Below are 57,671 nucleotides of genomic sequence, written 5' to 3'. Positions count from 1 at the left end.
GCGCTGGAAGCATTCCACCAGGCGATCAGCGATGAAAATAACTTCTCTGCGCTGACGCCACATAATGTCGGGTTCGAAAGGCGCGTTCCCCATCTTCCATGCGCCAAGAATGTTTTCCAGCTCTGTGATTCCTTGTTTCTCGTTTCTTATCACCTGAACAGGATCGGTGCCAGGGGGTATGGAACGGATAAAATTATAGACTTCGCGCTCACTCAGATGCGGATGCAGATTTCTTAACGCTTGCTCAGCGGTGACTGGCTCTCTGGAAAGTACGGGGCCGCGTAACAGCAGGCTCGTTTCCAGCTCCGCCACTGGACGGATGGAGGGCTCCAGCAAGAGCGTGCGGCGTTCGGCCGGTGCCATGGTCTTGGCCATTATCCATTGTTTGAACGCGTTTCCCTGGCCGAGCCCATAACCCAATGAGCGGCGAGCCCGCTCGGGCAAGGCGCGCAGGAGCGCTTCATGGAAGTCGACCGCGTCGGAAAGCTTGCGATGATGGCCGTCAACAACCTCATAACTGCCGTGCTCGTCACGTAACAGCATTCGCACGTTGGTGGCGTCATCGGGACCGACACTGCAACGCAAAGGACCTTCGGCGGTGCCGTCACGTACTTCCACGCGCAGATCGCGCAAGGCCTCGCTGTTGAATCGCAGCGCGTTGAGCGCCAGGCGCTCGGTGTCGGCGGTCAGTCGTTCGGCCTGGTAAAAGCCCTCGCTGGCGCGTGTCGAGCGGGTTTCAAAAGCACATTCGCGGACGCGGCTCTTGAGATCCAGTGGGAGGCGTTGCTGTGCCTCGACGATGCTCAGATCGTCTTGCCGGGCATTGGCGACAAGGCGTTCGGCGATGATCGTCGGCAGTTCAGGGTATTGCCGCTGCAAGACTTGAACGCGTTGATCGGTACTGCGTGTGTGAGAGCGATAGATGTAATCCGCGATGTCGGCCTTGCGCCCTTCGACCTGGTTGGCCAGGCGATCACGCAGGCGCTGCACCTTCGCCTGTCTGGAGAGTCCCGGTCCGACCAGCGCTTCGAGCTGTTGCTCATCGAGAAACCCGACGACCCGCTCCGGCAATTTGCCTGCCATTACATCCGCCAGCCCGATATTCAACGTCCGTTCCGGCCGGGCATTGGCGTTGCCGTACAGGCGGGACGCGCCGAGCAGGTCGGATCGTTCATACACCCTCAAGGCATGGTCGAACGGCCAGCCCGGCAGTTCGGTGATCAGTTGCTCGAACCAGTGCGATGACGGGTCTATCGGGCTTCCCGAACGAATTTGCGTCGTCGTGGCAGCAACATCTTCCATCGCCCTGAAGCGGTTTACCGTGTCTTCCAGCAATAGCGGCGGCTCGGCGTTTTCAACATGCATGCGCCGCAGTGCGTCTTCTTCGGTGCCGCTGATCAAGCGGATGTTTTCCAGTTGCCTTGTGCTCAAGCCATCGGTCATGTGCCCCAGCCGTTGCATCAGCTTCGGGCCCTCCCAGGTCAACGGGTTTTCACCTTCATGGCGCCAGGCGCCACGACCGTTATGGGCCAGTTTCGGTGCATAGGCTTCGGGGCGGGTGGGGTGTTCAAGTCGATACTGCGCGGTTTGCGGATCCTTTCGAGTCACATAGTGGCGACCCTCCAACGGAAGAATGTCCCGGCCTTGATGGCGATGCAGGCCCAGTCGGTCGGGCCTGGAGTCTGTTGGCAGGGACAGGTCTGGATGGGCGTAGGGTTCGATGTCCGGGTGCCACAGGCGGGTTTCACCGGTGGGCAAACTGACCGGTTGCATGCCCTCGACCAACACGGAAATCTTGAGCCGGAACGCCTCGCCGATGAGCGCCCCGGCCTCAAACGCGGCCCATTGAAGCAAGTCCGTCACGACCCCCACAATGTGATCCGCTGCTTCTGACCATAGTCCCTCGGCCAGGTCCACAGCGCCTTCAATGACATCACTGGTCAGTTGATACGCCGTGTAGACCAGCATGAGTTCGCCCAGCCCGGGAACGAATGGCGTGGCGATCAACAGGGCAACATTGAAAATGTCGGAGACTATTTTTTTGAAATTGTCCCACCAGGCCCACCGGGCCTTGCGATCGGTGTCGGCGGTCGACACGACGATGTCCCGAGCGTCATTGAGAATCTTGTTCAGTTTGTTTTGATAAAGATGTACCCAGAGTTCGCCCGTGATCGGCGCAATGTCGACATTCAATCGCGGGTTATCGATCGGCACATCCCGCCAGCTTGGGCCCGGATCGAACGTTTCCTTTCGATGCCATTTGACCTCGAACAGACGTTGTTGCAGCCCGCCGAAGAAATGCCCGCGTTGCGAATGGTCGATGAACCGGCTGAAAAACTGGCGGTACGTCATCCCGGTGGAAGCGATAAGTGCGTCGTCGCGCAACTGCCGCGTCAGTTCATTCATGAACGCGACGGTCGATGGGTATTGCTTGAGTGGATGTTGTGGATCCTGCGGCACATAAGCGATCACTGGCATCACCTCGTGCGATTGCTCCAGATCCGCAGCGATCAGCACGATGCCGGTCAAGGGGTTGTCGAGAATGGACAGGTCGGCAAATTGCACCGGCTTGCCTTTCCAGGTGGTGTTGCGCTGGCCCTCCAGCATTTCAATGACCCTGTCGCGGGCATCGGCGTCGATATCGCCGGCCACCGTCGCCTGTTCCACGGCGGCTCTGAAAGCGGCTTTCTCGCTTTCAACGATACGGCTTTGGAGCAAATACTTTGCGACGCCATCACGGGGCAGTAACTGTTCTTCCAGGTGTCGGGTGTAGTGGGCGCCGATATCCAGTTCACGGCACAACGCCTGAAACCCTGCGATGGAGAGTTTGTGTTTGATGGGCAAGACATCGAACTGACCATGCTGATCGGGCTGACTGATGAAGTCCGAGTCCGGTTCGCAGGTTTCGCCAAGCGCGAAGTTGTGCAGTGCGGCATCGATCAGCGAAACGGTGCGGGTGACGACACCCCCGGACGTATCGATGACATACCAGGGGCGTTCTTTGGCCAGGTAAAGATGCAAATACGTTTTTTTAACGTCGACATCAATATCCAGTTTCTTCAGCGCATCGGTGAGTAGGGGCTCGGCAAATTCATAAACGTTTTGTAACTCGTCGAGAATACGATCCACCGTGTTGCGGGAAGACCAGAGTTCGAGGCTGGCTTTTTGTAAGCGGGATTGATCGAGTGCGGAGGCTGACTTGATCCAGGGCGCGGGCGCTTTTTCGGCGCGGCCCAGTTCCTGGACATTTCGCAATGAAGTGCTTTGAAAGACCGGATGAATCCGGCTCTTGATGAATTCGTAGTGCCGGCCTTTATGGTCGGTTGTCGACGTACTTCCTTGTAAGTCAGGCATGTTGTTAATAAACCTTGAGCGTTAATGTGAGTCACCAGCCTAACGCCCAGGGCCCAAAGTAAAAGCCGCAATTTCTGTTGCTTGATCAGCGCCTGCACCGCTAATGCATTGGAATTATCCATGCCGAAAATAATTAATTACCACCTGTGCAGCGTAATGGTTCTGTCAACGCCGCGCGACTTCAGTCGGCAAGCAACCTGTTTTGCTGCCGGGTTGCAGGTATGGCATGAGAATCGGTGCCATGCCTTTGAGTACCTGCACCGGCAACGCCGAGGTGAACTTGAAGGCTTCGGCCGTGCGCCCGGGCACGAATGCGGTCAAGGTACCGAAGTGTGAATCGCCAATGTAGAAGACAAACGTCGCCGTCCGGTTGATGGATTTGGAGCTCAGAATCCGCCCGCCTGAACCAATGGCTTCAATGCGGTTGTCCCCTGTGCCCGTTTTGCCACCCATGGCCAACGGTTTGCCATCCGGCGTTACAAAACTGCCGGACACCCGTTTCGCCGTACCGGCATCCACCACTTGCGACAAGGCTTCGCGCATGGCCGTGGCGACTTCGGATGGCATGACCCGTTTGCCGACGTTCGGGTCATTGATCAATTTGGTTTCATACGGTGTGTTGGCTGCGAAGTGCAAGCTGTCGATACGCAGGGTCGGCATGCGCACACCGTCGTTGAGGATGGTGCCGATCAGTTCCGCCAATGCTGCCGGACGGTCGCCGGAGCTGCCGATGGCGGTCGCCAGCGAGGGCACGAGGTGATCGAATGGGTAGCCGACTTTCTGCCAGCGCTGGTGAATGTCGAGGAATGCTTCGATCTCCAGCATGGTGCGGATGCGACTGTCGCGGGCACCCTTGTGCCGGCTTTTGAACAGCCAGCTGTAGACCTCCTGGCGCTCGAACTGGCTGGCTTTGACGATTTCACCCCACTTGGCGTCGGGGTGATTGAGCAGGTAGCCCATCAGCCACAGGTCCAGCGGGTGAACCTTGGCGATGAAGCCCTGGTCCGGCAAGTCGTAGGAGCCAGGGCCGTAGGCTTCGTAGAGCCGTACGAGACGTTCGTCAGTGAGTTTTTCCGTGAGCTTGGCGCCGGTGAGGTGCGAGCGCACGAAGGCGTTGAAGCTTGCCTGACTGGCCCGTGGCAGCAGGTAGCGGTGCACGGCGGCCATGCGGATCGGGGTCGGGCGCATGCTGTCGAGGAAGGTCTCGAGCCGGTCCTGGGTGTCCTTGTTCTTGTACTTCTTCCAGAACTTGAGCAGGAACGAAGTGCCCTCGCTGTCGGCGAATTCGGCCAGGTATTCCTGGCGCCGCGGGTCGCGGTCGTCCTTGAGCAGTTCGGCACTGCTGTTCGGGCCGGAGTAGGTGGTGTAGCGCACCAGGTCACGCATCAGGCGGATGAACGGCAGGTTGATCGACTCGCGCAGGGCGTCGCGCAGTGTCGGTATGCGGCCGTTGTCTTCCTTGCGGAAGTTGTGGAACACATGCAGGCCGCCCCCGGTGAAAAACGCCTCGCCGGGGCTGGCGGAGTATTTGCGGTCCAGGGCTGCGCCGAGCATTTTTTGCAGGTCGCGGTCCTTGTTTTCGATCAGGTAATCGACCGCCCAGCGGCTCAGGCGGTCCTGCTCCGGCACGTCGACTTTCTTCAGTTCCGGGACGGCCATGCCAGCGTATTTGTCGTGCAGCTCGGAGATGATTTGCAGGTAGGTGGTCAGCACGCGCATTTTCGCGGTGGAGCCCAGCTCCAGTTTGCTGCCTTCGTTGATGTCGAATGGCTGGTCGGTGCTGTCGGTCTGCACCCGTACCCGCGAGCCGTCCGGGGTCAGTTCGAACAAGGTGAAGCTGTAGCGCACCTGGGTGGTGCTGGTGGTGGTCAGAAGGCGTTCGCCGATCAGGCCGATTTGCGTGGCAAAAGCGGGGTCGGCGAGTTTTTTCAGGTACTCGGTGGCCTCGGTTTGCAACTCGCCTTGCAGGGTGCTGGTGGCGGACAGGTCGAGGCGGTCGAGGTCATACAGCGGGCGATTGAGCATGCCGGCCAGACGGCTGCGCGCGACACTGATGCCCTTGTTGGTTTCAATCGGCTGAATGGTCGGCTGGGTGGCCCAGTCGCGGTAGGTCAATTTGCTGGCCAGGGCGGCGGCGGCGAGCTGGGCGTTGATCACACTGTTTTGCGCCAGCAGGCGAATATGGCTGTCGGTGAGGTCGGCCAGTTCATCGTGACCCTTGGTCAGGTAATGCGACGGGCGGCGCTGGGCAATCATCAGCGACAGCATTTCACGCAGGGCCAGGCCTTTTTCCGCCATGGTTTTTGGATCGGTCGCAGTGCTGGTCAGGACTTCGTTGGCCTTGCTGAAGTCGGAGCCATACCACACGCGCAAGCCTTCAGCCATGCCATGCACTTCACCGTGGCCCGGTACGGCCGACAGCGGCACGCTGTTGAGGTAGTCGCGAACCACGTTCTGCCGGGCTTCGAGAGTTTGTGGCCCGGCCTGATAGGCGCGTACGGTGGCGGAAATCATCTGGCGAATTTTTTCCGCGCCATTGACCGTCAAGCCATCGGGGGAGTGCCGGTACTTTTCCAGTTGCGTGGCCAGGGTACTGCCACCAGCGGATTGACCGGGCACGTGCAATATCTTGGCCACCTGGGACCACGCCGCCATACCGAACCGTGGCCAGTCCACCGCCGGGTTGGCCAGGGGTTGTTTGGGGTCCAGCAGGAAGCGGTTCTCGATGAACAACAGGCTGTTGACCACCACCGGCGGGATCGAGGCAAAGGTTGAATAAAGCTGCTGCGGGTAGTTGTACTGGTACAGCGGCGCAGCGCGGCAATCGGTGATCGACAGCCCGGCCTGGATTTTCTCGGCATAAGGCACGAACAGGCCTTTGTCGCTGTACTTCAACAGCGCCGGAGAAAAGCGGGTTTGCGCCTCAACGACGAAATCGCGCTTGATCAAGCGCGGCAGGAATTCATCCAGCGAGCTGTAGCCCAGGCGCCGATCGAACGGACCGTCGCCCGGATAGCGAATCGCATCGCTGGGGCCGGGTTTGAGCTCATAGTTCAGGGACGCGGCGTATTTGCTGACTTCCCGGGCCTGGAACTTCGAGGTACGCATTTCCCTCGCAGCCGCCAGCCCCACGACAATCGCGATAATCAACAGCAATAGCCAGAACGCTCCCCATCCGTGTCTGGAACGACGGGGTTTTTCAGGTGGCGGCGCTTCATCCTCACGTTCAGTCGGAACCTCGGTTTTACTCGAATCGGTTTGCCACAAAGCGCCCATAGTCGACTGATCCATTCACGCAGATTGATCGGACTTCACTGAAGCTTAGACGGTGGTTGGCGAAGGTGAAAAAAATGTGAGGGGCAAAATGATGCACGGACTCACCACTAACTGGGCCGGATGGAGCCACTGTGGCGAGGGGGCAAGCCCCCTCGCCACAGTTGTGATAGCAACTGGAGACGGGTGGTGGTCTGTAATGGCTGGAGTAGAGCCTTTTCTAAGGTAAATACGGCTTTGGTAGGGGCATGGCGATGCACCATTATTGTGCAATACTCCGCGCCATTTAAATGGCGGAAATTCCTACAAGATCCAGGTGAAGCCTCTCCAAAAGTCGCGTTATTGCCGGGGTTTATGGCTGAATTTAGTGGTTTATAGAGTGAATATATCTGTTGTCAGCTTTTTATACTGCACGACCCGCTGATCTTGCAGGTTTTGTCCTACAGGACGGTTCTGCTTACAAAGCAGACCCGGTTACGCGAAGCAGCTGGCTTATCGGTCGGGGGCTTCAACGCTCAGCGGTCATATCCAACAACAAGATGAGGTACCCCTTATGCCCGTAGGCAATCCCCAGCCCAACGGCGAGACCGCTCAGGGCGGTCCGCTTAAACGTGAACTCGGCGAGCGGCATATTCGCCTGATGGCACTCGGTGCCTGTATCGGCGTCGGTCTGTTCCTCGGTTCAGCCAAGGCCATCCAAATGGCCGGCCCCGCCATCATGCTGTCCTACATCATCGGCGGTCTGGCGATCCTGGTGATCATGCGTGCCCTCGGCGAGATGGCCGTGCACAATCCGGTCGCCGGCTCGTTCAGCCGTTACGCCCAAGACTACCTCGGCCCGCTGGCGGGCTTTCTGACCGGCTGGAACTACTGGTTCCTGTGGCTGGTGACCTGCGTCGCGGAAATCACTGCCGTGGCGGTGTACATGGGCATCTGGTTCCCCGATGTACCGCGCTGGATCTGGGCGCTCGCTGCGTTGATAAGCATGGGCTCGATCAATCTGATCGCGGTCAAGGCCTTCGGTGAATTCGAGTTCTGGTTTGCCCTGATCAAGATCGTCACCATCGTTGCGATGGTATTCGGCGGCATCGGCATCATCGCCTTCGGTTTCGGCAACGACGGCGTGGCCCTGGGGATTTCCAACCTGTGGACCCACGGCGGCTTCATGCCCAACGGCATAACTGGCGTGCTGATGTCGCTGCAAATGGTGATGTTCGCCTACCTGGGTGTGGAGATGATCGGCCTGACCGCCGGTGAAGCGAAGAACCCGCAAAAGACCATCCCCAATGCCATCGGCTCGGTGTTCTGGCGGATTCTGCTGTTCTATGTCGGCGCGTTGTTCGTGATCCTGTCGATCTACCCGTGGAACGAAATCGGTACCCAAGGCAGTCCGTTCGTGATGACCTTCGAGCGTCTGGGCATCAAGACCGCCGCCGGCATCATCAACTTCGTGGTGATCACCGCGGCACTGTCGTCCTGCAACGGCGGCATCTTCAGCACCGGGCGCATGCTCTACAGCCTGGCGCAGAACGGCCAGGCCCCGGCGGGGTTCGCCAAGACCTCGAGCAACGGCGTGCCGCGGCGTGCGCTGCTGCTGTCGATCTTCGCCTTGCTGTTGGGCGTGCTGCTGAACTACCTGGTACCGGAGAAGGTCTTTGTCTGGGTGACGTCCATCGCCACCTTCGGCGCGATCTGGACCTGGGTGATGATCCTGTTGGCCCAGCTCAAATTCCGCAAAGGCCTGAGCGCAAGCGAAGCGGCTGGCCTGAAATACCGTATGTGGCTGTACCCGGTCAGCTCTTATCTGGCGCTGGCGTTCCTGGTGCTGGTGGTCGGCCTGATGGCGTACTTCCCGGACACCCGCGTGGCGCTGTATGTGGGACCTGCGTTCCTGGTGCTGCTGACGGTGCTGTTCTACATGTTCAAGCTGCAACCGACGAATGTTTCGCAAGGTGCGGTGCGTTCGGTTTCGTAAGTTGTAATGCCTGAAAGACAAAAGCCCCGGTCGAAATGATCGGGGCTTTTTGGTTTTGAAGATCAACAGATCGCAGCCTGCGGCAGCTCCTACAGGGGAATGCGGTCTGATTTTGTAGGAGCTGCCGCAGGCTGCGATCTTTTGATTGTCTGGTTCAAACGCTTGTTGAACTCAAGCCAGGTCGCCAGCAGTGCCATCAACCCGGCACCCACCAGCGCCGTGAAAATCTGCATGGCAACAGCGTCGTCGGTCAGCGCGTTGACCATGTCCGCCAAAGGCGCCAGCAGCACGCCCAGACAGAAAATCTCCAGCGAGAAACGGCCCATTCGGCAACTTTGCTGCGCGAGCCAGTTTTGCGTCCATCCGCTGTCGGGAATCAGTTTCGCGGTGACGTAGGCCAGTGCGAGGAAATGCAGCAGGCGCACGGGGGACAGGTCGGTCTTGCTGATGGGGTACAGCAGGTTCTTCAGGCTCGCTGGCACCACGGCATCGTGTAGCTCTGGCCAACGCCACAGGACGGTCATCACGCCCGCGGTCACTACGTACAGCGCCGCACTGACAAACAACGGCTGGCGTAGCAGCGGGCGAGTGTCGGGCAGGCGCGGGCGCTGGCTGTGAATCGCAGCGGCACCGCCGAGTACGAACAGCAATTGCCAGGCAACCGGGTTGAAATACCACACGCCGTCCTTGATGGCGGCCAGGTTCCAGCCCGCCAGTGGCACCATCAGATACAGCGCCAATGACATCGCGACCACCACCCAGGCCTTGCGCACCAGTACGGGCAGTACCAGGGGCAAACCTGCCAATAGCACGATGTACAGCGGCAACGGGTCCATCAGGTTCGGCTTGAAGCGCAACAACAGTTCATCGATCAGGGCCTGCTGCGGGTTGCCGATGAAGTGATGCATGCCCATTTCCTCCACCAGGTCCCGTGTTTCCACATGGCTGTTGGCGAAAAACACAATGCCCATCAGCATCGCCAGCAGGAAAATATGCACCACGTAGAGCACCCATGCCCGGCGCAGGATTTTCACGCAGGCGATCAGAAAGCCTTCGCGCGCCAGGACTTTGCCGTACGCCAATACGGACGCGAAACCTGCCAGAAACACGAAAACCTCGGCCGCATCGCTGAAACCGAAGTTGCGCAGGGTGATTTGTCCCAAAGGGTTGTGAGGCACGTGATCCCAAAAGATGAAGATCAGTGCCAGACCACGAAAAAAGTCGATCCGGTGATCGCGTGCTAACGTCATGACAGCTGGCTCGTAACAGCGGGTGAAAATGGGATTGGCCGCGGGCGCAAAGGCCTCGCGCCCAAGCGGCGGCGCGCAGGGTGGACTGATTCGCGGGCAATTGCAAAACCGGGCTATTACCGAATGTCTCGGGCGTTGCCCCAAGGCTCAACCGCTGGTCAGAAAGGTCCAAAAACCTGCGATTTGTGACAGTAGACAGGCTCAAATACTAATGAGTGCAACGTTCTAAAAACGGGAGTCTCACATGAGACTGTTGTGGAAAGGGCTGTCCAGTTACACGGTGATCGGGGTCGCCAACACCCTGATTCACTGGCAGGTCTTTTTCCTGCTGAGCATGGCGGCCGGACTCAGTCAGGCGTTCAGCAACCTGGCAGCCTTCTGCGTGGCTGCGTCGTTTTCCTTCTACATGAACGCGCAATTTACCTTCGCCGCCAGTGCCTCGGTCGGCGGTTATCTGCTGTTTGTTTCGGGCATGGGGGCGTTGAGCCTGGGTGTCGGCCATCTGGGCGACGTCTGGCGATTGCACGGTTTGCTCACCGTGGCCCTGTTTTCGGCATTGAGCCTGGTGTTCGGCTTCCTGTATTCCAAATACGTGGTGTTTCGCGAGTGTGATCGATGAAAATCTCGCTCATTGTCCCGGTGTTCAACGAAGAACAGTCAATCAATCTGTTTTATCAGGCGGTGCGACGGGAGTTGAAGCTCAGCGGTGCCGAAGTCGAGATCGTGTTCATCAACGACGGCAGCTCCGACCGCACGGCCGAACAGGCTACGGCACTGGCCAAGGCGGATGATCAGGTCGTGCTGATCAATTTCTCGCGCAACTTCGGTAAGGAACCGGCACTGTTTGCCGGCCTGGAACACGCCAGCGGCGATGCCGTGATTCCCATGGATGTCGACCTGCAGGACCCGATCAGTGTCATCCCGTTATTGGTCGAGCAGTGGCAAAAGGGCGCCGATGTGGTACTCGCCAAGCGCCGCAATCGGGACGTCGACGGCTACCTCAGGCGTCACAGTGCGTCAATTTTCTACCACGTGCTCAATCGCATCGCCTACACGCGCATCGAGGAAAATGTCGGGGACTTCCGGCTGATGGATCGCAAGGTGGTCGACGTGATCCGTTCCCTGCCCGAGCATCAGTTGTTCATGAAAGGTGTATTGTCGTGGGCCGGGTTCAACACCGTAGTGGTGGAGTTCGAGCGAGCCGGGCGGGTGGCGGGGAGCAGCAAGTTCAATGGCTGGAAGCTATGGAACCTGGCCCTGGAAGGCGTGACCTCGTTCAGCACCGTGCCGCTGCGCTTGTGGACATACGTCGGTGGCGGCATTTCCATTTTCGCGGTGCTTTACGCGGTGTACATGGTGCTGGACAAGATTTTCTTCGGCAACAACGTTCCCGGTTATCCGTCGCTGATGACGGCGATACTGTTTCTCGGCGGCGTGCAACTGATCGGCATCGGCATCCTCGGCGAATACATCGGTCGTATCTATATCGAGGCCAAGCACCGGCCGCGCTACGTGATCAAGGATATCGTCGGTGGCAAAGACCGGGGCGCGCGCTAGCATGGGCCGGTTCAACGACTTCCTCGTTCGCGAGCTCAGCCGGCATCAGGTCTGGCGGTTTTTTCTGTTCGCGACCTTCTTGTATGTCCTGCCATTGATCCTCGCGGACTTCCCCTACATCGATGACAACTGGCGCTCGCTGGCGGCGGGCATGGCCTGGGCTGAACAGGGGCGACTGTTCGCTCAGCTGTTCTACAACGCCCTGACTTTCAGGCATGCCGCGCCGAACATCTTTCCCTTGCCCTTGTTGATCGCCACGCTGGCCATGGCGTCGGCGCTGACCAGCCTGACGTTCCATTACTTCCGCCAGCCCAGCGTCGCTTGCTGCCTGGTGCTGTTGCCGCTCTGGTACAACCCGTTCTTCCTGCAGAACCTGTCTTATCAATACGACGGTCCCGCGACGGCCCTGAGCCTGGTGGCGGTGATCTATGCGATCACCTTTCGTCACCCGTGGCGCAGCGTGCAGTGGCTGGTGCCGTCGTTCCTGATCGCACTGGCGCTGGGGTTGTATCAGATCAGCCTGAATGTGTTCCTGGGCCTGTGTTGCCTGGAGTTGCTCAGGGCCGCCAACGATAAAACCACCCCGGTGCCGTGGCGCGACCTGCTGGGCTGGAAAGCCGCCCAACTGATCCTCGGTGGGTTGATCTACAGCGTCAGTGCAGGTCCGTTCATGGACTCCAATCGCACATTGCTGCTCAATTGGTCGGCGCATCCTCTATTGCAGATCCAGATCAACATTGCCCGGGTCCTGGAAAAAGTCGTGCTGCTGTTCAGTGGTGGATGGCTCTGGGTATTCGGCGGGTTGCTGCTGTTGGCGATGGCCGGGGCGGTGCGGCTGGGACTGAACGTAGCGGCGCGTCAGGACGGTGGACCGAAGAAACTGTTGATCGGCCTGATGTGTTTGCTGACATTGCCGGTGGTGACGCTGCTGGTGTCCGGAGTCGCGTTGTTTTTCCGCGACTTCAACGAAGGCGCCCGCACCTTGATGGGCTTCGCCGTGCTGCTGGTGCTGCTGTGCTATTTGAGTCATCTGGCGCTGGCGTCGATCCATGAACGACTGCCACTGTTGTTGATCATTCCGCTGCTGGCGATGTTGTCGCTGTCGTTCGCCTATGGCCGGGTGCTGACCGTGCAGAAAACCTTTGCGTCCACGGCGCTGGCCAGCCTTGCGTACGACATCGCCAGCCATCAGTCGCTGCGCGAGGCCAGGCGGATCTACATCTCGGTGAGTTATTCCGACTACTGGTTAGTGGCGGCAGCTGGCTCATTCAAGCAGCTGCCGGTGCTGCACTACTTGCTCAATACCGACTATTACATGCTGGCCGAGAATCTGCCGAAAGCGGGGATCACCAACGTGGTGGCGGAGCGGGAGCGGCGCAACGCGACGCGGGTGGGTTATCAGGGCTATCCGCCGCTGGTGGACAGCCAGTACTACCGGATTTACCTGATCGGTGATTACGGTTTTATCGTGATGAAGGAGCCGACCCCGAGCAAAACGCTACGTTGGTGAATCTGAAGGGTCGTGAAAAGTGTCGACATCGTCAGCATTGCCGCTGGTCTGAAATCCTTGCCAACCTGTTATTTCTGTCAGTAGACCGCTGTTGAGGTATCACTTAGCTTGAGTCCACCTGAAACAGGGATATTGGCGGGAGCCGGCATGAAAGCTTTGTGGAAGGGATTTTCTACCTATGCGGTGATCGGGCTGGTCAATACGTTCATTCATTGGCAGGTTTTTTTTGTACTCGTCAATGCTGCCGAGTTGACCCAAGCCACCAGTAATTTTGCGGCGTTTTGTGCCGCTGCGTCATTCTCCTTCTATGCGAATGCCCTTTATACATTTGATGCAAAGGTATCGATATTGCGATACCTGCTGTTTGTTTGCGTCATGGGTGTATTGAGTTTCGGCGTCGGTTTTCTTGCTGATCAGTGGCGCATTCATGGACTGCTGACTGTCACCACGTTTTCGTTGTTGAGCCTGTTTTGCGGGTTCTTGTTTTCGAGCTTCGTAGGGTTTTGCGAGCGCAAGGCATGAAGGTTTCGCTGATTGTCCCTGTGTTCAATGAAGAGCAGGCTATCGGGGTGTTCTATCAGGCCGTGCGTCATGATCCGAGTTTGCGCGAACACCGCATTGAAATCGTGTTTATCAATGATGGCAGTACTGACGGAACATCCGATCTGGCCCATACGATTGCCTTGGTTGACACCGATGTGGTGGTGATCAGTTTCTCGCGCAACTTCGGCAAGGAACCTGCCTTGTTTGCCGGGTTGGAACATGCAACGGGCGATGCCCTAATTCCCATGGATGTGGATCTGCAGGACCCAATCTGTGTCATCTCGCGGCTCATCGAAGAGTGGATCAATGGGGCTGACGTGGTGCTGGCAAAACGACGAAACCGTTTGACCGACAGCTATTTCAAACGTCAATTCGCGAGCCTGTTCTATCGACTACTCAACCAGATTGCATCGACCCGCATCGAGGAAAATGTTGGCGACTTTCGCTTGATGGATAGAAAAGTCGTTGAGGTCATCAAGAGCCTTCCGGAACAGCAGTTATTCATGAAAGGTGTGCTGTCATGGGCAGGGTTCAACACAAAAGTCATTGAGTACGATCGCGCTCCACGGGTGGCTGGAAAAAGTAAGTTCAATTTCTGGAAGCTATGGAATCTGGCACTTGAGGGCATCACTTCGTTCAGTACTGTACCGTTGCGCGTATGGTCCTACATCGGCGGTATCATCTCCCTGATAGCGCTTTTGTATGCGGCTTACATGGTTCTGGACAAGGTGCTGTTTGGCAATAACGTGCCGGGGTACCCGTCTCTGATGACCGCCATTTTGTTTTTGGGGGGCGTACAGCTGATTGGTATTGGCATTCTGGGTGAATACATCGGGCGTATTTACATGGAGTCCAAGCATCGGCCCCGGTACGTGATTAAGGAAATCACCAGAAGTATTAATGAACCGGTAGATCGATCTTCAATGGAGAGAATCCCATGAGCGAGATGGATCGCTTAGTCGATGTTCAGGTGAGACGGCAACACCTGGTTGCCTACAGTCCAGTCCTCATGTTGATCATGCTCGCTCTTATTGGCTGTATTGGTCAGGGGGGAGTGGCGAATCGGTCTTGTTTCCGGTTCGAAAGTGGTTGTTGGTCAATGTCTCTATTGTTGTGCTGTATTTGCCCTGGCTTCCGAATTTCATTCGCCAAGCTTCAGGGATGAAAGGTCTCGAATGGATACCACCTACCACGTGGGATATGTTGCCTGGCCTCGTCTCGCAATACACGGTGATGATATCGGCGTCTGAGGGTGGTTTGTGGGCATCGCTGATCGTTTCGGCTTTGATGATCATCTGCTCTGTGTTGGCATTGGGTCTTTGGCGCGATGATCAACGGGTGATCTTACTGTTGATTGGTTACTTCTTTGTGCCGGTCATCACGCTGTTTTTTTGTCGTGGGGCGTCCCGTTTTTCTATCCCAGGTATTTGGTGTTTGCCGCAGTCAGTTTGCCCCTGATCGTCGCAATTGCTCTGGATCGTTTGGCTGAGCGCTCACTGGTTGTTGCGGTCGTTTGTTTGAGTGTTTTTGTTGCGGGTGAAGTACATGGATTGTTGAAGGTATATCTGCAGAAAAATGAAATGAGCGGAAGCTACACCCAAACATCGGCCAGGCTGGACATTGTGGTGAATGGACTCAAGCACTATGCCGTGAGCGGTGACGAGATTGTTGTGGACGGATTGTTCTGGTACTTGCCGTTTTGTTATTACAACACCACGGGAATTCGGCCGAGGCTATACATTTCCAGGTCATCAACAGGTGTGCCGGAAGGTCCTCGCGATTTTGGCGGCTGGCTTCTGATCCCTCCGCGTAAGGACTGGATTTTTTTTAATGATGTTTCAACGGTAAAGCTCAACTCTAAAAGAGTCTGGTGGGTGACTGCCGGTAAGCCAAAATCGGAAGCTGTCATGACATTTCCCTCAGGGTGGAAGCAAATGCTGACACTCAAGGGCGGGGACGCCGAGGCGCGCCTCTTTATTCTGAGTGGTGAGCGCTGAAGTCGTCCCAAGCCTTCAGCGCTGGAGCTAACGTCAGGCAGCGGCTATTTCATTAGGCTCAAAACTATCCGCCCGCGCCATCTGCCACATCCGCGAGTAAAACTCGCCATTCACCTCACCGGTCAGCAACTCCCCTGGTTTGAGGAACACGTGCAACTGCGAGAACAGCTTGATCTCGGTCGCCGACATGCGTCGCACCAGATGCTTGGCGGACAACTGCGACGGATGTTCGAGGCCGGCGGCGGCGAGCATTTCCGCCAGGGCCTTGAGGGTGTTGCGGTGGAAGTTGAACACGCGCTGGGCCTTGTCCGGCACCACCAGCGCGCGCTGGCGCAGGGTGTCCTGGGTGGCGACGCCGGTCGGGCATTTGTTGGTGTGGCAGCTCTGTGACTGGATGCAGCCGATGGCGAACATGAAGCCGCGCGCCGAGTTGGCCCAGTCGGCGCCGATGGCCAGCACGCTGGCGATGTCGAAGGCGCTGACGATCTTGCCGCTGGCGCCGAGTTTGATCTTGTCCCGCAGGTTCAGGCCCACCAGGGTGTTGTGCACGAACAGCAGGCCTTCGCGCATCGGCACGCCGATGTGGTCGGTGAACTCCACGGGTGCGGCGCCGGTGCCACCTTCCTTGCCGTCAACGACGATGAAGTCTGGGAGGATGCCAGTCTCCAGCATGGCCTTGGCGATGCCCATGAACTCCCACGGATGGCCGAGGCAGAACTTGAAGCCCACCGGTTTGCCACCGGACAACTCACGCAGTTGCGCGATGAAATGCATCATTTCGATCGGCGTGGAAAACGCGCTGTGACGCGATGGCGACACGCAATCTTCACCCATCAGGATGCCGCGGGTCTCGGCGATTTCCCGGGTGACCTTGTGCTTGGGCAGGATGCCGCCGTGGCCGGGCTTGGCGCCCTGGCTCATCTTGATTTCGATCATCCGCACCTGCGGCGTCCGGGCTTGCGCCGCGAAGCGTTCCGGGTCGAAACGGCCGTCGCTGGTGCGGCAGCCGAAGTAGCCGCTGCCCAGTTCCCAGGTCAGGTCGCCACCGTTTTCCCGGTGATAGGGGCTGATGCTGCCTTCGCCGGTGTCATGGGCGAAGTTGCCGAGCTTGGCGCCCTGGTTCAGCGCGCGGATGGCGTTGGCGCTGAGGGAACCAAAACTCATGGCCGAGATATTGAACACCGACGCCGAATACGGCTGGGTGCACTGTGGGCCACCGACTGTCACCCGGAAACTGCTCGGGTCGCTCAACGGCGCCGGGCGCATGGAATGGCCGATGAATTCGAAACCCGACTGATACACGTCAATCAGCGTGCCGAAGGGTTTGTCGGCGGTTTCATTCTTGGCCCGGGAATAGACCAGCGAGCGCTGGGCGCGGGAGAAGGGCAGGGCGTCGCTGTCGGATTCGAGCAGGTACTGGCGGATTTCCGGGCGGATGCCTTCGACCAGGTAGCGGATATTGCCGAGGATCGGGTAATTGCGGCGCACCGCGTGGGGGCTTTGCAGCAGATCGAACAGGCCGATCAGGCTGAGGACAGCGGTGACGGCGGTGATCGGCCAGAGCCAGTCGTATTCAAGAAACGGCAGGCTGGCGAGAGAGAAGATCACGCAGACGGCAAAGAAGGCGTAGCGGCTCAGGAGTGACAGGCTCATACGGTTTCCTTGGGTTCGGACTCGGGTTTAAAGATCGCAGCCTTCGGCAGCTCCTACAAGGGAATGCGATCCATGTAGGAGCTGCCGAAGGCTGCGATCTTTTCAGGCATTTTGTGCCTGCAGAAAAATCGAAAACAGCTCGGACTGGGACTTGATCCCCAGCTTGCTGTACATGTGTTTCTTGTGGACTTTCACGGTTTCGACCGAGATTTCCAGCTTTCGAGCGATTTCTTTACTGGAGCAACCGCTGAGCATCAAACGCCCGACATCCAGCTCCCGGGCCGTCAACTGCGCGCCTTTGAGTTGCTGCACCGAGGCCTCCAACTGTACCCGCCAATCAGCTTGCGGTGGTGCGGGGGCCAGGGCCACGACTTCGTTGATTTCATAGGGTAGACGCTGGCGCAACAGGCCGAGCACCCACGGCTGAATCAACGACAACAAGGCGATCTGCTGGCCGCTGAAGCGCTGCGTGCTGCCCAGGGACAGGCACAGCGTGCGGTCGCCTTCGAGCTGACAATTGAACTGGATTTCATCGGCCACCACATTCAGACGAAAGTAGCGCTGGTAATACTCGGTCAGCTCGAAGTGCTCCGGGGCCACTTCGGACAGGCGATACAACCCGGTGCGCGATTGCTCGCGGCAGGCGATGTAGAACGGGTCGAGCAGGTACAGCCCACGCAGGTAATCCTGGAACAGTTGATCAGGGCTGCCGTCCTCGCCGGGGCACTCGGCAAACACCTGCGGGCGCTGGTCGGCGCTGAAAAGCAGGGCCACCCAGCTGTCGAAGGACACGTACTGGTCCAGCAACCGGACAAGCTGGGTCCAGAAATTAGGCTTGTCCAGGGCGTCGATCAGTTGCCCCACCGAGCGATGCCAGGCGATGTCATCCAACGAGAGTGTCATGCATCTACCCCTATCGTGTTACCCCAGCGGCGTAATTCCCCGCCCGGTTGCTTGCTGCGCATACTGGCGCACAGACACCGACCGGGCAATCTTTCTGCCGCCCGGCCCATGACAAGGAATACCTATGAAGGTCGAACTCGCCCAATTGGCAGGCCGTGACAACGACACGGCCTACAACCTCGAACGCACCCTGGCGGCGATGGCTGCGTGTGCTGTCGATACGCAACTGATCCTGTTCCCTGAAGGCCACTTGATGGGCTTCCCTTCGGCGGAGTCCGTGGCCGAGGTGGCGGAGGCGCTGGACGGCCCGTCCGTCAGTGCGGTGATCGCCGCCGCCCGCCAGCGCAATATCGCCGTGGCCATCGGCATGGCCGAGAACGACAACGGCCGCTTCTACAACACCACGTTGCTGATCACTCCTGAAGGCATCGCGCTGAAATACCGCAAGACTCACTTGTGGGCCTCGGATCGCGGTGTCTACGAGGCGGGCGATCGCTATGCCACCTGCCTGTTCAACGGCGTGCGCGTGGGCCTGCTGATTTGCTACGACATCGAATTCCCCGAAAGCGCCCGCGCCCTGGCGCAACTGGGGGCCGAACTGTTGATCGTCACCAACGGCAATATGGACCCGTACGGCCCGACCCACCGCACCGCGATCATGGCCCGCGCCCAGGAAAACCAGGCGTTTGCGCTGATGGTCAACCGGGTGGAAGAGGGTGACGGTGGATTGCTGTTTGCCGGCGGGAGCGCATTGGTCGATCCGCTGGGCACCTTGTTGTTCGAAGCCGGACGCGAGGAAGGGCAGTTTGCGGTCGAACTGGACCTGACCCGGCTGACGGCGGCGCGCCAGGATTATCGCTATCTGGATGATCAGCGGCTGAGGTTGCCGGGGGAGAGGGTTGAGCATGCGTCCGGGTTACGGGAGCTGCTGATTCCCAAGGGCTGAAGATCAAAAGATCGCAGCCTGCGGCAGCTCCTACATTGATCGCGGTCCCCTGTAGGAGCTGCCGCAGGCTGCGATCTTTTAACGATTTATCTGACTCAACGCCAAAGAACAACAACGCAACACCCGTAATTTGCGCCGAACTCGGCTCTGCCATAAATCCAATAAAATTCGGAGTAGTCGCTCATGGCTCGTTTGCAACGCACCCTGTCACTGGGGTCGGTGGTGCTGTTTGGCATCGCCTACATGACGCCGATCATTGTGCTCGGCACCTTTGGCATCCTCGCCCAATCCACCGCCGGCATGGTGCCGGCCGCGTACCTCGCGGCGCTGGTGGCGATGTTTTTCACCGCCATGAGCTACGGGCGCATGGCCTCGGCGTTCCCGGTGGCCGGCTCGGCCTACAGCTATGTGCGCAAGGCCATCAGCCCGAAACTCGGGTTCATCGCCGGTTGGGCGGTGCTGCTCGATTACCTGTTCCTGCCCATGGCAATCTGGCTGATCGGCGCGGCTTACCTCAACTCCGCTTTCCCGGCAGTGCCGCAGTGGATCTGGGTGCTGGCGTTCATCGGTATCACCAGCGCGATCAACATCGTCGGCCTGAAACTGGCGAACGGCATCAACGCCTTGCTGATGCTGGTGCAGTTCCTGGTGCTGGTCGCCTTCGTCGCGTTGTGCGTGCATTACGTCGGCGGTGATGCGAGCGCGCCGTTGTGGTCGATCAAGCCGTTCTTCAATGGCGACATGCAGATGCCGTTGATCATGAGCGGCGCGGCCATTGCCTGTTACTCGTTCCTCGGCTTCGACGCCGTCAGCACCCTGACCGAAGAAACCCGCGACCCGCGCCGTACCATTCCCCGGGCGATCATGCTGATCACCCTGATTGGCGGGCTGATTTTCGTCGGCGTGTCGTACTTCGTGCAGATCGCTCATCCGTCGTTCCAGTTCGACAACGTGGACTCGGCGGCCTACGAAATTGCCCGCAACATCGGTGGCGACCTGTTCGTGTCGATCTTCCTGATCGGTCTGATCGTCGGCCAGTTCGCCTCGGGGCTGTCGGCCCAGGCCAGCGGTTCTCGGCTGCTATACGCCATGGGCCGCGACGGCGTGTTGCCAAAAGCGTTTTTCGGCACCTTGCACAAGCGCTTCGGCACGCCGATCAACAGCATCCTGCTGTGCGCGGTGGTGGCGTTGCTGGCACTGAAACTGGACGTCACCACCTCGACCTCGTTCATCAATTTCGGCGCGTTCCTGGCGTTCAGCCTGGTCAACCTGTCGGTGATCTTCCATTACTGGATCGGTGGCGAGAAAAAAGGCCCACACGAATTCGTGCTGTTCCTGCTGTTCCCGTTCATCGGCCTGGCGGCGGACTTGTGGCTGATGGTCAGCCTCGATCATCTGGCGGTTTATCTGGGGTTGAGCTGGCTGGCGATTGGCGTGGTGTACCTGGCGGTGTTGACCGGCGGTTTCCGTCGGCAGCCGCCGGAGATGGATTTCCAAGAGGCTGTATGACACCGTTGTAGGAGCTGCCGAAGGCTGCGATCTTTTGACTTTGTTTTTTAGAGATCAAAAGATCGCAGCCTGCGGCAGCTCCTACGCGAGGCTTTTGATCTCAACAGGCGGACATGTGATCCTTGGCGTTTTTGAGCCAAAGGCCTTTTGTTCATGTCGACGTTTTCCATGCCAGCCTCCGGGACTATCCGCATCGCCGCTGCCTTGTTGATCGGCCCTGACGGCCGCACGTTGCTGGTACGCAAGCGCGGCACCACGGCGTTCATGCAGCCGGGTGGCAAGATCGAGCCCCATGAATTGCCGGTTCACGCCCTGGCCCGTGAGCTGGAAGAAGAGCTGGGACTGGACATCGACCCGGCGCACGCCATTTACCTCGGTCACTTCTCGGCACCGGCCGCCAACGAGCCGGGTTTTGTCGTACACGCCGAGCTTTTTCAGCTGAACATTGATTCAGATGTCACCCCGGAGGCAGAGATCGAAGAAGTGATCTGGATCGACCCGGCCACCGATGGCGGTGTCAGCCTGGCGCCATTGACACGGGACCTGATCCTGCCGTTTTATCGGGCATCGCTGACCGCGATCGCCTGATCATTACGCAAAGGACCTCGCCCATGATCCCGCTTCAAGACCTGCTGATTTTCGCTGCTGCCGCGTTGCTGATGGTACTGACGCCGGGGCCGAACATGATCTATCTGATCTCCCGCTCGATCTGCCAGGGGCGCAAGGCGGGGGTGATCTCGTTGCTTGGGGTGGTCGGGGCTGGCACTGCGGCTGATGCTTGAGCAAAAACGGATGGCTTGAACATGTGGATCGAACGACTGGATGCCAGCCACGCCCTGGACTATCGGGCATTGATGCTCGAAGCCTACGACCTTCATCCGCAGGCCTTCACTTCGAGCGTGCGCGAGCGGGCGGCGATGCCGCTGGACTGGTGGGAGTCGCGCCTGACGGGTAAGCTGGATTTGGTGCTCGGGGCGTTCGAAGAAGGCAAGTTGGCGGGCATCGTCGGCCTCGCTCTCGAGTCTCGGGAAAAGGCCCGGCACAAGGTGACACTGTTCGGCATGTATGTGTCACCGACGGTCCGCCAGCGCGGACTCGGCTATCAGCTGGTTCAGGCTGCCTTGGCCGAGGCGCAGAACCATGCGGGTTTGCGCCTGATCCAGTTGACCGTCACCGCCGGCAATGATGCCGCGTTCAACCTCTACCAGCGCTGCGGTTTCGTCCAGTTCGGCCTGGAGCCGATGGCGGTGCGGGTGGGGGAGGACTATTTCGACAAAATCCACATGTGGCGCGAGCTATGAAGTCACCGCAGATCCCTGTAGGAGCCGGCTTGCCGGCGAAAGCGGCGGATCAGTCTACGCAATATCGCCTGAAACACCGCCTTCGCCGGCAAGCCGGCTCCTACAGATGGGTGTTGCTCTATCGAACGGCACTCACGCCATCCAGCGTCGAAAACGACGTGTCCTTCGCCGTCAGCAAAAAATCCCGCATGTACGGCGCATCCAGCATGTCAGCACGGATCGCTGCGTACAGTGTGGCGAACAAACCTTTCTCACCCAGTCGCTTGGCCTTCACATAACCCCGCGAACTGTATTCATGCAGCGCCCAATGGGGCATGCCGCACACGCCACGACCGCTGGCCACCAGTTGCATCATCATCACCGTCAGTTCCGAGGTGCGGACCTGGGCCGGTTCGATGTCGGCGGGTTCGAGGAAGCGGGTGAAGATGTCCAGCCGATCCCGTTCCACCGGGTAGGTGATCAAGGTTTCCGGGAGCAAGTCCTCCGGGACGATATAGGCCTTGCTGGCCAGGCGGTGCTGGTTGGCCACCGCGAGCATCGCTTCATAAGTGAACAGCGGTACATAGGTGATCCCGGCCAGGTCCACCGGGTCGGAGGTTACCACCAGGTCCAGGTCGCCACGGGCCAGGGCCGGCAGCGGGGCGAAGGAGAAGCCAGAGGCCAGGTCCAGCTCGACTTCCGGCCAGGCGTCGCGGAACTGGTCGATGGTCGGCATCAGCCACTGAAAGCAACTGTGGCATTCGATGGCCATGTGCAAGCGACCGGCGGTGCCACCGGCCAGGCGACTGATGTCTCGTTCGGCGGCGCGCAGCAGCGGCAGGGTGGCATCGGCCAATTGCAGCAGGCGCAGACCGGCGCTGGTGAAGCGCACCGGTTTGGTCTTGCGCACGAACAGCGGCATGCCCATGCGCTCTTCCAGTTCTTTGAACTGGTGAGACAGGGCCGACTGGGTCAGGTGCAGGCGATCGGCCGCATCCACCAGGCTGTCGGCTTCGCGCAAGGCGTGCAGGGTCTTGAGGTGACGGATTTCAAGCACCGGGGGCTCCATGAGGAAAACTTGTCGATAAATCGAAAAGGTTGAGTTTGTCTCATGTTGGGTTGGCTGTCGACAGTAGTGCCCTCTTTTACACAGGAGCAAGTTCGCTCCCATTAGTGATCAATGTTGTTCAAAAACTCTGTGATCGACATGAATCTTGTGGGCGCGAGCCTGCTCGCGGTGAACGATAACGCGGTCCTTAAGACGACCGCCCGGCACTCTTCATCAAACTGTCATGGAACTGTGGCAGCGCGCTTGAACAAACTTCATCAGACTCGCGCTCTACTGGGGTTCTGCGTTTTGGTGTTTTTTCATGGGTGTTTCATTCTTTTCACGAATCGTGTTTTTGGCCGCATTGTTGTTCGGCCTGCCATCCTTGGCGGCTTCGCGTTGTGACATCAATGTTCCGACCGAACGGGTGGATCTGGCCCAGGTAAGCCTGGCGTACCAGAGCATCGGCCGTGCGTCGGATCCGGCCTTGCTGCTGGTGATGGGCCTGGGCGGGCAGTTGATTCACTGGCCGGACGAGGTGGTGGTCGCCCTGTGCCAGCAAGGGTTCCGGGTGATCCGCTATGACAATCGCGATGTCGGCCTGTCGACCTGGCGGCAAGCACCGGCCGAAGCCAACCTGACCTTCGAAGTGCTGCGCTACAAACTCGGATTGCCGGTGTCGTCGCCGTATTCGCTGACCGACATGGCCGATGATGGCCTGGGGCTGATGGACGCCTTGCACATCGATCAATTCCACGTGTTGGGCGCCAGCATGGGCGGGATGATCGCCCAGCACATGGCGGCCATGGCACCGCAACGGGTCGAGAGCCTGACTCTGATCATGACCACCTCCGGCGCCGAAGGCTTGCCGGCGCCGAGTGCGGCGCTGGTGCAGTTGTTGTCCCGGCGCGGTGCACCGAGCCGCGAAGTGGCCCTGGAGCAACAGGCCGACTTGCTGGCGGCGCTGGGCAGCCCGATGGTCACCGATGATCGCCAGGCGCTGCTGCATCAGGCGGCGCTGTCCTATGATCGGGCGTTCAATCCCGAGGGCGTGAAACGCCAGATCATGGCCATTCTCGCCGAGCCGAGCCGGGTGGCGTTGCTCAATCAGTTGCGGGTGCCGGCGCTGGTGGTGCATGGCACGGCCGACCCGTTGTTGCCGGTGATGCACGGGGTGCATCTGGCGGCGCATCTGCGAGGCAGCCAATTGATCCTGATTCCGGGCCTGGCCCATCGCTTCCAGGAGGCGTTCAAGGCGCCGTTGCTGGCGGCGGTGTTGCCGTATTTGCGCGAGCACCGTGAAGACACGTCGCACTGGGCGCAGATCGAGCCGGTGGCCGAACACAACCTCCTGTAACCCCTCAATCCCCTGTAGGAGCTGCCGGAGGCTGGATCTTTTGATTTTCAAGATCCAGATCAAAAGATCGCCCGAGCGCGGACCGAGCCTTCGGCAGCTCCTACAGGGGTAGTGGGCGATCAGGTTTTTCTCAATGGCTCAAGCCGTACTTTTTCACTTTGTCGAACAGCGTGGTCTTGGCCATGCCCAGTTCCTGGCTGGCCTGGGTCAGGTTGCCGCCGCTGCGTTGCAAGGCATCGCTGAGCAGGTTGCGCTCGAACGCTTCCACCGCTTCGGCAAAGGCCAGGCCTTGATTGCCGCCACCAGCACCGGGTTTCTTGAATGCCGGCAGGCCCAGGGCAAAGCGCTCGGCAACGTTGCGCAGTTCACGCACGTTGCCCGGCCAGTCGTGGCTCATCAGGTTTGAAACGGTCTGGTTGTCCAGCTCCGGCACCGCGCGGTCGAAGCGCAGGGACGACTGCTGCAAAAAGTGCTCGAACAGTTGCAGGATGTCCTCACGGCGCTCGCGCAATGGCGGCAGTTCCAGGGTCACCACGTTGAGGCGGTAGTACAGGTCGCTGCGGAATTCGCCGGCCTTGCTCGACACGACGAGGTCGGATTTGGTCGCCGCGATCACCCGGCAATCCACCGCTACGCTCTGGTTCGAGCCGAGGCGTTCGAGGGTGCGTTCCTGCAACACCCGCAGCAGTTTGATCTGCAAGGGCAGAGGCATGCTTTCCACTTCGTCGAGGAATAGCGTGCCGCCGTCGGCGTGTTCGATCTTGCCGATCCGTCGTTTACCCGCGCCGGTAAAGGCGTTGGCCTCGTGGCCGAAGATTTCGCTTTCGAACAGGTTCTCCGGCAGGCCGCCGCAGTTCAGGGCGACGAACTGCTTGGTGTGCCGCCGACTGAAATCATGCAGGCAGCGCGCGACCAACTCCTTGCCGGTACCAGTCTCGCCTTCGATCAGCACGTTGGCCGAGGTATCGGCGACGTTGGCAATCAGTTCCCGCAGGTTCTGCATGGCCGGCGAGCGTCCGATGATCCGCCCTTCGAGGGAGTCGCGCTCGGCCAGTTGCCGGCGCAGCGACGACACTTCCCGTGCCAGGCTGCGCTGCTCCAGGGCGCGGCGGGCGACATCCACCAGGCGCTCCGGGGAGAACGGCTTTTCCATGAAGTCGTAGGCGCCTTTCTGCATCGCGCCCACGGCCATGGAGATGTCGCCGTGTCCGGTGATCAGCACCACCGGCAGGCTGCGGTCGCGGGCCTTGAGCCGCGTCAGCAGTTCCAGGCCATCGATGCCCGGCAGGCGAATGTCGCTGACGACAATGCCGGCGAAATCGTCGCCGACCCGCTCCAGGGCTTCTTCGGCGCTGCCCACGCCAATGCAGGGAATGTCTTCCAGGGTCAGCGCCTGTTGGCAGCCGAGCAGCACATGGGGGTCGTCTTCGACGATCAATACACTAAGGTCGTTGTTCATATTGGCTCGGCGGGAGTGGGGCTTACCAACGGTAAACTGAGGACGAATGTGGTACCACCGCTGGCCGGGTGCTCGACACCCAGGTGACCGCCGGTGGCGGCGGCCAGGCTGGCGGAAAGGGTCAGGCCAAGGCCCAGGCCCTGTTCGCCGGGTTTGGTGGTGAAGAAGGGTTCGAACAGGTGCTCGCGCGCTTCGGCGTCGATGCCGTGGCCGTTGTCACGCACGCGCAGGCGGTATTTGCCATCGAACGCTTCGCCTTCGAGCCACAGCTCGGGTTGCGGCTGCGCTTGCATGGCGTCGAGGGCGTTGCCAATCAGGTTGACCAGAATCTGCTCCAGGCGGGTCTGGTCGATTTGCACCTGCACATCGGTGAAATCGCGGTGCAGTTGCAGGTGAATGTTTTCCACCCGGCCGCCGAGCAATTGCAAGGCGGCGTCCACGCCTTTGCCGAGGCAGGCCAGGCCCTTGTCGTCCCCGCGCCGGGCAAACGAGCGCAGGCTGGCGGTGATCCGGCCCATGCGGTCGATCAGTTCGTTGATGGTCTTGAGGTTGGTGTTGGCCACGTCGAGCTGACCGCGTTCGAGGAAGCGCACAGTATTGCCGGACAAGGTGCGCAGCGCCGCCAGCGGCTGGTTCAGTTCGTGGGCGATGCTGGTGGACATCTGGCCGATGGCCGCGAGTTTTCCGGCCTGTACCAGTTCATCCTGGGCGCGGCGCAAGGTCTCTTCGGCGAGCCGGCGTTCGCGGATCTGGGCCTTGAGCCGTTCGTTGCTGGCGCGCAGGTCGGTGGTGCGTTCGGTAATCCGACGCTCCAGCTGATTGTTGGCTTCCTGCAAGGCTTCCCGGGCCGCGAGGCGGGTGGCGATCACCTTGCGCCGCTCGTTCCAGGCGATCAACAGAAAGGCACAGAGGGCAAACGCCACCGCCACCAGAATCCCCTGGTTGATCGCTTCGCGGCGCAAATCCTGGAGCGGCGTGAGCAGGGTGAAATTCCACGGCGTATCGCCGAGCGGCCGGGTTTGCGCCAGGTAGCTGATGTTTTCGTCGTCGGACACCAGTTCGCTGTTGGCCGGGAACGTGAGTTTTTCCACGCCTTCGGACAGGGTTTCCCGGGCCAGCGGCTGCAGTTCGTTGAGCGGGAACCAGTAGTACTGCAGGCTGCGGGCGAGTTTTTCCTTGGTTTCTTCGCTCAGCGGCACCACCGATTTCAGACGTCGCGCCGGGTCACTGGACAGAATGATGATGCCGTTCTCGTCGCTGACGAAGGCTTCCAGTCGCGCCCGCTGCCAGCGTTCTTCCATGGCTTCCAGGCGTACCTTGACCACCGCGACGCCGATGATCTTGCCGTGTTCTTCCAGGCCATGGGCCAGGTAGTAACCGGGTTCGCCGTTGGTACTGCCGATGCCGTAGAAGCGCCCGGGCTGACCACGCACGGCGTTCTGGAAATAGGCGCGAAAGGACAGGTCTTCACCCAGGTAACTGTCGACATCGCGCCAGTTGCTGGTGGCCATGACGCGGCCGGTGGTGTCCATCACGTAGATGGCCCGACTGCGGCTGCGCCGGTTCAGGCCTTCGAGGTAATCGTTGACCGTTTGCCGGTGTTCCGGGGTCGGGTCGGCCAGCAACTGCGAAACGCTGGTTTCGAGCTCCAGCAGGCTGGGCAGGTAGGTGTATTTGCTGATTTCGCTTTCGACGGCACGGGCGTGCAGTTCCAGCTGACGCTGACCGTTCTCGCCAAGGCTGCGAATGCCATAGTGCTCACTGATCCAGAAGCCGATATAGCCCAGGCCGATCATCATGGCGATGATCAGCGGTGGCAGGAACAGATGGCGAATCAGACGGGGTTTCACGGCGAGTGATGGCATTGCTGCGCGATAAAGATTGGGGTCGCATTTCATCACAGATGCCTTGGGTCAACCACAACACAAATCTGAACCTGCACCGCCCCATGTAGGAGCCGGCTTGCCGGCGAAGACGGTGGCCCGGACATTCGAGATCGTCTGGACCACCGCCTTCGCTGGCAAGCCAGCTCCTACAAAGGAGCGAATTGCTTTTAGTGCTGCAGAATCTTGTTGAGGAAGTGCTGCGTACGATCCGCACGGGCATTGATGTCGCCGAAGAACTCCTCTTTCTTGCAGTCTTCGATGATCTTGCCGGCGTCCATGAAGATCACCCGGTCCGCGACTTTACGGGCGAAGCCCATTTCGTGGGTCACGCACATCATGGTCATGCCTTCGTGGGCCAGTTGCACCATCACGTCGAGCACTTCGTTGACCATTTCCGGGTCCAGCGCCGAGGTCGGTTCGTCGAACAGCATGACGATCGGGTCCATCGCCAGCGCACGGGCAATCGCCACACGCTGCTGCTGACCACCGGACAGTTGGCCAGGATGCTTGTGAGCATGGGCCGAAAGACCTACGCGCTCGAGCAGTTGCAGGCCTTTCTTGGTGGCTTCTTCCTTGCTGCGGCCCAACACCTTGATCTGCGCGATGGTCAGGTTTTCGGTGATGGTCAGGTGCGGGAACAGCTCGAAGTGCTGGAACACCATGCCCACGCGCGAACGCAGTTTCGGCAGGTTGGTCTTCGGGTTTGCGATGGAGGTGCCGTCGACCACGATGTCGCCTTTCTGGAACGGTTCCAGGGCGTTGACGCACTTGATCAGGGTCGATTTGCCGGAACCGGATGGTCCGCACACCACGATCACTTCGCCTTTTTTGACCTCGGTGCTGCAATCAGTCAGTACCTGGAAGTCCCCATACCACTTGTTGATGCTTTTGATAGAGATCATACGGCGAACCTTTTTTGCAGACGCTTGACCAGCTGCGAGGCGGCAAAGCTGATGGTGAAGTACACGAGACCGGCGAAAACCAGGAACTCATTGGAGCGGCCAATGATGTCGCCACTGGCGCGCGAAGCATTGAGGAAGTCCACCAGGCCGACGGCGTAGACCAGCGAGGTGTCCTGAAACAGGATGATGCTCTGTTGCAGCAACAGCGGAGTCATCTTGCGGAACGCCTGCGGCAGGATGATCAGACGCATCATCTGGCCGTAAGTCATGCCCAGCGCCTGGGCAGCGCCCATCTGACCCTTGGGAATCGACTGCACACCGGCGCGGACGATTTCGCAGAAGTACGCGGCTTCGAACATCATGAATGCCACGATGCAGGAGGCGAACGCGCCGATCGGGGTGTCTTCGCCGGTGATCCAGCGCAGCACGAACGGCACCGCCAGGTAGAACCAGGTGATGACCAGCAGCAACGGGATCGAACGGAAATAGTTGACGTAGGCGCCGGCGATGTTCGACAGCAGCTTGCTGTGGGACAGACGCATCAACGCCAGGATGGTGCCGAGGATGATCCCGCCGACCACGCCCATGACCATCAGCTTGAGGGTCATGATCATGCCGTTCCACAGGCCCGGCAGGGACGGGATGATGCCCGAGAAGTCGAATTCCATCATTTACCCCCTACGGAGATCAGGCCCGGTACGGCGACTTTCTTCTCGACCAGGCGCATCAGCAACATCAGGCTCATGTTCAGGGTGAAGTAGATCAGCGTTGCCAGGGTAAAGGCTTCGAACAGGTTGGCGGAAAACTCGGCGGTCTGTTTGGTCTGCGCGAGCAATTCCATCAAGCCGATCAGCGAGGCCACGGAGGTGTTCTTGAATACGTTCAAAAATTCCGAGGTAAGCGGCGGAATGATGATCCGGTAGGCCTGGGGCAGCAGCACGTTCCAGTAGATCTGCGGCAGCTTGAAACCCATGGCGCGGGCCGCGGCTTCCTGGCCCTTGGGCAGGGCCTGGATACCGGTACGCACCTGTTCGCAAACCCGGGCGGTGGTGAACAGGCCCAGGCACACCACGACGCTGAGGAAGGCCGAGGTGGTCGGGTTCAGGTCCTGCTTGTACCACTCTTGCAGGTCGGCAGGCAGCAGATCGGGCACCAGGAAGTACCAGATGAACAGCTGAACCAGCAGCGGCACGTTACGGAAGAGTTCGACGTAGCAGGTGGCGATGCCCGATACGATGCGATTCGGCACGGTACGCATGACGCCCAGGATCGAGCCCAGTGTCAAGGCGATGATCCAGGCCGCGATGGCGATGCCGATGGTCCAGCCCAAACCGGTCAGGTACCAGTCGAAATAGGTCTCGCTGCCCACGCCGGTGGACTTGAAGAACACGCCCCAGTCCCAGTTGTAATTCATTAGGGTCTCCCCTCGGATTCGATCGATGTACAAGTACCCGCTTGGGGAAGCTCCGTTCCCGCCTGTCCTTGAGGGACAGGCACACGCGCTCGGCTCGACAGCCACCGGTTCGAGTGTTTCCAGAAATGCCAGCAGGGAGTGACAACCTCCTGAAAGGGCTTGCGCCCTGTCAGGAGATAAGGTTAGTCAGAAATCAGGATTTCTTGTCGTCAGCCGCTTTATCGGTCGGATTGGCGATCAGGGCCTTGAGCTCGTTGCTCATCGGGAAGTTCAGGTTCAGGCCTTTTGGCGGGATAGGTTGCATGAACCATTTTTCGTAGATCTTGTTGATCTCGCCCGATGCGTAGGTGGCCTTGATGGCGTCATCCACAGCCTTTTTGAACGGCTCGTCGCCTTTGCGCACCATGCAGCCGTAGATTTCGTAGGACTGCGGAGTACCGGTCACTGCCCAGTCTTTCGCATTCTTGGCCTTGGCTGCTTCACCTGCCAGCAGAGCGTCGTCCATCATGAAAGCCACGGCACGGCCGGTTTCCAGCATCTGGAAGGATTCGCCATGGTCTTTGGCGGAGATGACGTTCATGCCCATCTGCTTGTCGGCGTTCATCGCCTTGAGGATGCGCTCGGACGTGGTGCCGGCGGTGGTCACGACGTTCTTGCCGGCCAGGTCAGGGAAATCCTTGTACTTGGAGTCTGCCTTGGACAGCAGGCGAGTACCGATTTCGAAGATGCCAACGGAGAAGTCAACTTGCTGCTGACGCTCGACGTTGTTGGTGGTGGAACCGCATTCGAGGTCCACGGTGCCGTTCTGTACCAGCGGGATACGGGTTTGCGAAGTCACCAGGTTGTACTTGACCTGGAGGTTCGGCATGTCGAGGTCTTTTTTCAGCGCTTCGACGACTTTCAGCTGGATGTCGTGGGAGTAGCCGACCGGTTTGCCGGAAGCATCCGCGATGTAGGAAAACGGAATGGACGCGTCACGATGCCCGAGGGTGATGACACCGGACTCTTTGATCTTCTTCAGGGTGCCGGTGAGTTCGGCGGCGAACACTGGCGTGCTGATCAGAGCGGCAGCAATGGCTGCGCCCAGGATATGGGGAATGATGCGCATCAAATTTTCCTCGACATTGTTTTTTTTATGGAGCCAGTTCATCGGCCCTTTTGTGCTGCAAATCACCTGAGCGCTACTGAGAGAGGGCGCAAAGGACATTCGTCGAAGAAGTGTAGAGCATGACTCGTGCCAGACCAGTGCCAATGAATCATGTTATTGATTTATAAGGAAATTAAATATTTATGGCGCGAATATTGAGGTTGGATGATCCGGTTAACCGAACTGACCCGCAGGTCGCGTTCGGAAAACCGAATGGTGGTTGGTGCTACTTGGCTGTCAGGGATATTTGCGCTTGTCCGGGGCTGGCGGGAAGTACTGATACAACCAGGTTTCGCTCAGCGTGCGGTCGTTGGTGCGGATGAACAGGCGCAGCTCGACAGGCTCCACGCTGTCATTGGTCGGGTACCAGTCAAACAGGATGCGGTAGCCCTTGATGTCATCGAGCTTGAGCACGCTGAAATCCTTGACCTCGCCGTTCGAGCAAGTGACCACCGGCTCGATGCCCGCGCCTTCAGGCAAGCGGTCCAGGCCACCGCCGGTGAAGTCCACGGCAAAACGACGGGCCCAGACTGGCGGGTAATGCTCGCCCGGCGCCCAGCCTTCGGTGAAACCGCCCATGCCTGAACGGGTCGCATTGACTCGCGCCAGTGGTGTGCCGACCGGTGGCAGTGCGCTCCAATAGAGTTTGTAGCCGTAGTTCAGCGAATCGCCGGCCGCCACCGGTTTCTTCGGGGTCCAGAAGGCGACGATGTTGTCCAGGGTTTCGCCGGTGGTGGGAATCTCCAGCAGATCGACCGAGCCTTCGCCCCATGGGGTGGTCGGTTCGACCCACAGGCTTGGGCGGCGGCTGTACCAGTCGACGGTGTCCTGATAGCTGGCGAACTCGTGGTCGGTCTGCACCAGGCCGAAGCCCTTCGGGTCGGTATCGGCGAAGGCATTGAATTGCAGGGTCGCAGGGTTATTCAGCGGGCGGCAGATCCACTCGCCGTTGCCGCGCCACATGGCCAGGCGATCGGAGTCGTGGATTTGCGGGTGAATGGTGTCGCACATCCGGCGTTCGTGGGTGCCGCAACTGAACATGCTGGTCATCGGCGCAATGCCCAGTTGGTCGATGGCGGTGCGAGCGTTGACGTGGGCATCGATCTCCATCACCACGCGCTCGGCCTGGCAGTCGATATCGAAGCGGTAGGCACCGGTGGCGCTCGGCGAATCGAGCAGGGCGTAGACCACGAAGCGGGTGCTGTCCTTGTCCGGTGTCTCGAACCAGAACTTGGTGAAGTCGGGAAATTCTTCGCGCTTCTTGGCGTAGGTGTCGATCGCCAGTCCGCGGGCCGACAAGCCGTACTGGCCGGTGGCGTCTACCGCACGGAAGTAACTGGCGCCGAGGAAAGACACGACGTCGTGCTTGTCCAGTTCCGGGGCCTTGAACAGCTTGAAGCCGGAGAAACCCAGGTCGCCCTTGAGCTGTGCGGTGTCGACCGTGGTGTTTTCATAGTTGAACAGCGACGGGCGGAAATGCACCTCGCGGGCCATGCGGGTTTTCGGATCGACGCTGTACATGCGCACCGGCTGCTTGAACCCCATGCCGACGTGGAAGAACTGCACGTCCAGCTGACCCTTGAGCTCTTTCCACAACGAATGATTGCCGTCGTAGCGGATCGCATTGAAGTTCTGCGGCGTCATGGTCGCCAGGGTTGGCGGCAACTGTTGCTTGGTGTCCTGGTAGCGATTGCTGGCGAGCTGTTTGGCCTGGAGCTTCAGCGCCTCGAAATCGAACGCGGTGGCCTCGCCATCAGCGGTGCCGCCACTGGCGGCCCAGGCCTGGGCCGCCAACAGGCCCGTGGCGGACAAACCGGTGTAGGCCGCGATGGCCATGGAGGCTTTGAGCAAGTTCCTGCGGTGCATAAATACAACCTGTCTTGAGCAATCCCGCGCCGTTCCTGGCACGTGCTGGATCAGAAATATCGGTTCGGACATGCCTTCGGCCAAACGCAACGGACTTTTAAACAGATGCCCGACAGCTTAAACCGTTCGATTGCAGAGCAAAATTGATTGATGGCACTGCGCCGGCTCGGCAATGAAACAAGACATGTCGGGAAACAATTCCGACAGGGGTTTCTGATTTACAGGGCATTTCTGCTTTTTTCGACTAATTACTCTAAAAACCGCTTTTCAGCGCCCGGAATATTTCTATTCTGTGCACATGACCGGTTTATGCCCTTCGGACCGGTGCGGTTCAGCGGGCACCCAGCGGCTGCTGAAAAAGGGATAGGGCGATGCGTTTTTTTGCAGTTTCTTTGACGTCTAGAGAAGGACATCGTCCATGTCGAAAGTACAGAACATCACTGAATTGTTGGGAATCTTTCCGTGCCTGGCCAGCGGGAGGCGAAGACGCCGGCTCAATAGCGAGGAAATGAAACTGGTGGAACGCTATCGGGAGCTGTCGGAGAGCGACAGGATCGCGATGAGATATCTGGTGGATGCGATGAGGAGTGTTTCGAGGTTCTGAAGCAATGGGGCATCCCGTCCTGGCTGGATGCCCTCATCTACCAATCCTGGGAACGCTCGGATCGCTGATGCAGCACGCGCAGAACTTGTACCTGGCCTTGGGAAAATCGGTAAGGGGCGATAAAGGGAAAACGGCCAAGTACCAACTCTCGGACATCGGGCATGCCTGAAGGCCTGCCCGAGCCGGGAAACTGTTCCAACAATTCAAAGGATTGCAACATCGTGGAAATGATTTCGAGAGCGGCTTTTGCGCCAACTACCTTTCGGTAGTGCTCGTGAATGGCATCGAGATCGCTATCGGCTTTTTCAGTCAGTACTACGCTCGGCACGTTTTGCCCACTTAGCCTTCACGGCATCCAGATCGGTGAGTTTCCCCGCGTCGGCATCGGCGATGCCGTCACTGATGGCTAGCAGATGCCAGGACTCGGCTTCCACATATCGAACCAATGCACGCTTGAGATGGTACTGACGATCTCTGTCGGTCGCCGCAGCCAATAAATCCAGCTGCTGTGCCAATTGTTCTTCGACGCGAAAAGACAAAACGGGTGAGGCCATGATGGCTCTCCTAAGGTGTATACGCTGTAAACGACGTAAACACCCTAGGCCGAGCCAGGGTTTTCGTCAACCGCAGGCGTGCATGGGCTGCACGAAACTCTAGTGCGGCGAACACGAACGAGAGAGAGGGATGTGTTGCCAGATGCTAACGCAACGAGATGGGGTTAACCGACTCAGCGCCCGTCGGGGGGAGATATCCATATTCAATCCTAGTCGGTTTTTTAGATCGCCCCGGCACCACGACGGCACCGGGGCGAATGCCGTTACCGGCTGACTTTCCAGGCATCGCCCGCCGGGGCGGTGCCGTGGTCATACGGCTTGGCGATCCACATGTAGAGCAAGCCCAGGCCAATCACGATGGCAGTGCTCAGCACCATCGCGTAGTTGATGTACCACGCGGCATCCGGCGTACGTGGCCAGGCCATGTTGATGATGGCACCGACACCATAGACCAGCGCGCCGATGTTCACCGCCCAACCCCAGGCGCCGAGGGTGAATTTGCCGCTGGGTTTCCAGCCCTTCAGGCGGGCGTACAGGGCCGCGAGCACGATCATCTGGAACGCCAGGTAGATGCCGATGGCCGCGAAGCTGACGATGGTGGCGACCGCGTCTTGCAGGAAGAAACCGAGGATGATGATCAGCGCCGGCAGGACACCGGACACGAACAGCGCGGCAACTGGAACCTGAGTCGTAGGGGAAATCTTTTTCAGCAGTCGGCTGCCGATGACCATTTCATCACGGGCGTAGGAATACAGCAGACGACTGGCCGCCGCTTGCAGGCTGATCACGCAGGAGATGAAGGAAATCATCACCACGCCCATCACCACTTTCGAACCCACCGGGCCGAAGGCGTTGTTGAGGATGGTGGTGACTGGATCCTTGTCGGTACCGTTGATCACGGCCTGCATGTCCGGCACGGCCAGGATCAGTGCCAGGCAGGCGAACATCGCCGCGATGCCGCCAATGTAGATGGTCATGCGCATGGCCACCGGGATCTGCTTGCTCGGGTTCGGGGTTTCTTCGGCCACGTCGCCGCAGGCCTCGAAGCCGTAGTACAGGAACATCCCCGCCAGCGACGCGGTGAGGAAGGCCGGCAGGTACGAGCCGTCGACACTGATATCAAAGGTGTTGAACAACACGCTGATGGGTTGATGACGCTCGAAAATCAGCAGGTAAACACCGACGATCACCGCGCCCACTAGCTCACAGAGGAAGCCGAACATGGCGATCCGTGCCAGCACTTTGGTGCCGCTGAGGTTGACCAGGGTGGCGAATAGCGTCAGGAACAGGGCGATGATGATGTTGGTGTTGTTGCTCGGTTCAAAGCCCATCATGGCGGCGAGGTACGGACCGGCACCCACGGCAACCGCCGCGATGGTCACGCACAGGGCGATGGAGTAGATCCAGCCAACCATCCACGCCCAGCGCTTGCCCACCAGACGACGGGCCCATGGGTACACGCCGCCGGAAATCGGGAACTGCGAAACCACTTCGCCGAAGATCAGGCACACCAGCAACTGGCCGCAACCGACCAGCAAGTAAGCCCAGAACATCGGTGGCCCGCCCGCGGTCAGGCACAGGCCGAACAGGGTATACACCCCGACGACCGGGGACAGGTAAGTGAAGCCCAGGGCGAAGTTTTCCCACAGGCTCATGCTGCGATTGAAGTTGGAGGTGTAGCCCAGCTTGCGTAGTTGCTCGGCATCGCTGTCGGCAAGGGCTGCAGAGAGATCGGGTGATGCACTCATGTGTGATTGCTCCGGAAAATCGGCAGATTTCGGATGTCCGAAACCGTGACGGGGCCTTGAAGGCACCGCCCGGATCGGTGGTTATTGTTTTTTGAGTTGCGGTGAATCTCTGGTGACAAGCACAGACACCGTCCGTGTGTCCGCTGAAAAGATCGCAGCCTGCGGCAGCTCCTACAGGGTGTAAGGCGCTCGGTGTAGGAGCTGCCGCAGGCTGCGATCTTTTCGTGTTTAGTGCTTGAACATCACATGCCGCACAACGGTGTAGTCCTCGAGCCCGTACATGGACATGTCCTTGCCATAGCCGGACAGTTTCTGACCGCCGTGAGGCATTTCACTGACGAGCATGAAGTGCGTATTCACCCAGGTGCAGCCGTACTGCAAACGGGCCGACAGGCGATGGGCGCGGCCGACGTCGGCGGTCCACACGGAGGAGGCCAGGCCGTAGTCCGAATCGTTGGCCCAGCCCAGCACCTGTGCTTCATCGCTGAATCTGGTCACCGACACCACTGGCCCGAACACTTCGCGGCGCACGATCTCGTCGTCCTGCTGCGCGTCGGCCAGCACGGTCGGTTCGAAGAAGTACCCGTCGCCGTCGACAGCTTTACCGCCAGTGATCAGGCGGATATGCGGCTGGGCTACGGCGCGTTCGACGAAACCGGCCACGCGGTCGCGGTGTTGCGCGGTGATCAGCGGGCCGAGTTCGGTCGATGGATCGTCCTGCAGGCCGTATTTGATGCTGCTGACGGCCGCTCCGAGTTTCTCGACGAATTTGTCGTAGATGCCTGCCTGCGCGTAGATGCGGCAGGCGGCGGTGCAGTCTTGCCCGGCGTTGTAGAAACCGAAGGTGCGGATGCCTTCGACGGCGGCATCGATGTCGGCGTCGTCGAAGATGATCACCGGGGCCTTGCCGCCCAATTCCATGTGCATGCGTTTGACGCTGTCGGCAGTGCTGGAAATGATGTTCGAGCCGGTGGCAATCGAGCCGGTCAGCGACACCATGCGCACTTTCGGGTGGGTGACCAGCGGGCTGCCGACGGTAGGGCCACGACCGAACACCAGGTTGAGCACACCAGCCGGGAAAATGTCCGACGCCAGTTCGGCCAGGCGCAGGGCGGTCAGTGGGGTTTGTTCCGACGGCTTGAGCACCACGGTATTACCGGCGGCCAGGGCCGGGGCGATTTTCCAGGCGACCATCATCAACGGGTAGTTCCACGGCGCGATGGAGGCGATCACGCCCACCGGGTCGCGGCGGATCATCGAGGTGTGGCCGGACAGGTATTCGCCACCGGCCGAACCGCTCATGCAGCGGCTGGCGCCGGCGAAGAAGCGGAACACGTCGGCAATCGCCGGGATCTCGTCGTTCAGCGCGGCGCTGTAAGGCTTGCCGCAGTTGTCCGATTCCAGTTTGGCCAGCTCTTCGCCATGGGCCTCGATGGCATCGGCGAGTTTGAGCAGCAGCCGCGAACGCGCTTTCGGCGGGGTCTGCGACCAGCTGTCGAACGCGGCGTCGGCGGCGCGTACGGCGGCATCGACCTGGGCTGCGCTGGCTTCGTTGATTTCCACCAGCACACGACCCTGTGCCGGGTTGAACACCGGTTGGGCGGGGCCTTCGCCGCTTTGCAGTTGGCCGTTGATCAAGAGTTTGGTTTGCATGGCTTTGTCCTCACTAACACTTTTATTTTGCTGCCTGAACCGGATCTAAATGTAGGAGTGAGCCTGCTCGCGATAGCGGTCTTACAGTCGACATCACTGTTGAATGACAGTCAGTCATCGCGAGCAGGCTCACTCCTACAGGGATTCGGTTCCTTCAGTGGTTATTCGGTTACTTCCCGCCGCTACCGGCAACGCTTTCGCCACCCCGCGTCAGGTAATAAGCACCAAGAATCGGCAGCATGGTCACCAGCATCACCAGCATCGCCACGACGTTGGTCACCGGCACGTCCCGTGGGCGGCTGAGCTGGTTGAGCAGCCACAGCGGCAGGGTGCGTTCATGGCCGGCGGTGAAGGTGGTGACGATGATTTCGTCGAACGACAGGGCAAACGCCAGCATGCCGCCGGCCAGCAACGCCGAGCCGAGGTTCGGCAGGATGATGTAGCGGAAGGTCTGCCAGCCGTCGGCGCCGAGGTCCATCGAGGCCTCGATCAAGCTGTGGGAGGTGCGGCGCAAGCGGGCGATGACGTTGTTGTAGACAATCACCACGCAGAAGGTCGCGTGGCCGACGATGATGGTGAACATCCCCGGCTCGATGCCCAATGTCTTGAAGGTCGCCAGCAACGCGATCCCGGTGATGATCCCCGGCAGGGCAATCGGCAGGATCAGCATCAGCGAGATGCCTTGCTTGCCGAAGAAGTCCCGGCGGTACAACGCGGCGGACGCCAGCGTGCCGAGGACCATGGCGATCAGGGTGGCAATCGAGGCGATCTGCAACGACAGCTTGATGGCTTCGAGCACGTCCGGCCGTGAGAACGCCACGCTGAGCCACTTCAGGGTGAAGCCCTTGGGCGGAAAGCTGAACGCCGCGTCTTCGGTGTTGAAGGCGTACAGGAAGATGATCAGGATCGGGAAGTGCAGGAACAGCAACCCGCCCCAGGCGGCAATGCGCAGGCCGAGAGAGGCTTTGTCAGAGTGCATCGAAGGCCCCCAGTCGTTTGACGATGGACAGGTAGATGGCGATCAGCACGATCGGCACCAGGGTGAACGCTGCGGCCATCGGCATGTTGCCGATCGCGCCTTGCTGGGCATACACCATGCTGCCGACGAAGTAGCCGGGCGGGCCGACCAGTTGCGGCACGATGAAGTCGCCCAGGGTCAGCGAGAAGGTGAAGATCGAGCCTGCGGCAATGCCCGGGATCGACAGCGGCAGGATCACTTGCGTGAAGGTCTGGCGTGGCTTGGCGCCGAGGTCGGCGGAGGCTTGCAGCAGCGACGGCGGCAGGCGCTCCAGCGAGGCCTGGATCGGCAGGATCATGAACGGCAACCAGATGTAGACGAATACCATGAAGCGCCCCAGATGCGAGGTCGACAAGGTGCTGCCGCCAACGCCCGGAATGCCCAGCACCAATTGCAGAACCGGTTCCAGCCCCAAGTGCTGCACGAACCACTGCGCCACGCCACCCTTGGCCAGCAGCAGCGTCCAGGCGTACGCCTTGACGATGTAACTGGCCCACATCGGCATCATCACCGCGATGTAGAAAAACGCCTTGGTCTTGCCCGTGGTGTAGCGCGCCATGTAGTAGGCAATCGGGAACGCGACGACGGCGCTGGCCATCGACACGACAATCGCCATGCCCAGGGTGCGCAGGATGATGTCGAAGTTCGACGGCTGGAACAGCGCGGTGAAGTTGGCCAGGGTCAGGTCAGGGGTGACCGCCATGGTGAAGTCATCGAAGGTGTAGAAACCCTGCCACAGCAGCACCAGCAACGAGCCCAGGTAGATCGCGCCGAACCACAGCAGCGGTGGCACCAGCAGCATCGACAGGTATAGGTTTGGCCGGCGATACAGCAGGTTGGAGAACCGGCGCAACGGCGAGCCGCCCGACTGGGTTTGGGAGATAGCCAGGGTGTTCATGTCACACCCCGCCCGCAACGGTGTCGTGCAATGCAATCATGGCTTCACGCGCCCAGCGTGCACTGATGCGTTGGCCGGTCTGGTGTTGTGCGCTGGTGTCCTGCCATTGGTTGTTGGCCTGGCTGATGTTCAGGGTCTGGCCGTTTTCCAGTTTCAGCTCATAGCGGGTGGCGCTGCCCTGGTACTGGATATCGTGGAGCAAGCCGGAGACTTCGATTTCGTGGCTGGCCAGCGGGCCTTCGGCGAAACGCACATGCTCCGGGCGAATCGAGAACGGCTGCGGGTTGCCACTGAGCTGCCTGGCCAGGTCGCCGCGAATCACGTTGGAAGTGCCAACGAATTCCGCCACGAAGGTGGTGGCCGGTTTCATGTACAGGTTGCGCGGACTATCGACTTGTTCGATGCGGCCCTTGTTGAACACGGCCACGCGGTCGGACATCGACAGTGCTTCGGTCTGGTCGTGGGTGACGAAAATGAAGGTGATGCCGAGCTGGCGTTGCAGCTTCTTCAACTCGCCCTGCATTTGCTCGCGCAGTTTCAGGTCGAGTGCACCGAGGGGTTCGTCGAGCAGCAGCACCCGTGGACGGTTGACCAAAGCGCGGGCGAGGGCCACACGCTGGCGCTGACCACCGGAGAGCTGCACCGGCTTACGCTCGCCGTAGCCGCCGAGGGCGACCATCTCCAGGGATTCTTCGGCGCGCTTGAGGCGTTCAGCCTTGCCGATGCCTTTAACCTTCAAGCCGTAGGCGACGTTGTCGCGAACGTTCATGTGCGGGAACAGCGCGTAATCCTGGAACACGGTGTTCACGTCACGCTGGTACGGCGGCAGGCCGGCGGCCTCTTCGCCATGAATCCGGATGGAACCTGCGCTCGGTTGTTCAAAACCGGCGATCAGGCGCAAGCAGGTGGTTTTGCCCGAGCCGGAAGGCCCCAGCATGGAGAAAAACTCGCCGTCCTGGATGTCGATGGAAACCCGGTCAACGGCTTTCACTTCGCCGAACTGACGGGAAACGTTGGTGAACTGGACTGCAAGCGTCATGGTGCGGTGCTCCAAAAAGGCGCGCTTTCTATCAATTGAATCGGGTGTGCCGTGGAAAGATCGCAGCCTGCGGCAGCTCCTACAGATTTTGCATAGGGCGCCACATTTGCGGTGCATGCGATCGGCGTAGGAGCTGCCGAAGGCTGCGATCTTTTGATCTGGTTAGGGGATCAACGACCGCCCATGATCGCGATGTAGTCCTGGGTCCAGCGGCTGTACGGTACGAACTTGCCGCCTTCAGCTTGCGGGGTTTTCCAGAAGGCGATCTTGTCGAACTGGTCGAATCCGTTGGTCTTGCAGCCTTCGGCGCCGAGCAGTTCGCTCTCCTTGCACGCCGCCGGAACCGCTGGCAGCGAGCCGAACCACGCCGCTACGTCACCCTGGACTTTCGGTTGCAGCGACCAGTCCATCCACTTGTAGGCGCAGTTCGGGTGCTTGGCCTCGGCGTGCATCATGGTGGTGTCGGCCCAACCGGTGGCGCCTTCTTTCGGAATGGTCGAGGCGATTGGCTGTTTCTCGTTCATCAGACCGTTGACCTGATACGGCCAGGCACCGGACGCAACCACGCCTTCGTTCTTGAAGTCACTCATTTGCACAGTAGTGTCGTGCCAGTAGCGGTGGATCAACGGCTGCTGGGCGCGCAGCAGGTCGAGCACGGCCTTGTACTGGGCTTCGGTCAGTTCGTAGGGGTTCTGGATACCCAGTTCCGGCTTGGCGGTCTTCAGGTACAGCGCCGCGTCGGCGATGTAGATCGGGCCGTCATAGGCCTGCACGCGGCCCTTGTTCGGCTTGCCGTCCGGCAGGTTTTCCGCATTGAACAGCACGCCCCAGCTGGTGGGCGGGGTCTTGAACACGTTGGTGTTGTACATCAACACGTTCGGGCCCCACTGATACGGGACGCCGTAGGTCTGTTTGTTGACCACGTACCAGGGTCCATCCTTGAGGCGCGGGTCGAGGTTTTTCCAGTTCGGGATCAACGCGGTGTTGATCGGCTGCACACGCTTGCCGACGATCAGGCGCAGAGAGGCATCGCCGGACGCCGTTACCAGGTCGTAACCGCCCTTGGCCATCAGGCTGACCATTTCATCGGAGGTGGCGGCGGTCTTGACGTTGACCTTGCAGCCGGTTTCCTTCTCGAAACCGGTCACCCAGTCGTAGGCCTTGTCGCTCTCGCCACGTTCGATGTAGCCAGGCCAGGCCACAATATCCAGTTGACCCTCGCCCGCCCCGACAGCTTTGAGCGGCTCGGCGGCCTGGACACTGGCACTGGCCAGCAGCGCGGTGGTGATTGCACTGAGCAGTGCGGTCTTGTGCACGAACATGGGAATTCCCTCTTCTTTAATTATGGTCGGGGCAGTGTTTTGAACGTGGTGAAGCATGCCGTTGGTGGCTTGTTATTAGCGTAGTCAGAGATGCTCGCCATGGCGGGCCATGATGTGCCGTACCACGCTGTAGTCCTGAAGCGAATCGCTGGACAGGTCTTTGCCGTAGCCCGAACGTTTCAGGCCGCCATGGGGCATTTCGCTGACCAGCATGAAGTGGCTGTTGATCCAGGTGCAGCCGTACTGCAAGCGCGCCGCGACCTGCATGGCCTTGTCGAGGTTCTGGGTCCAGACCGACGAGGCCAGGCCGTATTCCGAATCGTTGGCCCAGTCCACCGCTTGTTCCAGTTCATCGAAGCGAGTCACGGTGACCACCGGCCCGAACACTTCGCGCTGGACGATTTCATCGCCTTGCTTGCAGCCGGCCAACAGGGTCGGCTGGTAATAGAAGCCGGCGCCGGAATGCACGGCTGCGCCGGTCACCCGCTCGATGTGCGGCTGGCCGAGGGCGCGTTCGACAAAACTGGCCACGCGGTCGCGCTGGCGGGTGCTGATCAGCGGGCCGATTTCATTGTCGGCGTCGCGTTTGCCGGCGAAGCGCAGGCTGCTGACGGCCGCGCCGAGTTCGGCCACCAAACGGTCATGAATCCCGGCTTGGGCATAAATGCGGCAGGCAGCGGTACAATCCTGGCCTGCGTTGTAATAGCCGTAGGTGCGCACGCCTTCGACCACGGCCTGAATGTCGGCATCGTTGCAGACGATCACCGGGGCCTTGCCGCCGAGTTCGAGGTGGGTACGTTTGAGGGTTTTGGCGGCGGCTTGAAGAATTTTCTGGCCAGTGACGATATCGCCAGTCAGCGACACCATGCGCACTTTAGGGTGATTCACCAGGTGGCTGCCGACACCTTCGCCGCCACCGCAAACGATGTTGATCACCCCCCGTGGCAGGATCTCGGCCAGCGCTGGCGCCAGGGCGAGGATCGACAGCGGCGTGTGTTCCGACGGCTTGAACACCAGGGTGTTGCCGGCGGCGAGGGCCGGGGCGATTTTCCACGCGGCCATCATGATCGGGTAGTTCCACGGCGCAATCGACGCCACGACCCCGATAGGATCGCGCCGGACCATGCTGGTGTAGCCCGGCAGGTATTCGCCGCTGAGCTGGCCGGTCTGGCAACGCACGGCACCGGCGAAGAAGCGGAACACGTCGACCGTGGCATTCAGGTCATCCTGACGGGCCAGGTGCAACGGCTTGCCGCAGTTCATGGATTCTAGGCGGGCCAGCAGGTCGGCATTTTTTTCGATGGCGTTGGCGATCTCCAGCAACAGGTTCGAACGCTGTTGTGGCGTGGTGCGTGACCAACCGGCAAAGGCTCGGTGGGCGGCGAGGATCGCGGCTTCGACTTGCTCGGTGCTGGCTTCGGCGATCCGGGTCAGGACTTCCCCGGTGGCGGGGTTGAGAATCGGCTCGACGCAGCCCTGACCGGCGACTAATTCACCATCGATCAACAATGCGGTGAACAACGGGGTCTGCGCGCCAGCCATTTTTCGGGTTCTCGTTTTTTGTGTGGCTTCTTGTGTAGACATGGCAGCGCTCCCAGTGGCTGGGGCCCGGCCGTCTTTATTAGATGCAACAAGACTAGTTCGCGGACCCGAGGACAACAAATACTAAATACTGAAGGTGGCGTTCGATTAAATAGATGGCTTGCGCCCGCCGTGGGGTTGTTCGCGGGCGACCGTGAGAAACGGGTCCACCAGCGCCGGCCGCGCGGTGCCGCGACGCCACGCCAGGCCGACATCCAGGGTCTGGCTGAGGTCGGCAATCGGCCGCGCTTCGATGATGTCGCCCTCCAGTGACCACGGGCGATAGGTCATGTCGGGCTGGATCGACACGCCCAATCCGGCGGCCACCAGGCTGCGCACCGCTTCGGTCGAAGCCGTGCGCAGGGTGATGCGCGGTTGCAGTGAGGCTGCTGACCACATGCGCTGGGCGTTGCGGTCCATTTCATCGACGTTCAGTTGAATCAAAGGCTCGCGGGCCACGTCGGCGAGGTTGATGCTGTCGTGTTCCAGCAACGGGTGCTGGGCCGGCAGCCATAGCCGGTGGGGTGAGTGGGTCAGCACTTCGGTCTGCAGGGCGTGGCGGTCTTCGAGGTTGGACAGGATCAGTACGCCGACATCGATCTCGCCGCTGACCAGCAAATGCTCGATGTACGGGCGCTCGTCTTCCATCACGCGAATTTCCACGTTGGGGTAGGCGCGCTGGAAACGGGTGAGCAAATCCGCCAGGTAATAACCGGCGACCAGGCTGGTCACGCCGACGATCAGTTGCCCGGCGACCTGGTCGGTGCTCTGTTGCAGGCTGCGCTTGGCGTTATCCACCGTGGCCAGGATCAAGTGCGCCTGACGCAGGAATTGATGCCCCTGGTGGGTCAGGGTCATGCCCTTGGCATGGCGGCTGAACAGGCTGACGCCGATTTCCTCTTCCAGTTGCTGGATCGCCAGGGTCAGGGTCGACTGGGAAATGAACGCGGTTTGTGCGGCGGCCGAGATCGAGCCGGTCTCGGCCACGGCGATGAAATGGCGGATCTGACGCAAGGTCATCATGGGAAAGCACCCGGTGGGCTGTTTTTATCGATTTGTTGGAGTGTATATCTTTTTTTTCGATGGGCAGCGCCGGGTGCCTTGGCGATGCAACATCTGGAAGTACTCTCGCGCACGGGGCGTAGGCACTTTCAATCTAGGCTGGTGGCCTTGTTTTCAGGTTAAACGTCTTGTGGAGGCGGCAGATGAACACCCGTGGATTGCTCGATCAACTACTCAAGTCCGGCCAGGACCTGTTGCAGAACAAGGGCGGTAGCTCGCAGCAAAAGGGCGTGAGCGGTGGATCCGGTGCCCTCGGCAGTTTGCTCTCCGGCGCGAGCGGCGGGGCATTGGCGGCGGGCGCCATGGGCTTGCTGCTCGGCAGCAAAAAGGCCCGTAAAGTCGGGGGCAAGGTCGCGGTCTACGGCGGTCTCGCCGCATTGGGCGTGCTGGCCTATAAAGCCTACGGCAACTGGCAGGCACAGCAGGGCGGTGCAGCCGGTACAGAGCCGCAAACCCTGGACCGCGTACCGGCCGCGCAAGTCGAGTTGCACAGCCAGGCGATTCTCAAGGCGCTGGTGGCTGCGGCCAAGGCTGACGGTCATGTCGATGAGCGTGAGCGTGCCTTGATCGAAGGCGAATTCACCCGGCTCGACAGCGATCAGGAACTGCAGCACTGGCTGCACGCCGAGCTCAACAAGCCGCTGGACCCGAGCGATGTCGCCCGTGCCGCCCGCACCCCGGAAATCGCCGCCGAGATGTACATCGCCAGCGTGATGATGGTGGATGAGGAAAACTTCATGGAGAAGGCCTATCTCGACGAGCTGGCGCGGCAGCTCAAGCTGGAGCCGGGGCTGAAAGCCGAGCTTGAGAAGCAGGTTCGCCAGGCCTCTCTGTAAGGCCCTGTAAAGATCGCAGCCTGCGGCAGCTCCTACATTGGATCGGTGTTCACTTGTAGGAGCTGCCGCAGGCTGCGATCTTTTGATCTTTCAAGCAGTACTCAATCTCCCAATGACCATTCCACCGCCCCTTTCTACCGAATCACCCCTATCACCTATCCCCCCAATTAACGGACAGTCCCAACCCTGAGCCCATCCCGCCTTTTTTCAACGGGATGCGAAGTGGCGCGCATCCGTCTTATAAATGAAACACCGCCCTCGGCTATACTCCCCGCATTTCGAACCGGCCTCGAGGATTGACTGTGAAGAACTGGACGTTGCGCCAACGCATTTTGGCGAGCTTTGCGGTAATTGTCGCCATCATGTTGCTGATGGTGGTCGTCTCGTATTCCCGGCTGTTGACGATCGAAAACAGTGAGGCCAGCGTGCGTGAGGACGCTCTGCCAGGGTTGTATTACAGTTCGATGATTCGTGACGCGTGGTCCGACAGTTATGTACGCATACAGGCCATGCTCGGCCTGGAGGAAGGGCAGAGCTTCAGTACCGAGGATGCCGAGAACTTCAAGGGCTTCGCTGAGCGGTTGAAAGAGCAGATGGACCTCTACCGTGCAACGATTACCGACGAAGAAGACAGGGTTGATTACGCAGCCTTCGAAAAACTTCATGAGGACTACCATAGGATTCTGGCCGAGGTGATCGAGTTGTATAAACGCAACCAGAACGCCGAAGCCGTCAACGTGTTCAAAGGTGAACTGACCCCGAGCTGGATAGCGGGTCGGATGAAGGTCAATGACATCCTGCGTCATAACAAGACTGTGGCGGACAGAGAAATCGCGGCCATTGATGATGCGGTGCTCACCGCCAAAGTCATCATGGGCATTTCCCTGGCGATCGCGGTGCTGGCCGCCGCCCTCTGTGGCCTGTTGCTGATGCGCGCCATCATGGCGCCGATGAACCGCATCGTGAAAATCCTCGAGATCATGCGCACTGGTGACCTCAGCAGCCGCCTGAATCTGGAGCGCAAGGACGAATTCGGCGCGGTAGAGACCGGCTTCAACGACATGATGACCGAGCTCACATCCCTGGTGTCCCAGGCCCAGCGTTCGTCGGTGCAGGTGACCACGTCGGTGACCGAGATCGCCGCGACGTCCAAGCAGCAACAAGCCACCGCCACCGAAACTGCCGCCACCACCACGGAAATCGGTGCGACTTCCCGTGAAATCGCCGCCACTTCCCGGGATCTGGTGCGCACCATGACCGAGGTTTCCACCGCCGCCGATCAGGCTTCCGTAGCCGCCGGTTCCGGCCAGCAGGGCCTGGCACGCATGGAGGAAACCATGCACTCGGTGATGGGCGCAGCCGATCTGGTCAACGCCAAACTGGCGATCCTCAACGAGAAGGCCGGCAACATCAATCAGGTGGTGGTGACCATCGTCAAGGTCGCCGACCAGACCAACCTGTTGTCGCTCAACGCCGCCATCGAGGCCGAGAAGGCCGGGGAATACGGACGCGGTTTTGCCGTGGTCGCCACCGAAGTGCGGCGTCTGGCGGACCAGACGGCGGTGGCCACCTACGACATCGAGCAGATGGTTCGCGAGATCCAGTCGGCGGTATCGGCCGGGGTCATGGGCATGGACAAGTTCTCCGAGGAAGTGCGTCGCGGCATGTCCGAGGTGCAGCAAGTCGGCGAGCAGTTGTCGCAGATCATCCATCAGGTTCAGGCGCTGGCGCCGCGGGTGCTGATGGTCAACGAAGGCATGCAGGCCCAGGCCACCGGCGCCGAGCAGATCAACCACGCGCTGGTGCAGTTGGGCGATGCCAGCAGCCAGACCGTCGAGTCTCTGCGTCAGGCCAGTTTCGCCATCGATGAGCTGAGCCAGGTGGCCGTCGGGCTGCGCAGCGGCGTTTCGCGATTCAAAGTCTGATGAGCGAAATCTCGGCCAAACGCTCTGCCGTGAAGCAGGCGCTGCATGCATTGTTTCTGGTGTTCCGCATCGGCAGCGAGCGCTATGCGTTGCAAGCCATCGAGGTGACGGAAGTGCTGCCGCGCCTGCCCTTGAAGCCCATTCCCCATGCACCCGTCTGGGTCGCCGGGGTGTTCGCCTATCGGGGCGCCGTGGTGCCGGTGATCGACTTGAGCGCACTGACGTTTGGTACGCCTGCGCAGGCCCGTACCAGCACGCGACTGGTGCTGGTCAACTATCGCCCGGATGAAACTACCGAATCACAGCTGCTCGGATTGATTCTGGAACAGGCGACCGACACCTTGCGCTGCGATCCGGCGGATTTTCAGCCCTACGGTCTGGACAATCGCCAGGCGCCTTACTTGGGGCCGGTGCGCAAGGACGAGCAGGGCTTGCTGCAATGGGTACGGGTCTGCGATCTGCTGGACGAACAGGTTCGCGCCTTGTTGTTCCCCTCGCCGCCACTGGATCCGGCGCTGTTGGAGGAGCGGCCATGAACAGCGATCAGCGTTTTTTCGACTTCCTCAAGGAGCGTATCGGACTCGACGTGACTTCCGTGGGGCCGGCAATCATCGAGCGAGCGGTGCGCCAGCGCAGCATTGCGGCGCAAGCACCCTCGGCCGATGAGTATTGGCGCACCTTGCAGGGCTCGCGGGACGAACAGCAGGCGTTGATCGAAGCGGTGATCGTTCCGGAAACCTGGTTCTTCCGTTATCCGGAATCCTTCGCCACCCTGGCGAAACTGGCGAGCAAACGTCTGGCTGAAATCAACAATCTGCGTGCGCTGCGGATCCTTAGCCTGCCGTGTTCCACTGGCGAGGAACCCTACTCGATCGCCATGGCATTGCTCGATGCCGGGCTCAAGCCGCACCAGTTCAAGGTCGACGGCATGGACGTCAGCCCGCTGTCGGTGGAAAAAGCCGGGCGCGCCTTGTACGGCAGGAATTCCTTTCGGGGCGACGACATTGCGTTTCGCGACCGCCATTTCATTGCCGAGGGTGACGGCTATCGCCTGAACCCGTGTGTGCAGGAGCAAGTGCGCTTGCAGGTCGGCAATCTGCTGGATCCGGCGTTACTGGCCGGCGAACCGCCATTCGATTTCGTGTTTTGTCGCAACCTGCTGATCTATTTCGACCAGCCGACCCAGAAGCAAGTCTTCGAAGTGCTCAAATGCCTGACCCACGTTGACGGCGTGCTGTTTATCGGTCCGGCCGAAGGCAGTCTGCTGGGGCGATTGGGGATGCGTTCGATCGGTATCGCACAGTCCTTCGCGTTCAGTCGACAGGGGACTCCGGACTTCGAACCCTTGCCGGCATTCGTTCCAGCACCATTGCCTGTGCCGCAACCGCTACGCAACCCACCGCCTGCGCCAGTGCGCAGTCGCCCATTTGCCAGTGTTGTTCCGCTGGCTTCTGCGCCGAAAACGTCTGGCACCGATACGGCCGTGCTGCTGGCGAACATCGCCGCGCTGGCCGATGAAGGCAAAAGCGCCGAGGCGAGGGCCGCTTGTGAAAACTATTTGCGCGGTCATGAACCGGTAGCCCAGGTGTTCTATTGGCTGGGACTGCTCAGCGATGTCGCCGGAAACGTCCTCGAAGCCCAGGGCTTTTATCGCAAGGCGTTGTACCTCGAACCGCAACATCCCGATGCGTTGATGCACTTGGCCGCATTGCTGCAGGCCCAGGGCGACGCGACGGGGGCCAGACGATTGCAGCAGCGTGCCGCCCGCAGCGAGCGCGCCGCCGACAGTGAGCGTAAACGATGATCGCCACCGACACCTTTAGTGTCACCCGGGATGCCCAGGCCATCGACGACTGCTGGAACCGTATTGGTATCCACGGTGACAAGTCCTGCCCGTTGCTGGCCGAACATGTTCATTGCCGCAATTGTGCGGTGTATTCGGCGGCCGCCACACGCTTGCTCGATCGCTATGCGTTGCAGCAGGAGGATCGCGGGCCAGTGTCCGTCACGGTCGAGAGCGAGGTGAAAACCCGCTCGTTGTTGATGTTCCGTCTGGGTGAAGAATGGCTGGGCCTGGCCACGCGCAATCTGGTCGAGGTGGCGCCGCTGCAGGCGATTCACTCCTTGCCGCACCAGCGCTCCCGGGCCTTGCTCGGCGTAGCGAATGTGCGCGGCGCGTTGGTTGCCTGTCTGTCACTGGTGGAGCTGCTCGGCCTCGACGGCACCAGCAACGTCGCACCCGGCACGCGGGTCATGCCGCGCATGCTGATCATCGCGGCCCACGGCGGATCAGTGGTGGTGCCGGTGGACGAAGTCGACGGGATTCACGCCATCGACGAGCACGTCCTCGATACCGCATCGCGCCCGGGTGCGCAGGCCAGCGCCAAATACACCCGTGGCGTGTTGCAATTCAAAGGTCGCAGCCTGCGTTGGCTGGATGAAGAGCAGCTGCTGTCCGCCGTGACCCGGAGCCTCACATGACCCCCGAGCAAATGCGCGACGCCTCTTTGCTGGAGTTGTTCAGCCTGGAGGCCGAAGCCCAGACCCTGGTCTTGAGTGTCGGCCTGCTGGCGCTTGAGCGCGACCCGAGCCTGGCCGATCAACTTGAATCGTGCATGCGTGCGGCGCACTCACTCAAGGGGGCGGCGCGGATCGTTGGCGTCGATGCCGGGGTCAGCGTTGCCCATGTGATGGAAGATTGCCTGGTCAGTGCCCAGGAAGGGCGCCTGGTGCTGCGTCCCGGGCACATCGATGCGTTGTTGCAAGGCACCGATTTGCTGATGCGCATTGCCACGCCAGGCAGCACGCCGGGGGACGCGGACATCGACGCTTATGTGGCATTGATGGCGCGGTTACTGGACCCGACGGCGCCGTTGATTGCGCCAGCAGAACCGGTGATGGCCGAACTTCAACTCGAAGCACCCGCGCCCAAGGTCGAGTCGTTGGCGCCTGCCGACGAACAGCCATCGGCGCCAGCCCCGCGCAAGATCACACGCACCACCGAAAACGGCGAACGCGTGCTGCGTGTCACCGCCGAACGCCTGAACAGCCTGCTCGATCTGTCGAGCAAATCCCTGGTGGAAACCCTGCGGCTCAAACCGCACCTTGCGACCATGCAGCGCCTCAAGCGCATGCAGAGCAACAGCCTGCGTGCACTGGAGAGTCTCAACGTGCATCTCAAGGATCATGCCTTGAGCCTGGAGGCCCGGGAAACCCTTGAGGATGCGCGCCGCTTGCTCGCGCAATCCCAGCAACTGCTCGTGGAAAAGAACACCGAACTCGATGAGTTCGCCTGGCATGCCAGCCAGCGGGCACAGGTGTTGTACGACACGGCGCTGGCCTGTCGCATGCGGCCGTTTGCCGATGTGCTGACCGGTCAGGTGCGTATGGTCCGTGATCTGGGGCGCGATCTGGGCAAACAGGTGCGACTGGAGATTGAAGGCGAGAAGACTCAGGTTGATCGCGACGTGCTGGAAAAGCTCGAAGCGCCGCTGACTCACTTGTTGCGCAATGCGGTCGACCACGGCATCGAAACCCCGGAACAGCGCCTGCTGGCGGGCAAGCCGGCGGAAGGTTTGATTCGCCTGCGCGCTTCGCATCAGGCCGGCCTGCTGGTGCTGGAATTGAGCGATGACGGTAACGGCGTGGACCTGGAAAAGGTCCGTCGCAGCATCGTTGAACGTAGTTTGTCGCCCGCGCAAACCGCCGCGCAGTTGAGCGAAGAAGAGCTGCTGACGTTCCTGTTCCTGCCCGGTTTCAGTTTGCGCGACACGGTCACCGAGGTGTCCGGTCGCGGCGTCGGCCTGGATGCGGTGCAGCACATGGTCCGGCAGTTGCGCGGTGCGGTGGTGCTGGAGCAGACGGCGGGCGAGGGCAGTCGTTTCCACCTTGAGGTACCGCTGACCCTGTCGGTGGTGCGCAGCCTCGTGGTGGAAGTCGGCGACGAAGCCTATGCCTTCCCGCTGGCGCATATCGAGCGCATGTGCGACCTGGAGCCGGCGGATATCGTGCAGGTCGAAGGCCGCCAGCATTTCTGGCACGAAGGCCGGCATGTCGGCCTGGTGGCGGCCAGTCAGTTGCTGCAGCGTCCGGCCAGTCAGAACAGCGGGCAAACCCTGAAAGTCGTGGTGATTCGCGAGCGCGATGCGATCTACGGCGTGGCAGTGGAACGGTTTATCGGTGAGCGGACATTGGTGGTGTTGCCGCTGGATGAGCGTCTGGGCAAGGTGCAGGACATTTCCGCCGGGGCCCTGCTCGACGACGGTTCGGTGGTGCTGATCGTCGATGTCGAAGACATGCTGCGTTCGGTGGATAAATTGCTCAACACGGGGCGTCTGGAGCGCATTGCCCGCCACAGCAATCAGGTGGTCGAGGCGGCCCGCAAACGAATTCTGGTGGTGGATGATTCCCTGACCGTGCGTGAGTTGCAGCGCAAGCTGTTGCTCCATCGCGGATACGACGTGGCGGTTGCGGTGGACGGCATGGACGGCTGGAACGCGCTGCGTTCGGAGGATTTCGATCTGCTGATCACCGACATCGATATGCCGCGCATGGACGGCATCGAACTGGTCACGCTGCTGCGTCGGGACAGTCGCCTGCAATCGCTGCCGGTGATGGTGGTGTCCTACAAGGATCGCGAAGAGGACCGGCGCCGTGGACTGGATGCCGGGGCCGACTATTATCTAGCCAAGGCCAGTTTTCATGACGACGCCTTGCTCGATGCGGTGGTCGAGCTCATCGGAGGAGCGCGGGCATGAGGATCGCAATCGTCAATGACATGCCCATGGCGGTGGAGGCCCTGCGCCGCGCCCTGGCATTCGAGCCGACACACGAGGTGATCTGGGTCGCCGGCAATGGCGCCGAGGCGGTGCGCCAGTGCGCGCTGGACACGCCGGACCTGATTCTGATGGACCTGATCATGCCGGTGATGGATGGCGTCGAGGCCACGCGGCGGATAATGGCCGAGACCCCATGTGCCATCGTCATCGTCACCGTGGATCGTGAGCAGAACGTGCATCGTGTGTTCGAGGCCATGGGCCACGGCGCGCTGGACGTGGTTGACACCCCGACCCTTGGTGTCGGCAATGCCCAGGAAGCGGCCGCGCCGTTGTTGCGCAAGATCTTGAACATCGTCTGGCTGATCGGTGACAAGGGCAACCGCCCGCGCCCGGCGCTGGCACCGTTGCGCAGTTCGGGCTCACGCCAGAGCCTGATCGCCATTGGCTCATCCGCCGGTGGGCCGGCAGCGCTGGAAGTCTTGCTCAAAGGGCTGCCGCGTGATTTCTCTCCGGCCATCGTGCTGGTGCAGCACGTTGACCAGGTGTTTGCTGCCGGCATGGCTGAATGGCTCAGCAGCGCCAGCGGCCTCAATGTGCGCCTGGCCGAGAACGGCGAGCCGCCGCAAAGCGGCACGGTAATGCTGGCCGGCACCAATCACCATATTCGCTTGCTGAAAAACGGCACGCTGGCCTACACCGCCGAACCGGTCAACGAGATCTACCGGCCCTCCATCGATGTGTTCTTCGAGAGCGTGGCCAGTTACTGGAACGGTGACGCCGTGGGGGTTTTGCTCACCGGCATGGGGCGTGATGGTGCCCAGGGGCTTAAACTCATGCGCCAACAGGGCTTCCTGACCATCGCACAAGACCAAAACAGCAGTGCGGTGTACGGCATGCCGAAGGCGGCCGCGGCCATCGACGCTGCCGTGGAAATTCGCCCGCTGGACAAGATAGCGCCACGATTGCTGGAGATTTTCGCCAAATGAGCACCTTTTTCCTCATTCCTGGCTCAAGTAGTACTCAGGTGACCGCACATGAATGAATTACAGCTCGACGGCTATAAGACCGACGAAAACGCCGCCATGGTGTTGCTGGTGGACGATCAGGCCATGATCGGCGAAGCCGTGCGCCGCGGCCTGGCGAACGAAGAGAATATCGATTTCCACTTCTGCGCCGACCCGCACCAGGCCATCGCCCACGCGGTGCGCATCAAGCCGACAGTGATCCTGCAGGATTTGGTGATGCCCGGCCTTGACGGCCTGAGCCTGGTACGTGAATACCGCAATCACCCGGCGACCAAGGACATTCCGATCATCGTCCTGTCGACCAAGGAGGATCCGTTGATCAAGAGCGCGGCCTTTGCGGCCGGAGCCAACGATTATCTGGTCAAGCTGCCGGACAACATTGAGCTGGTTGCACGCATCCGCTATCACTCGCGCTCCTACATGACCCTGCTGCAACGGGACGCGGCGTACCGCGCGTTACGGGTCAGCCAGCAGCAGTTGCTCGACACCAACCTGGTGCTGCAACGCCTGATGAATTCCGACGGCCTGACCGGGTTGTCGAACCGTCGGCACTTCGATGAATACATGGAGCTGGAATGGCGCCGTTCGCTGCGTGAGCAGAGCCAGTTGTCGTTGCTGATGATCGACGTCGACTACTTCAAGGCCTACAACGACAGTTTCGGCCACCTGGAAGGCGATGAAGCCCTGCGCAAGGTTGCCACGGCGATCAAGGATGCCAGTGCCCGGCCTTCGGACCTACCGGCCCGTTACGGCGGCGAGGAGTTTGCCCTGGTACTGCCCAACACTTCCCAGGGCGGTGCACGGCTGGTGGCCGAGAAGCTGCGCCAGACCGTGGCAGCCCTGAAGATCCCGCATAACTCGCCCACCGAAGGTTCGAGCCTGACCATCAGCATCGGCCTGTCGACCATCACCCCGAAAGCGGGCAGCAATTGCCGAGACCTGATCCTGGCGGCGGACAAGGGGCTGTATTCGGCGAAGAACAATGGGCGTAATCAGGTTGGGGTCGAATAAACCGTATCCCCCTGTAGGAGCGAGCCTGCTCGCGAAAAAGCCAAAGGCGCAGTTGGGCATCTGGTTTTACGCGTCATCGTTAACGACCATCGCGAGCAGGGCTCGCTCCTACAGGGCGTGCCTTTTCGGCCAAGCGGACTGCCGTTACCGACCGTTTCCCGGTATACTCGCCGGCTTTCAAAAGTTCGCCAACGAGTGCTGCCCGTCATGGAAATCAACCCGATCCTGAACACCATCAAGGACCTGTCCGAGCGCTCCGAAACTATTCGGGGGTATCTTTGACTACGATCAAAAGCATGAGCGTCTGACCGAGGTCAATCGCGAGCTTGAAGATCCGAGTGTCTGGAACAAACCTGAATACGCCCAGGAACTGGGCCGCGAGCGCGCTGCGCTGGCGCAGATCGTCGATACCCTGGACGAATTGAACACTGGTCTGGCCGATTGCCGCGACCTGCTGGACATGGCCGTTGAAGAGAACGACGAAGGCGCAGTGGGCGATGTCGTCGCCGAGCTGGCCCGTCTCGAGGAAAGCCTCGCCAAGCTGGAATTCCGCCGCATGTTCAGCCATGAAATGGACCCGAACAACGCCTACCTGGACATCCAGGCCGGTTCCGGCGGCACCGAAGCCCAGGACTGGGCCAACATTCTGCTGCGCATGTACCTGCGCTGGGCCGACAAACGCGGGTTCGACGCGACCATCATGGAGCTGTCGGCCGGTGAAGTCGCCGGGATCAAGGGCGCGACCGTGCACATCAAGGGCGAATACGCGTTTGGCTGGTTGCGGACCGAGATCGGCGTGCACCGTCTGGTGCGCAAGAGCCCGTTCGACTCCGGCAACCGTCGCCACACCTCGTTCTCCGCGGTGTTCGTCTCGCCAGAGATCGATGACAAGGTGGAAATCGAAATCAACCCGGCAGACTTGCGGATCGACACCTATCGCTCCTCCGGTGCCGGTGGTCAGCACGTAAACACCACCGACTCGGCCGTACGTATCACCCACGTACCGACCAACACCGTGGTCAGCTGCCAGAACGAACGTTCCCAGCACGCCAACAAAGACACCGCCATGAAAATGCTGCGGGCCAAGTTGTACGAGCAGGAAATGCAGAAACGCAACGCGGCGTCCCAGGCGCTGGAAGACACCAAGTCCGATATCGGCTGGGGTCATCAGATCCGTTCGTATGTGCTCGATGCCTCGCGGATCAAGGATCTGCGCACCAACATCGAACGCAGCGACTGTGACAAGGTGCTCGATGGTGACATCGACGAATACCTGGAAGCGAGCCTGAAATCGGGGCTGTAATACGCTGACACACCGCGATCCCTGTAGGAGCCGGCTTGCCGGCGATCCCCGACCGCAGGCCGGGGACAACGAACCAGATGGAATATTTAAAGACATGAGCGACCTAGAACTCGACCCGCAAGCCCTGCAACAGGAAGAAAACTCCCTGATCGCCCTGCGCAAGGAAAAGCTTGCTGCCGAGCGCGCCAAGGGCAATGCCTTCCCGAACGACTTCCGCCGCGAAAACTACTGCGAGCAACTGCAGAAACAGTACGCGGACAAGACCAAGGAAGAGCTGGCAGAGGCTGCGATCCCGGTCAAGGTTGCCGGTCGCATCATGCTCAACCGTGGCTCGTTCATGGTGATCCAGGACATGACCGGGCGCATCCAGGTCTACGTCAACCGCAAGACCCTGTCCGAAGAAACCCTGGCCGCGGTGAAAACCTGGGACATGGGCGACATCATTGCAGCCGTTGGCACCCTGGCCCGTTCCGGCAAGGGCGACCTGTACGTTGAAATGACCAACGTGCGCCTGCTGACCAAATCCCTGCGCCCACTGCCGGACAAGCACCACGGCCTGACCGACACCGAACAGCGCTACCGCCAGCGCTACGTTGACCTGATCGTCAACGAAGACGTGCGCCAGACTTTCCGCGTGCGTTCGCAAGTCATCGCGCACATCCGCAGCTTCCTGATGAAGCGTGACTTCCTGGAAGTGGAAACGCCGATGCTGCAGACCATTCCTGGCGGCGCGGCAGCCAAGCCGTTCGAAACCCACCACAATGCGCTGGACATGGGCATGTTCCTGCGTATCGCGCCGGAGCTGTACCTCAAGCGCCTTGTTGTTGGCGGGTTTGAGAAAGTGTTCGAGATCAACCGCAACTTCCGCAACGAAGGCGTTTCGACTCGTCACAACCCTGAATTCACCATGTTGGAGTTCTACCAGGCCTACGCCGACTACGAAGACAACATGGACCTGACCGAAGAGCTGTTCCGCGAACTGGCGCAGCTGGTTCTGGGCAGCACCGACGTGCCATACGGCGACAAGGTGTTCCACTTCGGCGAGCCGTTCGTGCGTCTGTCGGTTTTCGACTCGATCCTCAAGTACAACCCTGAGCTGACCGCTGACGACCTGAACGACATCGACAAGGCTCGCGCCATCGCCAAGAAAGCCGGGGCCAAGGTGCTGGGCTTCGAAGGTCTGGGCAAGCTGCAAGTGATGATTTTCGAAGAACTGGTCGAGCACAAGCTGGAGCAGCCGCACTTCATTACCCAGTACCCGTTCGAAGTGTCGCCGCTGGCCCGTCGTAACGACGAGAACCCGAACGTCACCGACCGTTTCGAGCTGTTCATCGGTGGTCGTGAAATCGCCAACGCCTACTCCGAGTTGAATGACGCGGAAGACCAGGCCGAGCGCTTCATGGCCCAGGTGGCCGACAAGGACGCCGGCGACGATGAAGCCATGCACTACGACGCCGACTTCGTTCGTGCGCTGGAGTACGGCATGCCGCCAACGGCGGGTGAGGGCATCGGTATCGACCGTCTGGTGATGCTGCTGACCAACTCCCCGTCGATCCGCGACGTGATCCTGTTCCCGCACATGCGGCCGCAAGCGTAAGTGTTTCAATTAAAAAGCCGCCTTTGAGGCGGCTTTTTATTGCCTGTCTGGTACAAACGTATCAACTTGTTACTTTCATCTGAGAGGAAATACCTGTCGTGATTCGTGCAATGGCTCAAGAAGGTGCAGCGGGTATCGCCACTGCGGTCGCTGAAAGCGTTCAGTACCAGGGCCGCAAGGCCAGCCGACAGGGCAGCGAACAGCGACGACAGGAAATCCTGGATGCCGCCATGCGCATTGTCGTGCGTGACGGCGTACGGGCCGTACGGCACCGTGCGGTGGCCGCCGAGGCGCAAGTACCGTTGTCGGCGACCACTTACTATTTCAAGGATATCGATGACCTGCTCACCGATACCTTCGCCCAATACGTGGAACGCAGTGCGGCGTACATGGGCAAGCTTTGGGTGAACAACGAGGGCCTGCTGCGCGAGATGATCGACAGTGGCGATGGCAGCCCGCAGGCGCGCTCGAAACTGGCGGATGACATTGCACGGCTGATGACCGATTACGTTCACCGGCAACTGGTCAATCGCCGTGAACATTTGATGGCCGAACAGGCGTTCCGTCAGGAGGCATTGCTCAACCCGCGCTTGGCCGAACTGGTGCGCTCGCATCAGCAAATCCTGTTGCAGGGCTCTTGCCAGCTGTTCCAGGTGCTGGGCTCGCGCGAGCCGCATCAGGATGCCAAGGTGTTGACGGCGATTATCGGCCGGATGGAATATCAGGGCCTGCTCAACGTAGACGAGCCTGCCGCCGAAGAGGAAATGCTCGGCATCCTGACACGCTACATGCACCTGGTGCTGGCGTCGGTGTGACGCGATCCCCTGTAGGAGCTGCCGCAGGCTGCGATCTTTTGAAAAACAAGATCAAAAGATCGCAGCCTGCGGC

Annotated in this window: 48 protein-coding genes and 1 pseudogene (1 of these 49 running past the window's edge); 26 read left to right on the top strand and 23 right to left on the bottom strand. The window is 60.2% G+C overall.

Annotated elements, in window-relative coordinates; genetic code table 11:
- Positions 1-3,354, bottom strand: the 5' portion of a protein-coding gene (locus tag AC1DWG_RS27565; RefSeq protein WP_477788624.1) for an NEL-type E3 ubiquitin ligase domain-containing protein. Its footprint begins 1,683 nt before the window's first position; only the first 3,354 of its 5,037 coding nucleotides appear in the window; it begins with the start codon at positions 3,352-3,354; its stop codon lies beyond the left edge, outside the window.
- A gap of 165 nt (positions 3,355-3,519) precedes the next feature.
- Positions 3,520-6,630: a transglycosylase domain-containing protein gene (locus AC1DWG_RS27560; protein ID WP_477788623.1), complete on the bottom strand. Its 3,111-nt coding sequence runs from the start codon at positions 6,628-6,630 to the stop codon at positions 3,520-3,522.
- Between the two features lie 550 nt (positions 6,631-7,180).
- On the opposite strand from AC1DWG_RS27560, the gene AC1DWG_RS27555 reads away from it, so the two are divergent.
- The gene (locus AC1DWG_RS27555) at positions 7,181-8,602 is read left to right on the top strand and encodes an amino acid permease (protein WP_477788622.1); all 1,422 of its coding nucleotides are present in this window, start codon (positions 7,181-7,183) and stop codon (positions 8,600-8,602) included.
- An 89-nt stretch (positions 8,603-8,691) separates the two neighbouring features.
- Here the strand turns inward: AC1DWG_RS27555 and AC1DWG_RS27550 are convergent, their stop codons facing one another.
- Entirely contained in the window at positions 8,692-9,852 is a 1,161-nt protein-coding gene (locus tag AC1DWG_RS27550; RefSeq protein WP_477763945.1) for an OpgC family protein, read from the bottom strand.
- Between the two features lie 244 nt (positions 9,853-10,096).
- On the opposite strand from AC1DWG_RS27550, the gene AC1DWG_RS27545 reads away from it, so the two are divergent.
- The 7 genes from AC1DWG_RS27545 to AC1DWG_RS27515 all read left to right on the top strand — a co-directional run bounded on the left by AC1DWG_RS27545 (position 10,097) and on the right by AC1DWG_RS27515 (position 15,459).
- On the top strand, positions 10,097-10,471 hold the full coding sequence (locus AC1DWG_RS27545) for a GtrA family protein (protein WP_477763944.1): 375 nt from the start codon (positions 10,097-10,099) through the stop codon (positions 10,469-10,471).
- Entirely contained in the window at positions 10,468-11,409 is a 942-nt protein-coding gene (locus AC1DWG_RS27540) for a glycosyltransferase family 2 protein (RefSeq protein WP_477763943.1), read from the top strand. Before AC1DWG_RS27545 ends, AC1DWG_RS27540 begins: the two co-directional genes overlap by 4 nt.
- 1 nt (position 11,410) lies before the next feature.
- Positions 11,411-12,919 (top strand): glucosyltransferase domain-containing protein, encoded by a 1,509-nt coding sequence (locus AC1DWG_RS27535; RefSeq protein ID WP_477763942.1) that lies wholly within the window; start codon positions 11,411-11,413, stop codon positions 12,917-12,919.
- 147 nt (positions 12,920-13,066) lie between these two features.
- On the top strand, positions 13,067-13,441 hold the full coding sequence (locus tag AC1DWG_RS27530) for a GtrA family protein (protein ID WP_477788621.1): 375 nt from the start codon (positions 13,067-13,069) through the stop codon (positions 13,439-13,441).
- Positions 13,438-14,403, top strand: coding sequence for a glycosyltransferase family 2 protein (locus AC1DWG_RS27525; protein ID WP_477763940.1), 966 nt, complete (start codon positions 13,438-13,440; stop codon positions 14,401-14,403). The genes AC1DWG_RS27530 and AC1DWG_RS27525 overlap by 4 nt, the downstream gene beginning before the upstream one ends.
- Before the next feature lie 148 nt (positions 14,404-14,551).
- Entirely contained in the window at positions 14,552-14,920 is a 369-nt protein-coding gene (locus tag AC1DWG_RS27520; RefSeq protein ID WP_477788620.1) for a hypothetical protein, read from the top strand.
- The gene (locus AC1DWG_RS27515; protein WP_477763938.1) at positions 14,893-15,459 is read left to right on the top strand and encodes a hypothetical protein; all 567 of its coding nucleotides are present in this window, start codon (positions 14,893-14,895) and stop codon (positions 15,457-15,459) included. The genes AC1DWG_RS27520 and AC1DWG_RS27515 overlap by 28 nt, the downstream gene beginning before the upstream one ends.
- 33 nt (positions 15,460-15,492) lie before the next feature.
- On the opposite strand, the gene AC1DWG_RS27510 is transcribed toward AC1DWG_RS27515, so the two are convergent.
- Both AC1DWG_RS27510 and AC1DWG_RS27505 read right to left on the bottom strand, forming a co-directional pair.
- Positions 15,493-17,112: an FMN-binding glutamate synthase family protein gene (locus AC1DWG_RS27510; RefSeq protein WP_477788619.1), complete on the bottom strand. Its 1,620-nt coding sequence runs from the start codon at positions 17,110-17,112 to the stop codon at positions 15,493-15,495.
- A gap of 102 nt (positions 17,113-17,214) precedes the next feature.
- The gene (locus tag AC1DWG_RS27505; protein WP_007985741.1) at positions 17,215-18,015 is read right to left on the bottom strand and encodes a helix-turn-helix transcriptional regulator; all 801 of its coding nucleotides are present in this window, start codon (positions 18,013-18,015) and stop codon (positions 17,215-17,217) included.
- A gap of 124 nt (positions 18,016-18,139) precedes the next feature.
- On the opposite strand from AC1DWG_RS27505, the gene AC1DWG_RS27500 reads away from it, so the two are divergent.
- The 5 genes and pseudogenes from AC1DWG_RS27500 to AC1DWG_RS27480 all read left to right on the top strand — a co-directional run bounded on the left by AC1DWG_RS27500 (position 18,140) and on the right by AC1DWG_RS27480 (position 21,771).
- Entirely contained in the window at positions 18,140-18,961 is an 822-nt protein-coding gene (locus tag AC1DWG_RS27500) for a carbon-nitrogen hydrolase family protein (RefSeq protein WP_477763936.1), read from the top strand.
- A gap of 183 nt (positions 18,962-19,144) precedes the next feature.
- A complete protein-coding gene (locus AC1DWG_RS27495) occupies positions 19,145-20,470 on the top strand; it encodes an APC family permease (RefSeq protein WP_477788618.1) in 1,326 nt (441 codons plus the stop codon).
- A 153-nt stretch (positions 20,471-20,623) separates the two neighbouring features.
- Positions 20,624-21,058: an NUDIX hydrolase gene (locus AC1DWG_RS27490; protein WP_477788617.1), complete on the top strand. Its 435-nt coding sequence runs from the start codon at positions 20,624-20,626 to the stop codon at positions 21,056-21,058.
- Between the two features lie 23 nt (positions 21,059-21,081).
- Positions 21,082-21,225 (top strand): annotated as a pseudogene (locus AC1DWG_RS27485) (LysE family translocator); the annotation flags it as partial.
- 48 nt (positions 21,226-21,273) lie between these two features.
- Entirely contained in the window at positions 21,274-21,771 is a 498-nt protein-coding gene (locus AC1DWG_RS27480; RefSeq protein WP_477763933.1) for an N-acetyltransferase family protein, read from the top strand.
- A 118-nt stretch (positions 21,772-21,889) separates the two neighbouring features.
- Here AC1DWG_RS27480 and metR read toward each other — a convergent pair whose 3' ends face one another.
- Positions 21,890-22,807: a transcriptional regulator MetR gene (metR, locus tag AC1DWG_RS27475; protein ID WP_007985733.1), complete on the bottom strand. Its 918-nt coding sequence runs from the start codon at positions 22,805-22,807 to the stop codon at positions 21,890-21,892.
- 313 nt (positions 22,808-23,120) lie between these two features.
- Here metR and AC1DWG_RS27470 point away from each other — a divergent pair, with 313 nt between their 5' ends.
- The gene (locus AC1DWG_RS27470; protein WP_477763932.1) at positions 23,121-24,155 is read left to right on the top strand and encodes an alpha/beta fold hydrolase; all 1,035 of its coding nucleotides are present in this window, start codon (positions 23,121-23,123) and stop codon (positions 24,153-24,155) included.
- Between the two features lie 130 nt (positions 24,156-24,285).
- Here the strand turns inward: AC1DWG_RS27470 and aauR are convergent, their stop codons facing one another.
- The 7 genes from aauR to AC1DWG_RS27435 form a co-directional block, all read right to left on the bottom strand.
- Complete coding sequence (gene aauR, locus AC1DWG_RS27465) at positions 24,286-25,614, bottom strand: two-component response regulator AauR (RefSeq protein ID WP_477752331.1); 1,329 nt, start codon at positions 25,612-25,614, stop codon at positions 24,286-24,288.
- The gene (aauS, locus tag AC1DWG_RS27460; RefSeq protein ID WP_477763931.1) at positions 25,611-27,512 is read right to left on the bottom strand and encodes a two-component sensor histidine kinase AauS; all 1,902 of its coding nucleotides are present in this window, start codon (positions 27,510-27,512) and stop codon (positions 25,611-25,613) included. Before aauS ends, aauR begins: the two co-directional genes overlap by 4 nt.
- A gap of 155 nt (positions 27,513-27,667) precedes the next feature.
- The gene (locus AC1DWG_RS27455) at positions 27,668-28,402 is read right to left on the bottom strand and encodes an amino acid ABC transporter ATP-binding protein (RefSeq protein ID WP_477759824.1); all 735 of its coding nucleotides are present in this window, start codon (positions 28,400-28,402) and stop codon (positions 27,668-27,670) included.
- Positions 28,399-29,070: an amino acid ABC transporter permease gene (locus AC1DWG_RS27450; protein WP_477763930.1), complete on the bottom strand. Its 672-nt coding sequence runs from the start codon at positions 29,068-29,070 to the stop codon at positions 28,399-28,401. The genes AC1DWG_RS27455 and AC1DWG_RS27450 overlap by 4 nt, the downstream gene beginning before the upstream one ends.
- Positions 29,070-29,816 carry an amino acid ABC transporter permease gene (locus tag AC1DWG_RS27445; protein ID WP_477763929.1) on the bottom strand — a complete coding sequence of 249 codons (747 nt, stop codon included), beginning with the start codon at positions 29,814-29,816 and terminating at the stop codon, positions 29,070-29,072. The genes AC1DWG_RS27450 and AC1DWG_RS27445 overlap by 1 nt, the downstream gene beginning before the upstream one ends.
- 193 nt (positions 29,817-30,009) lie before the next feature.
- Positions 30,010-30,924, bottom strand: coding sequence for a glutamate/aspartate ABC transporter substrate-binding protein (locus AC1DWG_RS27440; RefSeq protein WP_477763928.1), 915 nt, complete (start codon positions 30,922-30,924; stop codon positions 30,010-30,012).
- Between the two features lie 276 nt (positions 30,925-31,200).
- On the bottom strand, positions 31,201-32,829 hold the full coding sequence (locus AC1DWG_RS27435; RefSeq protein WP_477763927.1) for a glucan biosynthesis protein D: 1,629 nt from the start codon (positions 32,827-32,829) through the stop codon (positions 31,201-31,203).
- Between the two features lie 418 nt (positions 32,830-33,247).
- On the opposite strand from AC1DWG_RS27435, the gene AC1DWG_RS27430 reads away from it, so the two are divergent.
- A complete protein-coding gene (locus AC1DWG_RS27430; RefSeq protein ID WP_223458275.1) occupies positions 33,248-33,433 on the top strand; it encodes a hypothetical protein in 186 nt (61 codons plus the stop codon).
- Positions 33,434-33,470: 37 nt separating this feature from the next.
- Here AC1DWG_RS27430 and AC1DWG_RS27425 read toward each other — a convergent pair whose 3' ends face one another.
- The 10 genes from AC1DWG_RS27425 to AC1DWG_RS27380 all read right to left on the bottom strand — a co-directional run bounded on the left by AC1DWG_RS27425 (position 33,471) and on the right by AC1DWG_RS27380 (position 44,269).
- On the bottom strand, positions 33,471-33,761 hold the full coding sequence (locus AC1DWG_RS27425) for a type II toxin-antitoxin system RelE/ParE family toxin (protein ID WP_082562882.1): 291 nt from the start codon (positions 33,759-33,761) through the stop codon (positions 33,471-33,473).
- On the bottom strand, positions 33,739-33,987 hold the full coding sequence (locus AC1DWG_RS27420; protein WP_477763926.1) for a CopG family ribbon-helix-helix protein: 249 nt from the start codon (positions 33,985-33,987) through the stop codon (positions 33,739-33,741). The genes AC1DWG_RS27425 and AC1DWG_RS27420 overlap by 23 nt, the downstream gene beginning before the upstream one ends.
- A gap of 263 nt (positions 33,988-34,250) precedes the next feature.
- Positions 34,251-35,735, bottom strand: a complete 1,485-nt coding sequence (locus AC1DWG_RS27415; protein WP_477763925.1) for an APC family permease — start codon at positions 35,733-35,735, stop codon at positions 34,251-34,253.
- A 228-nt stretch (positions 35,736-35,963) separates the two neighbouring features.
- Positions 35,964-37,388, bottom strand: coding sequence for a gamma-aminobutyraldehyde dehydrogenase (locus AC1DWG_RS27410; RefSeq protein WP_477763924.1), 1,425 nt, complete (start codon positions 37,386-37,388; stop codon positions 35,964-35,966).
- A gap of 169 nt (positions 37,389-37,557) precedes the next feature.
- Positions 37,558-38,367, bottom strand: a complete 810-nt coding sequence (locus AC1DWG_RS27405) for an ABC transporter permease (protein ID WP_477763923.1) — start codon at positions 38,365-38,367, stop codon at positions 37,558-37,560.
- Entirely contained in the window at positions 38,357-39,304 is a 948-nt protein-coding gene (locus tag AC1DWG_RS27400) for an ABC transporter permease (RefSeq protein WP_477752342.1), read from the bottom strand. The genes AC1DWG_RS27405 and AC1DWG_RS27400 overlap by 11 nt, the downstream gene beginning before the upstream one ends.
- A 1-nt stretch (position 39,305) precedes the next feature.
- Positions 39,306-40,343 (bottom strand): ABC transporter ATP-binding protein, encoded by a 1,038-nt coding sequence (locus tag AC1DWG_RS27395; RefSeq protein ID WP_477788616.1) that lies wholly within the window; start codon positions 40,341-40,343, stop codon positions 39,306-39,308.
- A gap of 170 nt (positions 40,344-40,513) precedes the next feature.
- Positions 40,514-41,665 (bottom strand): putative ABC transporter substrate-binding protein YdcS, encoded by a 1,152-nt coding sequence (gene ydcS / locus AC1DWG_RS27390; protein WP_477788615.1) that lies wholly within the window; start codon positions 41,663-41,665, stop codon positions 40,514-40,516.
- Between the two features lie 84 nt (positions 41,666-41,749).
- On the bottom strand, positions 41,750-43,249 hold the full coding sequence (locus tag AC1DWG_RS27385; protein ID WP_477763920.1) for a gamma-aminobutyraldehyde dehydrogenase: 1,500 nt from the start codon (positions 43,247-43,249) through the stop codon (positions 41,750-41,752).
- Between the two features lie 105 nt (positions 43,250-43,354).
- Positions 43,355-44,269, bottom strand: coding sequence for a LysR family transcriptional regulator (locus tag AC1DWG_RS27380; RefSeq protein WP_007975056.1), 915 nt, complete (start codon positions 44,267-44,269; stop codon positions 43,355-43,357).
- A gap of 182 nt (positions 44,270-44,451) precedes the next feature.
- Here AC1DWG_RS27380 and AC1DWG_RS27375 point away from each other — a divergent pair, with 182 nt between their 5' ends.
- The 11 genes from AC1DWG_RS27375 (at position 44,452) to AC1DWG_RS27325 (ending at position 57,598) form a co-directional block, all read left to right on the top strand.
- On the top strand, positions 44,452-45,144 hold the full coding sequence (locus AC1DWG_RS27375; RefSeq protein WP_477763919.1) for a tellurite resistance TerB family protein: 693 nt from the start codon (positions 44,452-44,454) through the stop codon (positions 45,142-45,144).
- Between the two features lie 302 nt (positions 45,145-45,446).
- On the top strand, positions 45,447-47,069 hold the full coding sequence (locus tag AC1DWG_RS27370) for a methyl-accepting chemotaxis protein (protein WP_477788614.1): 1,623 nt from the start codon (positions 45,447-45,449) through the stop codon (positions 47,067-47,069).
- Entirely contained in the window at positions 47,069-47,605 is a 537-nt protein-coding gene (locus AC1DWG_RS27365) for a chemotaxis protein CheW (protein ID WP_477763917.1), read from the top strand. Before AC1DWG_RS27370 ends, AC1DWG_RS27365 begins: the two co-directional genes overlap by 1 nt.
- A complete protein-coding gene (locus tag AC1DWG_RS27360) occupies positions 47,602-48,873 on the top strand; it encodes a CheR family methyltransferase (RefSeq protein WP_477763916.1) in 1,272 nt (423 codons plus the stop codon). Before AC1DWG_RS27365 ends, AC1DWG_RS27360 begins: the two co-directional genes overlap by 4 nt.
- Positions 48,870-49,550 carry a chemotaxis protein CheW gene (locus AC1DWG_RS27355; protein WP_477763915.1) on the top strand — a complete coding sequence of 227 codons (681 nt, stop codon included), beginning with the start codon at positions 48,870-48,872 and terminating at the stop codon, positions 49,548-49,550. Before AC1DWG_RS27360 ends, AC1DWG_RS27355 begins: the two co-directional genes overlap by 4 nt.
- Positions 49,547-51,826, top strand: a complete 2,280-nt coding sequence (locus AC1DWG_RS27350; protein WP_477788613.1) for a response regulator — start codon at positions 49,547-49,549, stop codon at positions 51,824-51,826. The genes AC1DWG_RS27355 and AC1DWG_RS27350 overlap by 4 nt, the downstream gene beginning before the upstream one ends.
- Positions 51,823-52,833: a chemotaxis-specific protein-glutamate methyltransferase CheB gene (gene cheB, locus AC1DWG_RS27345; RefSeq protein ID WP_477763913.1), complete on the top strand. Its 1,011-nt coding sequence runs from the start codon at positions 51,823-51,825 to the stop codon at positions 52,831-52,833. The genes AC1DWG_RS27350 and cheB overlap by 4 nt, the downstream gene beginning before the upstream one ends.
- Before the next feature lie 48 nt (positions 52,834-52,881).
- Positions 52,882-53,883 (top strand): diguanylate cyclase domain-containing protein, encoded by a 1,002-nt coding sequence (locus tag AC1DWG_RS27340; protein WP_477788612.1) that lies wholly within the window; start codon positions 52,882-52,884, stop codon positions 53,881-53,883.
- Positions 53,884-54,090: 207 nt separating this feature from the next.
- A protein-coding gene (gene prfB / locus AC1DWG_RS27335) for a peptide chain release factor 2 (RefSeq protein WP_109790603.1) occupies positions 54,091-55,186 on the top strand; the annotation gives its coding sequence in 2 pieces (ribosomal slippage) (positions 54,091-54,162 and positions 54,164-55,186; 1,095 coding nt in all).
- Positions 55,187-55,280: 94 nt separating this feature from the next.
- Positions 55,281-56,783 (top strand): lysine--tRNA ligase, encoded by a 1,503-nt coding sequence (gene lysS / locus AC1DWG_RS27330; protein WP_477763911.1) that lies wholly within the window; start codon positions 55,281-55,283, stop codon positions 56,781-56,783.
- A 98-nt stretch (positions 56,784-56,881) separates the two neighbouring features.
- A complete protein-coding gene (locus tag AC1DWG_RS27325; protein WP_046041074.1) occupies positions 56,882-57,598 on the top strand; it encodes a TetR/AcrR family transcriptional regulator in 717 nt (238 codons plus the stop codon).
- The last annotated feature ends 73 nt before the right edge of the window (positions 57,599-57,671 follow it).

Source organism: Pseudomonas sp. P4_B3, assembly GCF_056402295.1.
This window is presented reverse-complemented; position numbering and strand designations above follow the sequence as displayed.

Bases quoted from the DNA above. Each gene is read 5' to 3' on its own strand.
- AC1DWG_RS27530 (WP_477788621.1), top strand. From the start codon at position 13,067: ATGAAAGCTTTGTGGAAGGGATTTTCTACCTATGCGGTGATCGGGCTG.
- AC1DWG_RS27355 (WP_477763915.1), top strand. From the start codon at position 48,870: ATGATCGCCACCGACACCTTTAGTGTCACCCGGGATGCCCAGGCCATC.
- AC1DWG_RS27490 (WP_477788617.1), top strand. From the start codon at position 20,624: ATGTCGACGTTTTCCATGCCAGCCTCCGGGACTATCCGCATCGCCGCT.
- AC1DWG_RS27495 (WP_477788618.1), top strand. From the start codon at position 19,145: ATGGCTCGTTTGCAACGCACCCTGTCACTGGGGTCGGTGGTGCTGTTT.
- AC1DWG_RS27340 (WP_477788612.1), top strand. From the start codon at position 52,882: ATGAATGAATTACAGCTCGACGGCTATAAGACCGACGAAAACGCCGCC.
- AC1DWG_RS27545 (WP_477763944.1), top strand. From the start codon at position 10,097: ATGAGACTGTTGTGGAAAGGGCTGTCCAGTTACACGGTGATCGGGGTC.
- AC1DWG_RS27550 (WP_477763945.1), bottom strand. From the start codon at position 9,852: ATGACGTTAGCACGCGATCACCGGATCGACTTTTTTCGTGGTCTGGCA.
- AC1DWG_RS27505 (WP_007985741.1), bottom strand. From the start codon at position 18,015: ATGACACTCTCGTTGGATGACATCGCCTGGCATCGCTCGGTGGGGCAA.
- ydcS (WP_477788615.1), bottom strand. From the start codon at position 41,665: ATGTTCGTGCACAAGACCGCACTGCTCAGTGCAATCACCACCGCGCTG.
- AC1DWG_RS27405 (WP_477763923.1), bottom strand. From the start codon at position 38,367: ATGCACTCTGACAAAGCCTCTCTCGGCCTGCGCATTGCCGCCTGGGGC.
- AC1DWG_RS27415 (WP_477763925.1), bottom strand. From the start codon at position 35,735: ATGAGTGCATCACCCGATCTCTCTGCAGCCCTTGCCGACAGCGATGCC.
- AC1DWG_RS27445 (WP_477763929.1), bottom strand. From the start codon at position 29,816: ATGAATTACAACTGGGACTGGGGCGTGTTCTTCAAGTCCACCGGCGTG.
- AC1DWG_RS27480 (WP_477763933.1), top strand. From the start codon at position 21,274: ATGTGGATCGAACGACTGGATGCCAGCCACGCCCTGGACTATCGGGCA.
- aauS (WP_477763931.1), bottom strand. From the start codon at position 27,512: ATGAAATGCGACCCCAATCTTTATCGCGCAGCAATGCCATCACTCGCC.
- AC1DWG_RS27385 (WP_477763920.1), bottom strand. From the start codon at position 43,249: ATGTCTACACAAGAAGCCACACAAAAAACGAGAACCCGAAAAATGGCT.
- AC1DWG_RS27540 (WP_477763943.1), top strand. From the start codon at position 10,468: ATGAAAATCTCGCTCATTGTCCCGGTGTTCAACGAAGAACAGTCAATC.
- AC1DWG_RS27440 (WP_477763928.1), bottom strand. From the start codon at position 30,924: ATGCGCATCATTCCCCATATCCTGGGCGCAGCCATTGCTGCCGCTCTG.
- AC1DWG_RS27430 (WP_223458275.1), top strand. From the start codon at position 33,248: ATGTCGAAAGTACAGAACATCACTGAATTGTTGGGAATCTTTCCGTGC.
- AC1DWG_RS27350 (WP_477788613.1), top strand. From the start codon at position 49,547: ATGACCCCCGAGCAAATGCGCGACGCCTCTTTGCTGGAGTTGTTCAGC.
- AC1DWG_RS27555 (WP_477788622.1), top strand. From the start codon at position 7,181: ATGCCCGTAGGCAATCCCCAGCCCAACGGCGAGACCGCTCAGGGCGGT.
- AC1DWG_RS27360 (WP_477763916.1), top strand. From the start codon at position 47,602: ATGAACAGCGATCAGCGTTTTTTCGACTTCCTCAAGGAGCGTATCGGA.
- AC1DWG_RS27525 (WP_477763940.1), top strand. From the start codon at position 13,438: ATGAAGGTTTCGCTGATTGTCCCTGTGTTCAATGAAGAGCAGGCTATC.
- AC1DWG_RS27455 (WP_477759824.1), bottom strand. From the start codon at position 28,402: ATGATCTCTATCAAAAGCATCAACAAGTGGTATGGGGACTTCCAGGTA.
- AC1DWG_RS27500 (WP_477763936.1), top strand. From the start codon at position 18,140: ATGAAGGTCGAACTCGCCCAATTGGCAGGCCGTGACAACGACACGGCC.
- AC1DWG_RS27435 (WP_477763927.1), bottom strand. From the start codon at position 32,829: ATGCACCGCAGGAACTTGCTCAAAGCCTCCATGGCCATCGCGGCCTAC.
- AC1DWG_RS27400 (WP_477752342.1), bottom strand. From the start codon at position 39,304: ATGAACACCCTGGCTATCTCCCAAACCCAGTCGGGCGGCTCGCCGTTG.
- AC1DWG_RS27410 (WP_477763924.1), bottom strand. From the start codon at position 37,388: ATGCAAACCAAACTCTTGATCAACGGCCAACTGCAAAGCGGCGAAGGC.
- AC1DWG_RS27560 (WP_477788623.1), bottom strand. From the start codon at position 6,630: ATGGGCGCTTTGTGGCAAACCGATTCGAGTAAAACCGAGGTTCCGACT.
- cheB (WP_477763913.1), top strand. From the start codon at position 51,823: ATGAGGATCGCAATCGTCAATGACATGCCCATGGCGGTGGAGGCCCTG.
- AC1DWG_RS27450 (WP_477763930.1), bottom strand. From the start codon at position 29,070: ATGGAATTCGACTTCTCGGGCATCATCCCGTCCCTGCCGGGCCTGTGG.
- AC1DWG_RS27365 (WP_477763917.1), top strand. From the start codon at position 47,069: ATGAGCGAAATCTCGGCCAAACGCTCTGCCGTGAAGCAGGCGCTGCAT.
- AC1DWG_RS27470 (WP_477763932.1), top strand. From the start codon at position 23,121: ATGGGTGTTTCATTCTTTTCACGAATCGTGTTTTTGGCCGCATTGTTG.
- AC1DWG_RS27535 (WP_477763942.1), top strand. From the start codon at position 11,411: ATGGGCCGGTTCAACGACTTCCTCGTTCGCGAGCTCAGCCGGCATCAG.
- AC1DWG_RS27395 (WP_477788616.1), bottom strand. From the start codon at position 40,343: ATGACGCTTGCAGTCCAGTTCACCAACGTTTCCCGTCAGTTCGGCGAA.
- AC1DWG_RS27510 (WP_477788619.1), bottom strand. From the start codon at position 17,112: ATGAGCCTGTCACTCCTGAGCCGCTACGCCTTCTTTGCCGTCTGCGTG.
- aauR (WP_477752331.1), bottom strand. From the start codon at position 25,614: ATGAACAACGACCTTAGTGTATTGATCGTCGAAGACGACCCCCATGTG.
- AC1DWG_RS27375 (WP_477763919.1), top strand. From the start codon at position 44,452: ATGAACACCCGTGGATTGCTCGATCAACTACTCAAGTCCGGCCAGGAC.
- AC1DWG_RS27380 (WP_007975056.1), bottom strand. From the start codon at position 44,269: ATGATGACCTTGCGTCAGATCCGCCATTTCATCGCCGTGGCCGAGACC.
- AC1DWG_RS27420 (WP_477763926.1), bottom strand. From the start codon at position 33,987: ATGGCCTCACCCGTTTTGTCTTTTCGCGTCGAAGAACAATTGGCACAG.
- lysS (WP_477763911.1), top strand. From the start codon at position 55,281: ATGAGCGACCTAGAACTCGACCCGCAAGCCCTGCAACAGGAAGAAAAC.